This is a genomic window from Pontibacillus litoralis JSM 072002, from assembly GCF_000775615.1.
Lineage (GTDB): Bacteria > Bacillota > Bacilli > Bacillales > BH030062 > Pontibacillus > Pontibacillus litoralis.
Genome location: NZ_AVPG01000002.1, coordinates 57,672 through 115,342, shown reverse-complemented (window position 1 = coordinate 115,342; position 57,671 = coordinate 57,672). Strand labels below are relative to the sequence as shown.

General features: G+C 38.1%; 65 protein-coding genes (1 of these 65 only partly in view). All 65 read left to right on the top strand.

Features of this window, described 5'->3' with window-relative positions; all coding sequences use genetic code 11:
• The first annotated feature begins 74 nt into the window (after positions 1–74).
• Complete coding sequence (gene rpsP / locus N784_RS02900; RefSeq protein ID WP_036832036.1) at positions 75–347, top strand: 30S ribosomal protein S16; 273 nt, start codon at positions 75–77, stop codon at positions 345–347.
• 14 nt (positions 348–361) lie between these two features.
• On the top strand, positions 362–589 hold the full coding sequence (locus N784_RS02895) for a KH domain-containing protein (RefSeq protein WP_036832034.1): 228 nt from the start codon (positions 362–364) through the stop codon (positions 587–589).
• Positions 590–721: 132 nt separating this feature from the next.
• Positions 722–1,111 (top strand): YlqD family protein, encoded by a 390-nt coding sequence (locus N784_RS02890; protein ID WP_036832032.1) that lies wholly within the window; start codon positions 722–724, stop codon positions 1,109–1,111.
• A 9-nt stretch (positions 1,112–1,120) separates the two neighbouring features.
• Positions 1,121–1,645: a ribosome maturation factor RimM gene (rimM, locus tag N784_RS02885; RefSeq protein WP_084600110.1), complete on the top strand. Its 525-nt coding sequence runs from the start codon at positions 1,121–1,123 to the stop codon at positions 1,643–1,645.
• Positions 1,645–2,382: a tRNA (guanosine(37)-N1)-methyltransferase TrmD gene (gene trmD / locus N784_RS02880; RefSeq protein ID WP_036832026.1), complete on the top strand. Its 738-nt coding sequence runs from the start codon at positions 1,645–1,647 to the stop codon at positions 2,380–2,382. Before rimM ends, trmD begins: the two co-directional genes overlap by 1 nt.
• Positions 2,383–2,514: 132 nt before the next feature.
• Complete coding sequence (gene rplS, locus N784_RS02875) at positions 2,515–2,859, top strand: 50S ribosomal protein L19 (RefSeq protein WP_036832025.1); 345 nt, start codon at positions 2,515–2,517, stop codon at positions 2,857–2,859.
• A 134-nt stretch (positions 2,860–2,993) separates the two neighbouring features.
• Complete coding sequence (lepB, locus tag N784_RS02870) at positions 2,994–3,551, top strand: signal peptidase I (RefSeq protein WP_269745320.1); 558 nt, start codon at positions 2,994–2,996, stop codon at positions 3,549–3,551.
• Between the two features lie 13 nt (positions 3,552–3,564).
• On the top strand, positions 3,565–4,431 hold the full coding sequence (gene ylqF, locus N784_RS02865) for a ribosome biogenesis GTPase YlqF (protein ID WP_036832021.1): 867 nt from the start codon (positions 3,565–3,567) through the stop codon (positions 4,429–4,431).
• Positions 4,432–4,528: 97 nt separating this feature from the next.
• Positions 4,529–5,299 carry a ribonuclease HII gene (locus N784_RS02860; RefSeq protein WP_036832018.1) on the top strand — a complete coding sequence of 257 codons (771 nt, stop codon included), beginning with the start codon at positions 4,529–4,531 and terminating at the stop codon, positions 5,297–5,299.
• 20 nt (positions 5,300–5,319) lie between these two features.
• Positions 5,320–7,248: a hypothetical protein gene (locus N784_RS02855; protein ID WP_036832014.1), complete on the top strand. Its 1,929-nt coding sequence runs from the start codon at positions 5,320–5,322 to the stop codon at positions 7,246–7,248.
• Positions 7,245–7,517, top strand: a complete 273-nt coding sequence (locus N784_RS02850) for an EscU/YscU/HrcU family type III secretion system export apparatus switch protein (protein WP_036832011.1) — start codon at positions 7,245–7,247, stop codon at positions 7,515–7,517. Before N784_RS02855 ends, N784_RS02850 begins: the two co-directional genes overlap by 4 nt.
• Before the next feature lie 183 nt (positions 7,518–7,700).
• Positions 7,701–8,861: an ADP-forming succinate--CoA ligase subunit beta gene (sucC, locus tag N784_RS02845; protein ID WP_036832008.1), complete on the top strand. Its 1,161-nt coding sequence runs from the start codon at positions 7,701–7,703 to the stop codon at positions 8,859–8,861.
• 18 nt (positions 8,862–8,879) lie between these two features.
• Complete coding sequence (sucD, locus tag N784_RS02840; RefSeq protein WP_036832005.1) at positions 8,880–9,782, top strand: succinate--CoA ligase subunit alpha; 903 nt, start codon at positions 8,880–8,882, stop codon at positions 9,780–9,782.
• A gap of 85 nt (positions 9,783–9,867) precedes the next feature.
• Positions 9,868–10,770, top strand: a complete 903-nt coding sequence (gene dprA / locus N784_RS02835; protein WP_036832002.1) for a DNA-processing protein DprA — start codon at positions 9,868–9,870, stop codon at positions 10,768–10,770.
• Between the two features lie 176 nt (positions 10,771–10,946).
• The gene (gene topA / locus N784_RS02830; protein WP_036832001.1) at positions 10,947–13,028 is read left to right on the top strand and encodes a type I DNA topoisomerase; all 2,082 of its coding nucleotides are present in this window, start codon (positions 10,947–10,949) and stop codon (positions 13,026–13,028) included.
• A 381-nt stretch (positions 13,029–13,409) separates the two neighbouring features.
• Positions 13,410–14,309 carry a tyrosine recombinase XerC gene (xerC, locus tag N784_RS02825; protein WP_036831999.1) on the top strand — a complete coding sequence of 300 codons (900 nt, stop codon included), beginning with the start codon at positions 13,410–13,412 and terminating at the stop codon, positions 14,307–14,309.
• Positions 14,310–14,351: 42 nt separating this feature from the next.
• A complete protein-coding gene (hslV, locus tag N784_RS02820) occupies positions 14,352–14,900 on the top strand; it encodes an ATP-dependent protease subunit HslV (RefSeq protein ID WP_036831998.1) in 549 nt (182 codons plus the stop codon).
• 15 nt (positions 14,901–14,915) lie between these two features.
• Positions 14,916–16,307, top strand: coding sequence for an HslU--HslV peptidase ATPase subunit (gene hslU, locus N784_RS02815; protein WP_036831996.1), 1,392 nt, complete (start codon positions 14,916–14,918; stop codon positions 16,305–16,307).
• Between the two features lie 37 nt (positions 16,308–16,344).
• Positions 16,345–17,124 (top strand): GTP-sensing pleiotropic transcriptional regulator CodY, encoded by a 780-nt coding sequence (gene codY, locus N784_RS02810; protein WP_036832304.1) that lies wholly within the window; start codon positions 16,345–16,347, stop codon positions 17,122–17,124.
• A 325-nt stretch (positions 17,125–17,449) separates the two neighbouring features.
• The gene (gene flgB / locus N784_RS02805; protein ID WP_036831994.1) at positions 17,450–17,845 is read left to right on the top strand and encodes a flagellar basal body rod protein FlgB; all 396 of its coding nucleotides are present in this window, start codon (positions 17,450–17,452) and stop codon (positions 17,843–17,845) included.
• 2 nt (positions 17,846–17,847) lie between these two features.
• Positions 17,848–18,303, top strand: coding sequence for a flagellar basal body rod protein FlgC (gene flgC, locus N784_RS02800; protein ID WP_036831992.1), 456 nt, complete (start codon positions 17,848–17,850; stop codon positions 18,301–18,303).
• 18 nt (positions 18,304–18,321) lie between these two features.
• Positions 18,322–18,633 (top strand): flagellar hook-basal body complex protein FliE, encoded by a 312-nt coding sequence (gene fliE / locus N784_RS02795; protein WP_036831990.1) that lies wholly within the window; start codon positions 18,322–18,324, stop codon positions 18,631–18,633.
• 41 nt (positions 18,634–18,674) lie between these two features.
• Positions 18,675–20,267 carry a flagellar basal-body MS-ring/collar protein FliF gene (gene fliF / locus N784_RS02790; RefSeq protein WP_036831987.1) on the top strand — a complete coding sequence of 531 codons (1,593 nt, stop codon included), beginning with the start codon at positions 18,675–18,677 and terminating at the stop codon, positions 20,265–20,267.
• 11 nt (positions 20,268–20,278) lie between these two features.
• Entirely contained in the window at positions 20,279–21,289 is a 1,011-nt protein-coding gene (gene fliG / locus N784_RS02785; RefSeq protein WP_036831985.1) for a flagellar motor switch protein FliG, read from the top strand.
• On the top strand, positions 21,264–22,004 hold the full coding sequence (fliH, locus tag N784_RS02780; protein ID WP_232305963.1) for a flagellar assembly protein FliH: 741 nt from the start codon (positions 21,264–21,266) through the stop codon (positions 22,002–22,004). The genes fliG and fliH overlap by 26 nt, the downstream gene beginning before the upstream one ends.
• Positions 21,991–23,301, top strand: coding sequence for a flagellar protein export ATPase FliI (fliI, locus tag N784_RS02775; protein ID WP_408633503.1), 1,311 nt, complete (start codon positions 21,991–21,993; stop codon positions 23,299–23,301). The genes fliH and fliI overlap by 14 nt, the downstream gene beginning before the upstream one ends.
• 7 nt (positions 23,302–23,308) lie before the next feature.
• Complete coding sequence (gene fliJ / locus N784_RS02770) at positions 23,309–23,755, top strand: flagellar export protein FliJ (RefSeq protein ID WP_036831980.1); 447 nt, start codon at positions 23,309–23,311, stop codon at positions 23,753–23,755.
• 7 nt (positions 23,756–23,762) lie between these two features.
• On the top strand, positions 23,763–24,344 hold the full coding sequence (locus tag N784_RS02765; protein WP_036831976.1) for a MotE family protein: 582 nt from the start codon (positions 23,763–23,765) through the stop codon (positions 24,342–24,344).
• Between the two features lie 42 nt (positions 24,345–24,386).
• Positions 24,387–25,742 carry a flagellar hook-length control protein FliK gene (locus N784_RS02760; protein ID WP_036831973.1) on the top strand — a complete coding sequence of 452 codons (1,356 nt, stop codon included), beginning with the start codon at positions 24,387–24,389 and terminating at the stop codon, positions 25,740–25,742.
• Between the two features lie 18 nt (positions 25,743–25,760).
• Positions 25,761–26,276, top strand: coding sequence for a flagellar hook capping FlgD N-terminal domain-containing protein (locus N784_RS02755; RefSeq protein WP_232305962.1), 516 nt, complete (start codon positions 25,761–25,763; stop codon positions 26,274–26,276).
• Positions 26,277–26,288: 12 nt separating this feature from the next.
• On the top strand, positions 26,289–26,666 hold the full coding sequence (locus N784_RS02750; RefSeq protein ID WP_052127098.1) for a TIGR02530 family flagellar biosynthesis protein: 378 nt from the start codon (positions 26,289–26,291) through the stop codon (positions 26,664–26,666).
• An 86-nt stretch (positions 26,667–26,752) separates the two neighbouring features.
• Positions 26,753–27,544, top strand: a complete 792-nt coding sequence (gene flgG, locus N784_RS02745) for a flagellar basal body rod protein FlgG (protein WP_036831970.1) — start codon at positions 26,753–26,755, stop codon at positions 27,542–27,544.
• Positions 27,545–27,609: 65 nt separating this feature from the next.
• The gene (locus tag N784_RS02740) at positions 27,610–27,837 is read left to right on the top strand and encodes a flagellar FlbD family protein (protein WP_036831967.1); all 228 of its coding nucleotides are present in this window, start codon (positions 27,610–27,612) and stop codon (positions 27,835–27,837) included.
• The gene (gene fliL, locus N784_RS02735; protein ID WP_232305959.1) at positions 27,834–28,247 is read left to right on the top strand and encodes a flagellar basal body-associated protein FliL; all 414 of its coding nucleotides are present in this window, start codon (positions 27,834–27,836) and stop codon (positions 28,245–28,247) included. The genes N784_RS02740 and fliL overlap by 4 nt, the downstream gene beginning before the upstream one ends.
• A 32-nt stretch (positions 28,248–28,279) precedes the next feature.
• Positions 28,280–29,278 carry a flagellar motor switch protein FliM gene (fliM, locus tag N784_RS02730; RefSeq protein ID WP_036831964.1) on the top strand — a complete coding sequence of 333 codons (999 nt, stop codon included), beginning with the start codon at positions 28,280–28,282 and terminating at the stop codon, positions 29,276–29,278.
• The gene (fliY, locus tag N784_RS02725) at positions 29,268–30,419 is read left to right on the top strand and encodes a flagellar motor switch phosphatase FliY (protein WP_036831962.1); all 1,152 of its coding nucleotides are present in this window, start codon (positions 29,268–29,270) and stop codon (positions 30,417–30,419) included. The genes fliM and fliY overlap by 11 nt, the downstream gene beginning before the upstream one ends.
• Before the next feature lie 18 nt (positions 30,420–30,437).
• Positions 30,438–30,800, top strand: a complete 363-nt coding sequence (locus tag N784_RS02720; protein WP_036831960.1) for a response regulator — start codon at positions 30,438–30,440, stop codon at positions 30,798–30,800.
• 5 nt (positions 30,801–30,805) lie between these two features.
• Positions 30,806–31,486 (top strand): flagellar biosynthetic protein FliO, encoded by a 681-nt coding sequence (locus tag N784_RS02715; protein WP_052127097.1) that lies wholly within the window; start codon positions 30,806–30,808, stop codon positions 31,484–31,486.
• On the top strand, positions 31,479–32,144 hold the full coding sequence (fliP, locus tag N784_RS02710) for a flagellar type III secretion system pore protein FliP (RefSeq protein ID WP_036831957.1): 666 nt from the start codon (positions 31,479–31,481) through the stop codon (positions 32,142–32,144). Before N784_RS02715 ends, fliP begins: the two co-directional genes overlap by 8 nt.
• 24 nt (positions 32,145–32,168) lie before the next feature.
• Positions 32,169–32,438, top strand: a complete 270-nt coding sequence (fliQ, locus tag N784_RS02705) for a flagellar biosynthesis protein FliQ (RefSeq protein WP_036831954.1) — start codon at positions 32,169–32,171, stop codon at positions 32,436–32,438.
• A gap of 3 nt (positions 32,439–32,441) precedes the next feature.
• Positions 32,442–33,227 carry a flagellar biosynthetic protein FliR gene (gene fliR, locus N784_RS02700; protein WP_036832289.1) on the top strand — a complete coding sequence of 262 codons (786 nt, stop codon included), beginning with the start codon at positions 32,442–32,444 and terminating at the stop codon, positions 33,225–33,227.
• Positions 33,224–34,306: a flagellar biosynthesis protein FlhB gene (flhB, locus tag N784_RS02695; RefSeq protein ID WP_036831950.1), complete on the top strand. Its 1,083-nt coding sequence runs from the start codon at positions 33,224–33,226 to the stop codon at positions 34,304–34,306. The genes fliR and flhB overlap by 4 nt, the downstream gene beginning before the upstream one ends.
• 20 nt (positions 34,307–34,326) lie before the next feature.
• The gene (gene flhA, locus N784_RS02690) at positions 34,327–36,360 is read left to right on the top strand and encodes a flagellar biosynthesis protein FlhA (protein WP_036831948.1); all 2,034 of its coding nucleotides are present in this window, start codon (positions 34,327–34,329) and stop codon (positions 36,358–36,360) included.
• The gene (gene flhF, locus N784_RS02685; protein ID WP_036831946.1) at positions 36,357–37,505 is read left to right on the top strand and encodes a flagellar biosynthesis protein FlhF; all 1,149 of its coding nucleotides are present in this window, start codon (positions 36,357–36,359) and stop codon (positions 37,503–37,505) included. The genes flhA and flhF overlap by 4 nt, the downstream gene beginning before the upstream one ends.
• Positions 37,486–38,346, top strand: coding sequence for a MinD/ParA family protein (locus tag N784_RS02680; protein WP_036831944.1), 861 nt, complete (start codon positions 37,486–37,488; stop codon positions 38,344–38,346). The genes flhF and N784_RS02680 overlap by 20 nt, the downstream gene beginning before the upstream one ends.
• A gap of 6 nt (positions 38,347–38,352) precedes the next feature.
• Positions 38,353–39,432 carry a protein-glutamate methylesterase/protein-glutamine glutaminase gene (locus tag N784_RS02675; protein WP_036831941.1) on the top strand — a complete coding sequence of 360 codons (1,080 nt, stop codon included), beginning with the start codon at positions 38,353–38,355 and terminating at the stop codon, positions 39,430–39,432.
• Positions 39,433–39,446: 14 nt separating this feature from the next.
• Positions 39,447–41,513: a chemotaxis protein CheA gene (locus N784_RS02670; RefSeq protein WP_036831939.1), complete on the top strand. Its 2,067-nt coding sequence runs from the start codon at positions 39,447–39,449 to the stop codon at positions 41,511–41,513.
• Between the two features lie 13 nt (positions 41,514–41,526).
• A complete protein-coding gene (locus N784_RS02665) occupies positions 41,527–41,994 on the top strand; it encodes a chemotaxis protein CheW (RefSeq protein ID WP_036831937.1) in 468 nt (155 codons plus the stop codon).
• Between the two features lie 7 nt (positions 41,995–42,001).
• Entirely contained in the window at positions 42,002–42,637 is a 636-nt protein-coding gene (locus tag N784_RS02660) for a chemotaxis protein CheC (RefSeq protein ID WP_156965153.1), read from the top strand.
• The gene (locus N784_RS02655) at positions 42,630–43,127 is read left to right on the top strand and encodes a chemotaxis protein CheD (protein ID WP_036831935.1); all 498 of its coding nucleotides are present in this window, start codon (positions 42,630–42,632) and stop codon (positions 43,125–43,127) included. The genes N784_RS02660 and N784_RS02655 overlap by 8 nt, the downstream gene beginning before the upstream one ends.
• A 97-nt stretch (positions 43,128–43,224) precedes the next feature.
• Positions 43,225–43,443 carry a hypothetical protein gene (locus N784_RS16520; RefSeq protein WP_198134385.1) on the top strand — a complete coding sequence of 73 codons (219 nt, stop codon included), beginning with the start codon at positions 43,225–43,227 and terminating at the stop codon, positions 43,441–43,443.
• A gap of 29 nt (positions 43,444–43,472) precedes the next feature.
• On the top strand, positions 43,473–44,249 hold the full coding sequence (locus N784_RS02645; RefSeq protein WP_156965158.1) for a FliA/WhiG family RNA polymerase sigma factor: 777 nt from the start codon (positions 43,473–43,475) through the stop codon (positions 44,247–44,249).
• A 21-nt stretch (positions 44,250–44,270) separates the two neighbouring features.
• Positions 44,271–45,665: a DUF342 domain-containing protein gene (locus N784_RS02640; protein WP_052127096.1), complete on the top strand. Its 1,395-nt coding sequence runs from the start codon at positions 44,271–44,273 to the stop codon at positions 45,663–45,665.
• Positions 45,666–45,693: 28 nt separating this feature from the next.
• Positions 45,694–45,999 carry a hypothetical protein gene (locus tag N784_RS02635; protein WP_036831927.1) on the top strand — a complete coding sequence of 102 codons (306 nt, stop codon included), beginning with the start codon at positions 45,694–45,696 and terminating at the stop codon, positions 45,997–45,999.
• 11 nt (positions 46,000–46,010) lie between these two features.
• Positions 46,011–46,517 (top strand): hypothetical protein, encoded by a 507-nt coding sequence (locus tag N784_RS02630; protein WP_036831925.1) that lies wholly within the window; start codon positions 46,011–46,013, stop codon positions 46,515–46,517.
• Positions 46,518–46,669: 152 nt separating this feature from the next.
• The gene (gene rpsB / locus N784_RS02625; RefSeq protein WP_036831922.1) at positions 46,670–47,419 is read left to right on the top strand and encodes a 30S ribosomal protein S2; all 750 of its coding nucleotides are present in this window, start codon (positions 46,670–46,672) and stop codon (positions 47,417–47,419) included.
• 86 nt (positions 47,420–47,505) lie between these two features.
• Positions 47,506–48,390: a translation elongation factor Ts gene (gene tsf, locus N784_RS02620; RefSeq protein WP_036831920.1), complete on the top strand. Its 885-nt coding sequence runs from the start codon at positions 47,506–47,508 to the stop codon at positions 48,388–48,390.
• A 76-nt stretch (positions 48,391–48,466) separates the two neighbouring features.
• Positions 48,467–49,189 carry a UMP kinase gene (pyrH, locus tag N784_RS02615; protein ID WP_036831919.1) on the top strand — a complete coding sequence of 241 codons (723 nt, stop codon included), beginning with the start codon at positions 48,467–48,469 and terminating at the stop codon, positions 49,187–49,189.
• Between the two features lie 2 nt (positions 49,190–49,191).
• The gene (frr, locus tag N784_RS02610; RefSeq protein ID WP_036831918.1) at positions 49,192–49,749 is read left to right on the top strand and encodes a ribosome recycling factor; all 558 of its coding nucleotides are present in this window, start codon (positions 49,192–49,194) and stop codon (positions 49,747–49,749) included.
• Between the two features lie 153 nt (positions 49,750–49,902).
• Positions 49,903–50,667, top strand: a complete 765-nt coding sequence (locus tag N784_RS02605; RefSeq protein ID WP_036831916.1) for an isoprenyl transferase — start codon at positions 49,903–49,905, stop codon at positions 50,665–50,667.
• Positions 50,668–50,682: 15 nt separating this feature from the next.
• Positions 50,683–51,474: a phosphatidate cytidylyltransferase gene (locus N784_RS02600; protein WP_036831914.1), complete on the top strand. Its 792-nt coding sequence runs from the start codon at positions 50,683–50,685 to the stop codon at positions 51,472–51,474.
• 27 nt (positions 51,475–51,501) lie between these two features.
• Positions 51,502–52,647 (top strand): 1-deoxy-D-xylulose-5-phosphate reductoisomerase, encoded by a 1,146-nt coding sequence (dxr, locus tag N784_RS02595; RefSeq protein WP_036831912.1) that lies wholly within the window; start codon positions 51,502–51,504, stop codon positions 52,645–52,647.
• A 19-nt stretch (positions 52,648–52,666) separates the two neighbouring features.
• On the top strand, positions 52,667–53,926 hold the full coding sequence (gene rseP, locus N784_RS02590; RefSeq protein ID WP_036831910.1) for an RIP metalloprotease RseP: 1,260 nt from the start codon (positions 52,667–52,669) through the stop codon (positions 53,924–53,926).
• A 17-nt stretch (positions 53,927–53,943) separates the two neighbouring features.
• A complete protein-coding gene (locus N784_RS02585; protein ID WP_036831907.1) occupies positions 53,944–55,650 on the top strand; it encodes a proline--tRNA ligase in 1,707 nt (568 codons plus the stop codon).
• Positions 55,651–55,790: 140 nt separating this feature from the next.
• A protein-coding gene (locus N784_RS02580) for a PolC-type DNA polymerase III (protein ID WP_036832283.1) crosses the window boundary here: on the top strand, positions 55,791–57,671 show its 5' end (the start). The gene runs 2,418 nt beyond the window's last position; only the first 1,881 of its 4,299 coding nucleotides appear in the window; the start codon lies at positions 55,791–55,793; the stop codon falls past the right edge of the window.

Genomic DNA, 57,671 nt, shown 5'->3' with positions numbered 1-57,671 from the left:
CACTTTTGATTGTCTGATACAATCTTTACTTGTGTAATGATATTAATTAAGAAATGATAGATGGAGGTAATATTATGGCAGTTAAAATTCGCCTTAAGCGTATGGGTTCTAAACGTAACCCGTTTTACAGAGTAGTAGTAGCAGATTCCCGTTCACCACGTGATGGACGTTTCATCGAAGAGATTGGAACATACAATCCAACAGCTAACCCAGCGGAGATCAAAGTTAACGAAGAAAAAGCTCTTGACTGGATGACAAAAGGTGCAAAGCCTTCTGACACAGTTCGTAACTTGTTCTCAAACGAAGGAATCATGGAGAAGTTCCACTTACAAAAAAACCAAAAGTAAAGTAGTGTGATATCGTGAGAGCCTTAATTGAATCTATGGTTCGTCCTCTTGTGGATTATCCAGAAGAAGTGAACATACGAGAGCATGAAGAGGAGCACAAAATTGTGTATCACCTATCTGTTCATAAAGAAGATGTTGGTAAAGTGATTGGCCGTCATGGTCGCATTGCAAAAGCGATTCGCACAGTAGTGTATGCTGCAGCATCTAATTCGGACAAAAAGGTTTATGTAGATATCATGTAAAGGGAGAGGGGCAACCTTTCCCTTTTTTTGCACTTTCAAATTGTATGAAGATTGTTCATAATGTATGTATAGTAGGTAATCTATTATGTACCCCCATTGCAAACGTAATGGAGAAATGCGGAGGACGTTGACATGCAAATATGGAAGAAGGTTCCCGTTAAACAAGTACTTACTCATAATAGTAAGCAAAAACTTCAACAAGAATTCAAAAGACAAGCTGCTCAACTCGAACAGGAATGTCATCAATTGACTTTTGAAAAAAAGAAAATAGAACGAAAACAAAATGTTTCTCGTGAAGAAGTTTCCAAGCGTTTTCAACGTGAAATTGATCGACGCAAAGAGAAGATTCGTTGGGCTGAATACAAACTTGAACAATTGGCTGTACTACCTTTGGGAAGTGAAATTACTGAAGGTGAGATCGAAACGCTTGTTGAGGTTCAGGTTGGAGACGATTGGGATGCTGTCATGAGTAATGGGGCCATCGTAGTGGAAGATGGTATTGTGATTAGAATGGATGAATAGGTGATGGTAATGAAGAAAAATATGTTTACAATTGGTAAAGTAGTGAATACTCATGGTATAAGAGGAGAAGTTCGTGTTATTCAAGTAACAGATTTTGATGAACGCTTTAACGAAGGTAATGTCGTGTATTGGACAGATAAACAACGTAATCATGTAACGGAGTTAGTAATTGATGGCCATCGTATGCATAAAAACTTTCACCTTCTTCATTTTCAGGGGTATGACAATGTAAATGATGTAGAGGCATTTAAAGGTGGCGTCTTGACTATCACGGCTGAACAACAAACCCCTTTGGATGAAGGGGAGTATTATTACCATGAAATTATCGGTTGTACGGTTTATACAACTGCAGGAGAGGAAATAGGCATTGTGAAAGAAATACTATCTCCTGGAGCTAATGATGTATGGGTAGTGAAACGGAAGCAAGCGAAGCTGAAAGATGCATTAATTCCGTATATTGCAGACGTTGTGCACCGCGTTGACATCGACAACAAACACATTGTAATCGAACCAATGGAAGGGCTGCTAGACTAATGCATATTGATATTTTAACATTATTTCCAGCTATGTTTGATGGGGTCTTAAATACCTCCATTATGAAAAGAGCTCAAGATATGGAGGCGTTCTCTTATCAAACGGTTAATTTTCGCGATTATACAGAAAGTAAACATTTGAAAGTAGATGATACACCTTATGGTGGAGGAGCTGGCATGGTATTGTCACCTCAGCCCATTTTCGATGCGGTAGAACACGTCCAAGCACAACAGCAAACGAATAAACAACCTCGCATCATATTAATGTGTCCACAAGGAGAACCACACTCTCAACAAAAGGCTGAAGAACTTGCTGAGGAAGAACACTTAATTTTTCTGTGTGGGCATTATGAGGGGTACGATGAACGAATTCGGACGCATCTTGTTACAGATGAATTATCAATCGGTGACTACGTTTTAACTGGTGGTGAACTAGGAGCCATGGTTGTCATGGATAGCGTTGTTCGGCTACTTCCGGGTGTTTTAGGTAATGAAGCTTCTGCACCAAAGGATTCTTTTTCCACTGGATTGTTAGAGCACCCTCAATATACTAAACCACGTAACTATAAAGGTATGGAGGTACCCGATGTATTATTATCAGGCAACCATGCCAATATTGAAAAGTGGCGACAACAGCAATCATTGAAACGAACGTATGAAAGACGCCCAGATTTGTTAGCGAACTATCCATTGACTGACGAGCAGAAAGCATGGATAAAATCCTTAAAAAATAACTAACTTTTATTGCAGAGTACATGAGTTTGTGATATATTTAATTTTGTGCTTAAGTAAGAATACTTAAGTTGAAAACAATGTTCCGCTGCTAATAAAATATTAGGTATGAGCATTAGTGAAGAGGAGAGAATAAGGATGCAAAACTTAATTCAAGAAATTACAAAAGAACAGCTTCGTTCAGATCTTCCTAAATTTAAAGCGGGTGACACAGTTAAAGTACACGTGAAAGTTGTGGAAGGTACTCGCGAGCGTATTCAGGTATTCGAAGGTGTTGTAATTAAGCGTCGTGGTGGCGGTATTTCCGAAACATTTACAGTGCGTAAGATTTCTTACGGTGTAGGTGTTGAGCGTACATTCCCGGTACATTCTCCACGCGTTGATAAAATCGAAGTAATTCGTCGTGGTAAAGTACGTCGTGCGAAACTTTATTACCTACGTAACCTACGTGGTAAAGCTGCACGTATTAAAGAAATTCGCTAATGATGGTAATGAAAAAGGAGCTTGCATTGTCAGGCTCTTTTTTGTTATCAAAAAAATCTGTTAATAAAGCAATGACATGTAGTACTATGTAATTAAGTATGAATACTGTTAAGGATGTATGTGGAGGGGTAAGGGTGTCTGGAAAAAGAAAAGAATGGTTTGATTGGTTCAAAGCTTTAAGTATTGCTGTTATAATTACGTTCTTCATTCGATTGTTTTTGTTTTCTCCAGTCATGGTAGAAGGTCCGTCAATGTTGCCTACATTGCAAAGTGGCGATTATTTAATCGTAAATAAAATGAGTTACACAATTGGCGATCCAGAACGATTTGATACAATCGTATTTCAAGCTACGGAATCGAAGAAATATATTAAACGAGTCATTGGATTACCGGGTGAACACATTGAATATAAAAATGATGTACTTTATGTGAATGGAGAACCTATACTAGAGCCTTTCCTAGAAGATAAATTAAGTCATTTAAATGAAAATCAATCGTATACATTTGACTTTGCTTTAGAAGATATACCGGGTGGATATAAAACAATACCGGATGGATATTATCTTGTGTTAGGAGATAATCGTAACAATTCCACAGACAGTAGAAGACTAGGGCTCATTTCAGAAGAGCGTTTCATTGGTAAGGCCCAATTTGCGATATGGCCATTTAACAGAATCGGATTGGTAAGTTAGAAGAGGTGATAGGATGACGATACAATGGTTTCCAGGGCATATGGCCAAAGCGAAACGAGAAGTAGAAGAAAAATTAAAGCTGGTAGATTTTGTTATTGAGTTAGTGGATGCAAGAGCCCCTTATTCATCACAAAATCCGATGCTGCACAAAGTGTTAAATCAGAAGACGAAAATGGTACTATTAATGAAAAGAGACCTTGCAGATGATCAAATAACGGAAAAATGGGTTCAGTGGTATGAGGAGCAAGGAATTTTAGCTGTACCAGTCCATATAGAGCAAACGAAAGATTTACAAACAGTTATTCAGAAAGCGAAAGAATTAGGAAATGAAAAATTACAAAAGCTAATACGCAAAGGGGTACGCCCTAGGCCAGCAAGAGCGATGATTCTCGGTATTCCTAATGTCGGGAAGTCGTCTTTAATTAATCGCCTAGCAAAGAAGAAAATTGCTAAAATCGGTGATAAACCAGGGGTAACTCAAAAACAGCAATGGATTAAAGTGAAAAATGATTTTGAATTGCTAGACACACCAGGTATTCTATGGCCGAAATTTGAAGACGAAATCGTTGGTTATCGTTTAGCTGTCATCGGTACAATTAAAGATAACATTTTACCGATAGCAGATGTAGCTGCATTCTTTATCGTCTTTTTGCAAAAGAACTATCCGAATGTATTAGAAGAACGTTATGAGCTTTCTGCTTCTATAGAAGATATGGGCGAGATATTTGAACATATTGGTAAGAAACGGGGCTGTTTAGAAAGTGGCGGACGGATCAATTTTGATAAAGTAGCAGAAGTGATTATTCGAGACATGCGTTCAGGTAAATTAGGAGATATAACATTAGAAACGCCAGCAATGATCAATGAAGCTAATGAATAGAAGAAGCTGACTCTTCGTAATAAGATGAGTCAGCTTTTGTGTGTGCTTGAATTTGAGGCTATTTATACCGATATAATACATACGATGGAGGACTATGATGAAACATAGCTATACGATTAACGAAATTAAACGCCTGTTACAAGATGGAGCATTTTCGCAGGAAGAAGTTGCTCAATGGAAAAATGATTCCCGTAAAGGGGTGCAAAAGCTTGTTCAACAATATGAGAAAGAGCAGCAATACAACATCCAATGTCAAAAACAATTTCAAGAAATGCTTTATTTCGAACGTTTGTATCAACGACAAGGAAAGAAGTACATTGCAGGTATTGATGAAGCAGGAAGAGGACCTCTTGCTGGACCTGTTGTAGCAGCCGCGGTGATGTTACCGGATAATTTTTATTTAGCAGGGTTAACAGACTCGAAACAGTTAACAGAGAAAAAACGTCTTTCTTTTTTTGAATATATAAAGGAAAATGCTTTGTGTTATGGCATTAGTGTAGTGTCCAATGAAACAATTGATAAGGTGAACATATATGAAGCCACAAAGCTAGCGATGCAAGAAGCGGTCACGCAATTAACTATTGAACCAGATCATTTACTTGTTGATGCGGTACAATTACCGAATATGAAGATGAGTATAGAGGCGATTATTAAAGGAGATCAACGAAGTGTATCTATAGCAGCAGCTAGTGTACTCGCGAAAGTAACGAGAGATCATTACATGAAGCAACTAGCAGTAAGTTATCCAGCATATGAATTCGAACGCAATATGGGCTACGGGACGAAAAGCCATTTAGAAGCGTTGAGACGTGTAGGAGTGACTCCTTACCATCGCCGGTCCTTTTCACCAGTTCGTCATGCACTGTAATAGTAAAGGGGGGAACAGCTATGTCATCTCAGCTCGTTTCAAAAGTAATGGAGACGATTAAGACATCAGGAAAATCAAATAATGATAGCCGTCCTTTATTAAAAGCTGGTCAAATGATTACAGGACGGGTTACGAAGTTGTATCCAAATCAACGAGCGCAGATTCAGTTAGGAACGCAACGATTAACAGCACAATTAGAAGCGCCGCTGGATTTACATGAACGTTATTTATTTCGAGTAAAATCTACAGACTCTATCATTCAACTGCATGTTGTTGATAAATTGCATGGAACACGTGGAGAAAAGGATGCCTCAACGTTGTTGCAACACCTAGGTTACGCTGTCTCCAAAGAGCGGCTTTCTTTACTGCAACAATTAATGAAACACGATATACCATTTCAACAACAAGAGCTAAAGCAAGCGTTGCATTTGTTAGAGCAAATGGCAAGTAAACAAGGTCGAGAGAAAGTTATCGTCCATATGTTAAGTCAGGGAATGCCTCTATCAAAGACTGTATTTCATGCGTTACATACAAGAATCATGGAGCCGCTGACGTTATTATCGACGCTACAAGCTATACAAGCGGAGCTAATTTCATCTACTTCGAATCGCTTGCAACACCAATTACTCCATCCTATCCAATCGTTGCTTCATACATCGTCGCAAACAGTTATGCAAGCAATGGGCGAAACGTTACAATGGGAATTAGTTAATCAACAACAAGATGCATTCCAATTATTGAAAAAAATAGGGATAATAGATCGTAATGTCAGTCTTTCATCGTTCATGAAAGATGTTGTAACGAACCGAGCGAGCGCGTTTTCGATTACGGAAGGAACGTCATTATCTTCAACTCTTTCTATGGGGATGAAGTCAGCAGTAAACGTTCACACCATTTTACATTCAACGCTCTCGCAACAACTCCCTGTTCATGGCTCTGCTAAGCGTCAATTTCAGCTTTGGGCCAATACGTTATCTCAATATGCACAACTTATTGCAGAAAGCGGAGACTCGACAAATGAACTTACTAAACATGCCTCGGCTTTAAAGCAGCACACACAAGGATTATTTACAGCTACAAACACTCCTGTATTGTTAGCAACGTTAAAACAAACTGTGGACGCATACACGTACCAAATGATCGAGCAATTGGTACGTGTTAAAGGGGAAGTGCTAGAAATAAAGCAACCATCTAAGCAGTGGGTTGATTTTTCTTTGAATATGCAAAAGGTCGCCTCACAGCAAGTAACAAAAGCAGATTTAAATCTAATTACGCAATGGCTGTCCCATGGAATAGAAATCGATGGAAGTCCATCATCACTCCCTTTGAAAGATGCTTTCTACGTACAATTGAAGTCTGCTCTATACGCACTTGGAATGGATCATGAGTTTACATTAAAAAACCAGATAGATAAAGGACAAGGGAATTTAGCGACAATCAAAGCGGCTATCATCCAAGCGTTACAAGAACCAGTTCCTTCTGTACTTTCTGAGAAACTCCAAACCGCTCTTCATCACTTAAATGGTATGCCATTACAAATGGTGGAAAACAATCAAATGTTGCAAATGACACTGCAACTACCAGGAGAATGGTTTGGAATAGCACAAGATTTACTCATGAATATGGAAGGGAAAAAATCAGAAGAGAACGATGAGATTGACTCTGACTATTGTCATATTCTTTTTTATTTACAGCTTAACGCTTTAAAAGAGACCGTCATCGATATGCGCGTTCAAAAGCGAATTGTACAAGTCATTATTTATACTGAGAAAAGCGATCTATCGCCATATATAAACAGCTTAAAGCCTACATTAGCTAAAGGACTTGAGAAGGTTGGTTATCAGCTCTCATCAGTGCAGTATAAACCAATAGAGGAAGAAGTTAGGCCGAAACGGGCACCAACTTTGAAGCAAGATAAGTACCAAGGAGGGATTGACTTTAAAGTATGACTGAGAAGCATAAACGGAAAGAAGTAGTAGCCCTTCAATACGATGGGGATGAGCAGTGTGCACCGAAAGTAATCGCGAAAGGAAAAGGGAGAACAGCTGACACCATTTTAGAATTGGCGCAGGAAAGCGGCATTCCAGTCCAAGAAGATCCAACGCTTGTAAAGTTATTAGGGGAGTTAGACATTAACGAAACGATTCCAGAAGACTTGTATCATGCAGTTGCAGAAGTTTTTGCTTTTATTTATCAATTAGATAAACGTTCCCAATAACCGTGTATTGTCTACCTTTGTCATTACGTGATGAAGGAAAGTCCACGATTTGTATGTGACACCATGATGGAAGAAAATAGAGAATATTAGAAACTTTACGTATATCCATGATATTTGGTAGACAATTCACATGTTTTTTTTATACAATGGACTTGCAGTGACAATTTGATGGGAGGATGAAACATGAATATTCATGAGTATCAAAGTAAAGAAATGTTACGTAGCTACGGTGTTGCGGTACCAAATGGTAAAGTGGCTTTCACTGTAGATGAAGCTGTTGAAGCAGCGAAGGAATTAGATTCCGGGGTAACAGTAGTAAAGGCTCAAATACATGCTGGAGGACGAGGTAAAGCTGGTGGAGTTAAAATTGCGAAATCAGAAGAAGAAGTTCGTACATATGCTGATGAAATTCTAGGTAAGCAACTTGTAACTCATCAAACAGGTCCAGAAGGTACAAAAGTTAAGCGCTTACTCATTGAAGAAGGTTGTGACATTCAAAAAGAGTACTATATTGGAATTGTACTTGACCGTGCGACCTCTCGCATTACGATGATGGCCTCTGAAGAAGGCGGAACAGAAATTGAAGAAGTTGCTGCAGAAACACCTGAGAAAATTTTTAAAGAAGTAATTGATCCGGTTGTTGGTTTAATGCCATACCAGGCTCGTCGATTAGCTTTCCAAATTAATATACCGAACGAAATGCTAAATAAAGCAGTTAAATTCATGATGGCACTCTATCAGGCATTTGTTGAAAAGGATTGCTCCATTGCAGAAATTAATCCACTAGTTACGACTGGAGATGGAGAAGTCTTGGCGTTAGATGCGAAGTTAAACTTTGATGACAACGCTTTATTCCGCCAGAAGGACATTCAACAATTACGAGACCTTGATGAAGAGGATCCAAAAGAAATTGAAGCATCTAAATACGATTTAAGTTATATTGCCCTTGATGGTAATATCGGCTGTATGGTTAATGGTGCTGGACTAGCGATGGCTACAATGGACATCATTAAGCATTACGGTGGCGACCCTGCTAACTTCCTTGATGTAGGTGGCGGCGCTACAGCTGAGAAAGTAACAGAAGCATTTAAAATCATTTTGTCTGATTCTAATGTAAAAGGAATTCTTGTCAATATCTTTGGCGGTATTATGAAGTGTGACGTTATCGCTGAAGGTGTTGTAGCGGCTACGAAGGAAGTGGGCCTTGAAATTCCACTAGTTGTACGACTCGAAGGAACGAACGTTGAGCAAGGTAAACAAATTTTAAATGAATCCGGTTTGGATATTCAAGCTTCAGAATCATTAGCTGAAGCAGCTCAAAAAATTGTAGAACTAGTTAAATAAGAAAGGGGACAGTGCAAAATGGGTGTTTTTATTAATAAGGATACAAAAGTAATCGTGCAGGGAATTACAGGCTCAACAGCTTTATTCCATACGAAACAAATGCTTGAATATGGTACGAAAATTGTCGGTGGCGTAACACCAAAAAAAGGCGGTACAGAGGTAGAAGGTGTACCAGTATTTAACACAGTTCAAGAAGCAGTGGATCAAACAAGTGCAACAGCTTCTGTCGTTTATGTTCCTGCACCATTTGCAGCTGATGCGATTATGGAAGCGGTTGATGCAGAACTTGATTTAGTAATCTGTATTACAGAACACATTCCAGTAATCGACATGGTGAAGGTAAAACGTTATATGGAAGGAAAGAAAACACGATTAGTAGGACCGAACTGCCCGGGTGTTATTACTGCGGATGAATGTAAAATTGGTATTATGCCTGGTTACATTCATAAAAAAGGACATATCGGAGTAGTTTCACGAAGTGGTACACTAACATATGAAGCCGTTCACCAATTAACTCAAGCAGGTATTGGACAAACGACTGCTGTTGGTATTGGTGGGGACCCTGTGAATGGTACAGACTTTATTGATGCGCTTCAAGCTTTTCAAGATGATCCAGAAACATATGCAGTTGTCATGATTGGAGAAATTGGTGGTACAGCAGAAGAAGAAGCAGCTCAATTTGTTAAAGACCATATGGATAAACCAGTTGTAGGCTTTATTGGTGGACGTACTGCACCTCCAGGGAAGCGTATGGGACATGCTGGTGCTATCATTTCTGGTGGTAAAGGTACAGCAGAGGAGAAAATTGCTGTCATGAATGAATGCGGAATTGAAGTTGCAGAAACACCTTCTGTTATTGGGGAAACGCTTATTAAAGTCATTCAAGAAAAAGGTCTATATGACAAGTGTAAAACACACTAATTATATTATTACGATGGATTGCTCCTGGAAATAACCAGGGGCTATTCATCGTGCAATGTAAGCATAATAGGGAGGGAACGATTCAATGGAACTTCAATCATTTCGCTTATGTCACCTACACGTATCTGTTCAAGGAAATCGTCGTATATTACGTACGCTCCTTCATAACGATCCGCAATTAGAAGAACCGTATCGGTGGACACTTTCTCAATGGATGAAGGCATGTTCGATATCCTATGAAAAAGCGCGAAAAATTCTCGACATGTTACACCAAAAACAAGCTAAGAAACAAACGTTATATTATATGCAAACGCAACAGCTTATTAGTATGTTTGATCCTCACTTTCCTTCTTCGTTACGTCACATACCAGACCCCCCATTCGTTTTATACATTCGAGGTCACATCAACCTACTACATAACATCTCTTTAAGTGTTGTTGGTACCCGTAAACCATCCAAACGAGCTTATCCTAATATGAAACATATATTACAGCCAGTTATAGAAAACAAATGTGTAATCGTAAGCGGACTAGCGTTAGGGATAGATACGTATGCCCATAAGCTAGCCATAGAAACAGGCGGGAAAACGATTGGAGTACTTGCTTTTGGGTTTAACCACTGCTATCCTTTAGAAAATCACTATTTAATGCAAGAAATGAGCGAAGACCACTTACTGCTTAGTGAATATCCACCGAATACACGTCCTCAAAAGTGGCATTTTCCTGAACGAAATCGAATTATTAGTGGAATAAGCTTTGCTACGTTCGTTGTAGAAGCAAAGGAGCGAAGTGGGTCTCTCATTACAGCAGACCAGGCTTTAGATCAAGGAAAAGAAGTGTATGCAATGCCTGGAGATGTATCTTCTATTCTGTCAGTAGGTTGTCACAAACTCATACAACAAGGAGCTAAATTAGTACAAAATACCCGCGATATCATGGAAGATTTTGTAGCAGAACAAGAGAAACAGCGTCGAATTATGTCGGAATAATACATATAAACAAAGTGAAAGCGTGCTTTTTTGCTAGTCTTGTTTGACAAACGTTCGGTAAATATTTAATAATAGGGAAGATTTTAAATTGAAATAAACATTCAGAGGCGTAAGCGTTATGAAATAGCATAAAGAAATAAAGAAAAGGGACCCCCCTTTTGGGAGGAATAAAATAAATGGCAGATTATCTCGTTATAGTAGAATCACCTGCGAAAGCAAAAACGATTGAAAAATATTTAGGGAAAAGATATTCCGTAAAAGCATCTATGGGACATGTAATTGATTTACCAAAAAGTCAGATGGGTGTGAATGTAGAAAATAATTATGAACCGAAATATATTACGATTCGTGGCAAGGGACCTATATTAAAAGATTTAAAGAGTGCCGCAAAGAAAGCCAAAAAAGTATATCTCGCAGCCGACCCTGACCGTGAAGGGGAAGCTATTGCTTGGCACCTAGCAAACAGTCTAGATATGGATGAGAACGCTGCTTGCCGGGTTGTATTTAACGAAATTACGAAAGATGCAATAAAAGAATCCTTTAAAAGCCCGCGTACAATCGATATGGACTTAGTCAATGCTCAACAAGCTAGAAGGGTATTGGATCGTCTAGTAGGGTATAACATTAGTCCGTTACTTTGGAAAAAAGTGAAGAAAGGGTTAAGTGCAGGGCGTGTTCAATCCGTAGCGGTTAAGCTTATTATAGACAGAGAAGAAGAGATTAATCGTTTCCAGCCAGAAGAATATTGGAAAATAGAGGGCACCTTTCAGAAAGATAAAGAAACCTTTAGTGGCTCATTTTATGGCTTGGATGGAAAGAAGAAGAGTTTGTCCTCTAAAGAAGATGTGGATGAAGTGTTAGCTCAAATGAAAGGAAAAGACTTCGAAGTTGACAAAGTAAACAAGCGAGAGCGCCGCCGAAACCCAGCTCCACCGTTTACAACTTCTTCTTTACAACAAGAGGCAGCTCGTAAATTGAATTTCAAAGCGAAGAAAACAATGATGTTAGCTCAACAGCTATACGAGGGGATTCAATTAAGCAAGAAAGAAGGAACAGTCGGGATTATTACGTATATGCGTACAGATTCTACAAGGGTTTCACGAGTAGCACAAGAAGAAGCGTCACAATATATTACCGATAAATTTGGTCAATCGTATTTAGGAACTGGAGGAGTGTCTAAAGCGCAAAAAGGACAAAAAGCACAAGATGCCCATGAAGCTATACGTCCAACCTCAACGCTTCGTGATCCGAGAGCGCTGAAAGAATATCTTTCAAGAGATCAATTTCGCTTATATAAATTGATTTGGGAGCGCTTTGTAGCTAGTCAAATGGCTCCAGCAGTAATGGACACCATGACTGTTCATTTACGCAATGATAAGGTGGAATTTCGCGCCACAGGGTCAAAAGTGAAATTTAAAGGGTTTATGAAGGTGTATATAGAAGGTAACGATGACCAAAAGAAAGAGGAAGACAAATTCTTGCCACCGCTTGAAGAAGGTATGATCGTTCATGCATCAAAAGTTGAGCCTAGTCAGCATTTTACACAGCCACCACCACGTTATACAGAAGCGAGGCTCGTAAAAACGCTAGAAGAGATGGGGATTGGCAGACCTTCTACGTTTGCTCCTACGTTAGATACGATACAACGACGTGGTTATGTTAGTTTAGATAACAAGCGTTTTGTACCGACGGAACTAGGTGAAATCGTTATTCAATTGTTAAAAGAATACTTCCCGGAAATTATAAATGTGGAATTCACCGTGCAAATGGAAGATAATTTGGACGAAGTGGAAGAGGGTAAACAACGCTGGGTGGAAGTAATTGATCAGTTCTACAAAGATTTCGAAACCCGTTTAGTAAAAGCGGAAAAAGAAATCGAAGAAGTTGAAATAAAAGCCGAACCTGCTGGGGTTACGTGTGAAGAATGTGGTCATGAAATGGTGTACAAAATGGGGCGCTATGGTAAGTTTTTAGCTTGTTCCAACTTTCCTAATTGTCGTAACACGAAACCGTTACTCAAAGAAGTTGGAGTCAACTGCCCGAAATGTAAAGAAGGAAATGTAGTAGAACGAAAAAGTAAAAAACGTCGAACATTTTATGGCTGCGATCGTTATCCAGAGTGTGATTTTCTTTCTTGGGATAAACCGATTAGTCGTCCATGTCCAAAGTGCAACCAATTATTAGTTGAGAAAAAGACTAAAAAAGAGACGCAAGTCCAATGTTTACAATGTGATTATAAAGAAGCAATGCAACAATAAAAGTATGGGGAGACCCATACTTTTATTGTGTGTATACACCTACACTAGTATCCTAAGGCAGATTAAGTGAAATTATACCTCAATTAGCTTAAACTAAAAGAGAAGTAGGGAATTTTATAAGAGTTATATATTATATGGTTGTTTTTTGATAACCGCTTTTACTGTTAACAAAAACTTTAATTGACACGCATATACACAGGGGATATAATCAACGTTGGTAAGTGGATTTACTTGACAATGTGGCCTACCTATCCGTGTTATTATGTCCAGAAACTATTACATATTTAAAACAATTCAGAATTTTATTACATTTTAGTTAAGTCCGTTGCATAAGGGATTGAACTATGTTACTATTTAAACGCCTTTTAGTGAGGTGAGTGTATGGATGTACAACAAGATCGTATCGCTTTTTTAGAATACTTACAAATCGAAAAGAATGCTTCTCCTTTTACGATTGAATGCTATGTAAAAGACTTAGCAGAGTTTCTCGCTTTTTTAGAAAAAGAAAAGCTGTATTCTCCATATGACGTTGACTATTCTGTGATTCGTATCTTTCTGACTGAATTATATGAAAAACAGTTGTCTCGAAGAACCGTTTCAAGAAAGTTATCTAGTTTACGGACGTTTTACCGGTTTCTTGAACGGGAAGGGAAAGTAGATTCGAATCCGTTTATGCAAGTGTCCCTGCCGAATTCGAATAAGCCTATTCCTAAGTTTTTATACTCAGAAGAGTTAGAGAAGTTATTTCATGTTAATGACTTATCCACGCCATTAGGGGCAAGGAACCAGGCTTTGCTAGAGCTGTTATATGCAACAGGAATGCGTGTTAGCGAATGTGTAAATTTGCACATGAAAGATATTGATCTATCGCTAGGTACAGTTTTAGTGAAAGGGAAAGGTAGGAAAGAGCGCTACATCCCTTTTGGGAGATTTGCCCAAATTGCTTTAGAAGAGTATCTTGAAAATGGCAGGGTAACGTTGTTAATGAAATCGAATCTTGAGACTGACCGCATTTTCTTAAATGCAAAAGGAACACCGCTAACAGATCGAGGGGTTCGTATTATTTTGAATAAAATTGTCCAAAAGGCAGCCTTAACAATAGATCTTCATCCCCATAAATTAAGGCATACTTTTGCAACACACATGTTAAATGAAGGAGCGGATTTACGTTCAGTCCAAGAATTACTTGGGCACGAACATTTATCTTCTACGCAAATTTATACACATGTAACGAAGGATCGTTTGCGTACTATATATAATAAAAGTCATCCGAGAGCATAGTATGTATAGGAGCGGATGGTGTATCAATAAAGGTGGGATAGAATGGAACATCAATTTCATGCGACCACGATATTTGCTGTGCAGCATAATGGACAAAGTGCAATGAGTGGGGATGGTCAAGTAACGTTTGGAAATGCGGTAGTGATGAAACATAAAGCAAAGAAAGTTCGTACATTATACAGAGGCCAAGTGTTAGCTGGATTTGCCGGTTCTGTCGCTGATGCATTTACCTTATTCGAAAAATTTGAAAGTAAGTTAGAAGCTTACGAGGGTAATTTGTCAAGGGCGGCGGTTGAGTTAGCAAAAGAATGGCGAAGTGATAAAGTATTGCGTAAATTAGAAGCAATGCTTATTGTGATGAACAAAAATAACATGTACCTTGTTTCTGGTACTGGAGAAGTGATTGAGCCTGATGATGGCATATTAGCGATTGGTTCAGGTGGCCATTATGCACTAAGTGCTGGTCGAGCATTGAAGCGATATGCTGTGGAAAAATCTGCAGCTGACATAGCGAAAGCAGCTTTGGAAATAGCAGGAGAGATTTGTGTTTATACGAATGATGAAATTGTGCTAGAAGTGCTTGGTGAGTAAAGGAGGAGATTAGTGATGACAGATAATCTTACACCGAGAAGAATCGTCGAGCAACTGGATCAATACATTATTGGACAACAACAAGCGAAGAAAGCGGTAGCAATTGCTCTCCGTAATCGTTACCGACGTATGCAATTAAATGAACACTTGAAAGATGAAATTGTTCCGAAAAATATATTGATGATTGGCCCAACAGGTGTTGGTAAAACAGAAATAGCTCGCCGTTTAGCAAAGCTTACGGGAGCACCATTCATCAAAGTGGAAGCAACGAAATTTACTGAAGTTGGATATGTAGGTCGTGATGTTGAATCCATGGTACGTGATTTAATGGAAACCTCTATTCGAATGGTTAAAGAAGAAAGAATGGAACTCGTTAAAGACCGTGCTGAAAAGTTAGCGGACGAGAGAATTGTTGAGTTGCTCGTACCCGAAAAGAAAAAGCAAAACCAAATGAAAAACCCGTTAGAGATGCTCTTTAATCAATCACAAAGTCAACCTGATCAGGAAGAAACACAAGAAGAGCAAAACAGGAAACAAAAAAGAAAGCAAATGGCTCATCAACTTGCTCTTGGTGAATTAGAAGATCATATGGTGACAATAGAAGTAGAAGAGCAACAGCCTTCGATGTTTGATATGCTACAAGGTTCGGGAATGGAACAAATGGGGATGAATATGCAAGATGCACTTGGTCAATTCATGCCTAAGAAAACGAAGCGAAGACGCTTAACAGTAAAAGAAGCACGGAAAGTATTAACACAAGCAGAAGCTCAGAAATTAATCGATATGGACGAAGTAACACAAGAAGCAGTTACTAAAGTTGAACAAACGGGGATAATATTTATAGATGAGATGGATAAAGTGGCTGGTCAGAGCGATCAATCTGCAAATGTGTCCCGTGAAGGGGTTCAACGCGATATCTTACCTATCGTAGAAGGTTCAACGGTGACGACGAAATATGGACCTGTCAAAACAGACCATATTCTATTTGTAGCAGCAGGTGCATTCCATATGTCAAAACCTTCTGACTTAATACCAGAACTTCAAGGGCGCTTTCCGATTCGAGTAGAGTTGGAAAAGCTTGCGGTAGAAGATTTTGTGAACATTTTGACGGAACCTTCCAATGCCTTGCTAAAGCAGTACAAAGCTTTATTAGCAACAGAAGGTATAAATGTTGAATTTTCTGACGAAGCTGTAACAAGACTAGCAGAAGTTGCTTATGAAGTGAATCAAGACACAGATAATATCGGAGCTCGTCGTTTACACACTATATTAGAGAAGTTATTAGAAGACCTATCATTTGAAGCGCCGGATGTTCACATGGAAACTATTCAAATAACGAAATCATACGTAGAAGACAAATTAGCAACAATTGCAAAAAACAAAGATTTAAGTCAATTCATCTTATAGAATAGAAAAGTCTGTTTAGGAGGATACTACTATGGAAATGAGATTATTGGATCGTGCAAGAAAAATCAATTCAATGTTACAAAAAACGACAGGGAAATCGGTGAACTTTAATGATATGTCTGAAACGTTAAGAGATACTATTGGTGCAAATACGTTTATCGTTAGCCGTAGAGGGAAATTGTTAGGGTATGCTATTAAGCAAGAAATAGAGAACCAACGGATGAAGAATATGCTTGAAGAACGTCAATTTCCACAAGAATATACGCAAAATTTATTTAACTTATCTGAAACAACATCAAACATCACCATTGAAAGTGACTTCACTGCATTTCCAGTAGAGAACCGTGATCTGTTTAAAAATGGATTAACAACTATTGTCCCGATTATCGGTGGAAAAGAACGCCTTGGTACACTTATTTTAAGTCGTTTAACGGACGAGTTTAATGAGGATGATATTTTACTCGGAGAATATGGTGCTACGGTAGTAGGTATGGAAATCTTACACGAGAAAACAGAAGAAATTGAGTTAGAGGCTCGTAGTAAAGCTGTAGTGCAAATGGCAATTAGTTCTCTATCATACAGTGAATTAGAAGCTATTGAACATATCTTTGAAGAGTTAGAAGGCAATGAAGGGCTACTTGTAGCAAGTAAAATTGCTGATCGAGTAGGAATTACGCGTTCTGTTATTGTCAATGCTCTTCGTAAGTTAGAAAGTGCTGGTGTTATTGAGTCACGTTCACTGGGTATGAAAGGAACATACATTAAAGTTCTGAATGACAAGTTTTTAGTAGAGTTACAAAATATGAAATTAGATTAATACATGTGAAGCTCCTTCTCTTAAAAGAGAAGGAGCTTTTTTTGTAAAAAAATAAAATCCATGTAAATTATAAATTTAACAATATGTACATATTTTCATTAAAGGTTTTGTGAGATACTATACGTGGGAAAAAACATTTACACATTATACATAATAGCTCGAAATTATAGGCCGATTTAACTGATTTTTTGATTTATAAATGAATTATTTAGCAATAATGAATGAAATAGGTATTATATCTCATGGACAGAAACATTCAGATTTCTTAAAATGAATATTGTTAGGTCTGAATGCTTAAGAGTAAAGAATGAAGAGAGGTTTTTAAATGCAGTTATTTGGTAGTGTGTTCCAATCGCTAGAAAATGGGGTGAACTACTCCACTAAGAAAAACCAAATAATTTCCAATAATGTTGCGAATGTGGATACCCCGAATTATAAATCGAAGAATGTTCATTTTAAAGATGTTATGGCTAATGAGATGGATGTATCATTTCGTGCAAAGCGAAGCCATTCAAAGCACATTCCTTTTCAATCTTCAGGTTCTAAGCCGTTTGTCGTGTCAACGAATACATCTACTTCATACACTCATAATGGCAATAACGTAGATATGGATAAGGAAATGTCTGAATTAGCAAATAACCAAATTTATTATCGTGCTGTTGTAGATCGGCTAAATAGCAAATTTAAAGGTCTAGAAAGTGTGTTAAGAGGAGGGCGTTAGGTATGGGGATGTTTAGTGCTATTAATGCGAGTGCAAGTGCGTTGACAGCGCAAAGGCTTCGGATGGATGTAGTGTCATCAAACCTAGCAAACGCAGAGTCAACCAGAGCAACGCAAAATGAAAATGGAGGTTGGGAACCGTATCGACGTAAGACAGTTACGTTTCAGCCAAACGGCCAGTCCTTTCAATCTAATTTACAACATGCGATGGGGAGTTCTGCTACACCAGCTGAAGGAGTGCGTGTTTCACAAATCAATGAAGATCAAGAGCCGTTTCAAATGATGTTTAATCCAAATCACCCAGATGCTAATGAAGAAGGGTACGTAGCAATGCCAAATGTGAATCCATTGAAGGAAATGGTAGATTTAATGAGTGCAACAAGGTCTTATGAAGCTAACGTTACCGCGTTAAATGCGAGTAAAGGCATGATGATGAAAGCATTAGAAATCGGTAAGTAAAAGGAGTAAAGATAATCAATGAATACGATACATAATACATTACCGCCATTACAACCTTTACATGCAGCAACTACAGCAAAAGTAAAAAATACTTCGCCAGCTGATGCTCAGTCCTCTTTTGCAAATAGCCTTAAATCAGCTATTGAGCAAGTGAATAAAGCGAATGTGGCATCGGATCAGAAGACAGAGCAACTGGTGAAGGGTGAAGTGAATAATTTACATGATGTGATGATTACCGCCCAGAAGGCTAGTATAATGATGCAAACTGCAATCGAAGTACAGAGTAAAGCAATTGATGCATACAAAGAAATTTCTAGAATGCAAATATAACTACTGCGTTTATATAATTACGTTATTATGCGGGGGCTATTATGAGAGAAAAGCTACAACAATATAAAAATGACGTGTTGAATGTTTGGAAGAGTCGAACGCTCGCACAAAAAAGTGTCATAATCGGAGCGATGGTAGCTTTCTTTATGGTGCTTATTAGTGTGATAGTGATATCTTCTAAGCCTAATATGACCCCTCTTTACAGCAATTTATCCCATGCAGAGGTCGGTCAAATTAAAGAAGAACTAGATACGAGAGGAATACAATACGATATTGCAAATAGTGGGCAAACGATTTTAGTGCCAGAAGAACAAGTCGATGCTTTATTGGTTGACTTAGCAGCTCAAGGCTTACCGAATACAGGTAATATCGATTATTCCTATTTTAGTGAGAATGCATCATGGGGCATGTCTAGTAATGAATTTGAAGTGATTAAACTAGATGCCATGCAATCAGAATTATCCCACTTAATTTCAAGTATTGATGGAATAAGTGATGCAAATGTCATGATTAATAAACCGGAAGAAACAGTTTTTGTCGGAGAAGATGCTGAAAAGGCTTCAGCATCCGTTGTTATACATAAAGAACCTGGCTATGAACTAAATCAAGAACAAGTGCAAGCATTGTATAATTTGGTTTCTAAATCTGTTCCAGATCTTCCTACAGATAATATTGTCATAACAGATCAAAATTTTAATCACTATGATGTGAAAAATGACTCTAGTTATGCAAGTGGGGATTCTTATGATTATCAACAAAATGTGAAAGCAGATATAGAAAAGGACATTCAACAACGAGTACAACAAATGCTAGGCATGATGATTGGTCAAGATAAGGTAATGGTATCTGTTACCGCGGATGTTGATTTTACTAAAGAAAACCGAACCGAACAGCTAGTAGAACCGGTATCAGAAGATGAAGCAGGTTTACCAGTTAGTGTAGAACGAATAACGGAGACATACACAGGGGAAAACGCTACTGCAGGTGGTACACCAGGTACAGGTGAAGGAGATATTCCAAACTATAACGCTGGTGATCAAAATGGTGATGGCGAATATGAAATGATGAAAGAAACAATCAACAATGAATACAATCAAATTCAGAAAAACATTGTTGAAAGTCCCTATAAAGTTCGTGACTTAGGTATTCAAGTTGCGGTTAATAATGCGAAGCAAACTTCTGAAGGTGAACAAACAGAGACACTTACGCCTCAAGAACAAGCGACTGTAGAAGAGGGGATCACTTCTATCTTAACTTCCATTGTGGAGACGTCCGTTTCTAAAGAATATGGAGAAGTAAATCCTGAAGAGAACATTTCTATTGTATTCCAAGCGTTTAATGGAAAGCCGGAAGCTCCCAATACATCAGGTTCTATCATTCCAACTTGGGTATATGCAGTTGGTGGGATTTTGCTTGTCGTAATCGCTACGCTTATATGGATGCTAGTTAGAAAGAAAGACAACACAGAACAAGTCGAAGAATATATAGAAGAGCAGCCTCAATTTATGATACCTGATATCGATCAAGGAGAAGAAACGGAATCTTCCATACGTCGTAAACAACTAGAACGCATGGCGAAAGATAAACCAGAGGATTTTGCGAAACTTCTTAGATCTTGGATTGCTGAAGACTAGGGGGGATTTGTATGGCAAAAAAACGAGGAATGACAGGGCGGCAAAAAGCTGCTGTCCTACTCATTTCACTTGGCCCTGATGTATCGGCGCAAGTGTATAAACATTTAACGGAAGAAGAAATTGAAAAGCTTACACTAGAGATTTCTTCTGTAAAAAAGGTAGAGCCCGATCAGAAGGAAGAAATATTAGATCAATTTCACCAAATTGCGTTAGCGCAAGAATATATTTCTCAAGGTGGGATTGGTTATGCCAAGAAAGTGTTAGAAAAAGCGCTAGGCGAAAACGAAGCGAATAATATTATTAATAAACTAACGTCAACCTTGCAAGTAAGACCCTTTGATTTTGCTAGAAAGGCAGATGCAGGGCAAATTCTGAACTTTATTCAAAATGAACATCCGCAAACGATTGCGCTTATCTTATCATACTTAGACGCGGAGCAATCGGCACAAATTCTTTCGGAATTACCTCAAGAAATGCAGGCCGATGTAGCGAAACGAATTGCTGTAATGGATTCAACTTCTCCAGAAATTATTAGCGAAGTAGAACAGATTCTAGAACGTAAACTATCTGCTACTGTCACGCAAGATTACACGCAAACTGGAGGAATAGAATCTGTTGTTGAAGTATTAAATGGAGTAGATCGCAGTACCGAACGGACCATTTTAGATTCCTTAGAAATACAAGACCCTGAACTTGCTGAAGAAATTAAGAAACGTATGTTTGTATTTGAAGACATCGTTACATTAGATAATCGAGCTATTCAACGTGTTATCCGTGAAGTAGAAAATGAAGATCTCATGTTAGCGTTGAAAGTAGCTAGTGAAGAAGTGAAAGAAATTGTCTTTAACAACATGTCAAACCGTATGGCAGATACGTTTAAAGATGAAATGGAATTTATGGGGCCTGTTCGTTTGAAAGAAGTAGAAGAAAGTCAAACACGTATTGTTGGTGTAATTAGAAGATTAGAGGATGTAGGAGAAATTGTTATTGCACGAGGTGGAGGTGACGATATCATTGTCTAATCGGGCAAGAGTTATCGGATTAAGACCTATACACAAACAACTCGATGAGCAAGAAAGTGAAAAAGTACATAACACGTATCAAGAAGCGGAAATGGCTTTACAACATGCAAAGCAGAAAGCAGCACAACTAATAAAACAAGCAAATGAACAAATCGAGCAAAATAAAGCCGAATGGGAAAAGCAAAAACAAGCGTATCAACAGGAGGCTTATCAAGATGGATATCAGCAAGGGTTTGAATTTGGTAAACAAGAAGCAGAATCCACATTTGCTAGTTTACTAGAACAAGGTCATCAAATTGTTCATCTAGCTGAACATGATTATGCGAAACGTATTGAAGAAAGCGAAGATACGATTCTTGCTTTAGGGATTGAAGCCTCATCAAAAATTTTACATAGTATTTTAGATGCGCATCCTGATCAGTTTCTACCTATTGTGAAAGCACTTGTAGAGGAAGTGAAAGAACAAGAACGTATCGCTATTTATGTTCATCCCGATCAATATGGACACTTAGTGAAACAAAAAGAAGAGTTAAACATGATGATTGATCACAAACAAGCTCTTTCCATTTATCCGAAGAACAACCTTGATCAGCATCAATGTTACGTTGAATCACCGTTTGGTCGCGTGGATGCCAGTGTGGATAGCCAGTTAACGGAGTTAAGGTCTAAGTTGTTCCAATTGTTAGAGGAGGCAAAGGGCAGTGAAGGTTCATAAGCTTATGGAACATATACCGGCTATTGATACGTTCAAACGATATGGGAAGATTCATAGAGTAGTTGGCTTGATGGTTGAATCCAAAGGTCCAGAAGCAAGTATTGGCGAAGTGTGCATCATTCATGCGAATAAACAGAAAGTACTAGCAGAAGTAGTGGGGTTTAACAATGAAAATATATTGTTAATGCCTTATTCCGAATTAACACACATGTCGCCTGGATGTCTTGTAGAAGCGACAGGGAGCCCGCTAAAAATCCGCATTGGCAGAGGGATGATTGGACAAGTCATCGACTCACTTGGGAATCTATTGTTTGAAGGTTCTCAAGTGCCGAAAGGATTACAGTGGCGCCCTACTGATCAGTCACCACCTAATCCGTTATCTAGACCACGAATACAAGAACCGATACAAGTAGGAGTACGTTCCATTGATTCACTACTTACTGTTGGAAAAGGACAACGTGTTGGGATATTTGCCGGAAGTGGAGTTGGAAAAAGTACTTTAATGGGAATGATTGCCCGTAATAGTGATGCAGATATTAATGTTATCGCGCTTATAGGGGAGAGAGGAAGAGAAGTAAAAGAATTTGTCGAAAAAGATTTAGGACAAGAAGGCTTAAAGAAATCAATTGTAGTTGTAGCGACTTCTGATCAACCAGCGTTAATGCGCATTAAAGGAGCATATACGGCAACAGCGATTAGTGAATATTTTCGTGACCTTGGTTTAAACGTAAATTTAATGATGGATTCTGTCACTAGGGTAGCGATGGCACAGCGTGAAATTGGCTTAGCTACCGGTGAACCTCCTACTACAAAAGGATATACTCCGAGTGTGTTTGCTATGTTGCCGAAACTTCTAGAACGTACTGGTACAAGTAGACACGGTACGATTACTGCTTTTTATACCGTTTTAGTCGACGGGGACGATTTGAATGAACCAATTTCTGATACTGTTCGAGGAATATTAGACGGTCATTTCGTATTAGATCGCAAATTAGCAGAGCAAGGTCAGTTTCCAGCTATCAACGTGTTAAAGTCGATTAGCCGAGTGATGAAACAAATTACTTCCCAACCTCACCAGGAAGCGGCGGGAGAATTACGATCGTTACTTGCTACGTTTGAAGAAAATCAAGAATTAATTCAAATCGGTGCTTATAAAAAAGGTTCCTCTTTAGAAATTGATGAAGCGATACAATATTATCCAAAAATTATAGAATTTCTTAAGCAAGGAATAGACGAGCAAGTTGGTTTTGAACAGGCAGTTGAACAACTCGTAGCATTACTTAAGAGAGGGAAGTGATGTATAAATGGCAAGTATATCAACCTTTCACAAAATACTACATGTAAAAGAAACAGATAAACATATGGCTCAAAAGCAATATCAACAATCAGTGCAAGAGTTTGAGAAAATAGCAATGGACATGTATGAACTGTTAAAAAAGAAAGAGAAAGCAGAGACGTCTTATCACAATCAATTGCAGCACCCAACGCATGTGACAGATTTACATGCTTCATCCCAATACATCGAACAATTAGAAAGAAAAATAGCATCCTTGCAACCTTCCTTTCAACATGCTCGAGCCAATATGGACCATAAGCAAGAGCATTTAACAGAAGCTCATGTTGAAATGAAGAAATTCGAGAAACTAATTGATCGTAAACAGCACCATATGCAACTTTACCAACAAGAGCTTGAGCGTAAGCAAATGGACGAAATATCGGTTCAACAGTTTTTAAGTCAAGGAAATAGGTGAGATTTTCATGAAAAAAGAAATAAATAAAGAACCGAAAAAGACGAATAAATTTCAATGGTTTGTTTTCGGTATTGTTATTCCTTTCATATTTGCTGTGACAGTGTTCTTAATTGTAATGACGATTGCTGGTGTAAATGTATTTGATAAAGCTCAGCAACTAAGTAGTGAAATTCCTGTTGTATCTTCTTTCCTTTCGAAGGATGAGGAAGGAGAAGGAAAAACAAAAAATGCAGAAGATAAGGCAACTATTCAAGATCAAGATGCCGAAATTAGAGATTTACAAGGAATGATTTCGATGAAAGATCAAGAGATTAAGGATCTGCAAATCGAAGTACAACAACTAGAACAGCAACTTAAAAATCAAAAAGACTTAAGTGAAAGTAAAGAAGAAAAAGTAAAAGAAGTTTCTTCCTCCTTTAAAGAGATGGATGCAGATGAAGCGGCTATCATTTTAGAAGAATTAGAGCAAAACACGGCCCTGACTATACTAGAGCAAATGTCTGGAAAAGAACGCGGTGATATATTAGCGGAAATGAATCCACAAACAGCAGCATCCATGACAAACTCTCTTATAGGGGGAGGTTCATAGTAATACAGAGTTCGATAACTATAGAAAGGGGGTGAAACGACAATGAATAGTCTAGCAATTTTCCCGCAATTACCAGTCCTCTCGTCGGATGTGCGTCAGTTGAAAGCGGATGAGAGCTTCTCTTCTTTTAAGAAGGTGATGGCTAATGGAAACTTCTCTAATTCTCCTAATCCCCATGATCCTTCTTTGAATGAACGAACGGAAACATTAACACGGTTACTAGAACAGTTAAAAGAGGGACAACAGTTAAGTGAAGATGTGCTCACTAGTTTATCAGAATTATGGGAAACGTTACCTGCAGAATTAGAAGAACAATTAGCATCTTTTTTTGCTGAAGATCATGATAAAGCTTCATTAGAAGTAGCTACGCAAGATTTAATAGGAGCATTGCAGACGTTTATCCAACTAGACGCTAAAGGTGGATTACAGCAAAGGCAATTCTTAATGAACGCGGTGCAATCGACCCCTACCATTTCAATGGAATATAGAGATGGACATGCGCAAACAGCAAAGGATAAACAAATGCAAATGATAATGCAAGAGCTCACCAAAGTGTTCAACAAATTAGAGCAAGCCCCAAAGCAAGCAAAGTTTCAACTAGACTCGAAGTTATTCATGCTTGCTAAACAATGGACAGCTTTAGAAAATACAACAAATTCTCAAGACAGGCAGCAAGTATTTCAACAACTGAAGCAAAATGGTGTTCAACCTAAAACCTTACTAGCCTGGCAACAAGCTATAGAGAACTTTAGCAACCGACATGCTCTTGTGAATCAAAATCAGTATAGTCATCATGCATCCGTTACGCAAAAAGAATTCAGCCATTGGGTCCGACAAGCCTTAAATAACGGTACATCCGAACAAAATGGTGGTCATTTGGAGAATAAGATGAGTCAAGTAGCAGCCAGTCCGATGCTAATGTCACAGCAAGAACAATGGGTGATGAAGCTATCTCAATCTAATTCTAAGGAAACTATGCAGAACAAATTAGTAGAAGAGTTTCAGAAAATATTAAAGCAAAGTCAATTTTCTGTTCAACGAAACGGCTCTCAATTACTAATTAAATTAAAACCTGGTAACTTAGGGGAAATGATGGTGCGGATGACACAACAAAATGGGGAAATGGTTGTTAAATTGATGGTCACGACACAAGCAGCTAAAGATATGTTAGAAGGCAACTTACAGCAGTTACGTCATATGTTCGCTCCAAGTCAAATCCAGATCGAAAAACACGAACAATTGCTGTCAACGCAACAAAGCTCTGCATATCAAGAAGAGAATGGAGAACACGAAGAAGAACATCCTTCTCAACAGAAGAATTATCATTCAGAAGATGATAAGGAAGAAAATGCTGAATCTCCACATTTTGAAGAAGTGTTAATGAATATGAAAGTGTAGGTGTGTGTCGTGTCAAACATGATCCCAACGCAATATTTGCAAGAACGTCAAAAGCAAACACCAGCACCACAACAGGCTGGAGCCACCTTTAATAATAATGCTGTCCTAGGTAAGGATGATTTTCTAAAGCTATTAATGACTCAGTTGCAGCATCAAGACCCAACGAGCCCCATGGATGATAAAGCGTTAGTACAGCAAATGACAAGCTTTGCTATGCTGGAGCAAGTAACGCAATTATCTTCTACAATGAATGATTTGACGGTATTAGTCGCGTATGAACCTGTTGCGCAATATAGCCATATGATAGGAAAATACGTCACTTATGATGTGAGAAACGATGAGGGAGAAGTGACGGACACTAAATCAAGTGAAGTGGTATCTGTTTCCATGAAAGACACGTTAGTTTTCTTAGAACTCGCTAATGGAGAGAAAATAAACGTTCATGAAATTTCTAGTGTTCATAATGAGGAAGTAGAGATAGAGGATGACGATGAAGGAGAAACGGATCAGTCCGAAGTGCCTCAAGAAGAATAGGGAAGTGGTGAAGTGGTACCAAAAATTCATCATTTGCAACATAATCCTTTGCAGCTTCCGATAAATCATAGTAAAGATATACAAGCCCACAATCAAAGTAACTTTAAACACGTGTTTCAACAAGAGTGTGAAGCTTTAATTGTTAGTAAACATGCTAGTTCTCGAATGAAAGAACGGGGGATTCATATATCAGATTGTGTGTGGAAAGAAATCGAACACAAAGTGAAGGAAGCGAAACAAAAAGGTGTGACAGAATCAGTAGTTATTACGAATGATGCTGCATTAATTGTTAGTACAAAGAATCATACTGTCATTACTGCAATGGATAAGCAAGAAGTCGATGCTCACATTTTTACGAATATAAATGGAGCAATCGTAATGGATTCATAGGCTGGACCAATAAGGGAGTCTATTATCTTGTTGCTGAAGGATAGACGCAACAAGCCTACTTATAAGATTAGAGAGGATGTATTTTTATGTTACGTTCAATGTATGCGGGAATTTCAGGAATGAAAAGTAGTCAAACAAAGTTAGATATTATCGGTAACAACGTAGCAAACGTGAACACTGTAGGGTATAAGAAAGGCAGAGTGACGTTTTCGGATATCATGAGTCAACAAGTGAACCCTGCTCAAGGGCCGGCTAATGGGCAAGGAGGAATTAACCCTTCTCAAGTTGGTTTAGGATCTCAAATTGCTTCGATTGATAACATACATACAACCGGCTTCCGTCAAACAACGAACCGTTCCTTAGACTTGTTTATTGAAGGGGATGGAATGTTCGCAGTTTCTAATGGCGAAGAAACATTCTATACGAGAGCAGGCAACTTTTACTTAGATGCTCAAGGAGATATCGTAAACCCCTCAGGTTATTATTTACAGGATGTAAATAATAATAAAATTAACATCCCTGCTGATGCGCAAAGTTATAGCATTGATGAGTTTGGGGAAGTAACGTATTTAGATGCTGATGGAGAGCAACAGTCGGCAGGAACGATTGCGCTAGCCCAATTTTCAAATCCAGGTGGTCTTGAAAAGGCAGGGTCTAACCTATATAGAACTACGGATAATGCAGGATTTGGTGGATTAGTTGGCGCTGGTACAGGTGGACAAGGTTCCATCGTTTCTGGTGCACTTGAAATGTCTAACGTTGACTTAGCAGAGGAATTTACAGAGATGATCACTGGGCAGCGTTCTTTTCAAGCCAATACGCGAATTATTACAACATCAGACGAAATCCTCCAAGAGCTTGTGAACTTAAAACGATAAAAAGGGAGGGTTAGGATAGGGGGACGAACGTTCATACATCGTTTCGTCTCTTTCTCCCTATACATATGATTCAATTGACGAAATTAAATGGAGACCGCTTCACTTTGAATGGTTTTTATATAGAACAAGTACAATCGTTGCCTGATACAACGATTACACTTCTAAGTGGTAAGAAATTACTTGTTCAAGAAAATGAAGAGGATGTAGTCAATGCCGTTCAACATTTCTATCGAAGAGTTGGGTTGGTAGCAATGACGCAATTAAGTACTAGGGGAGAGGGGGAAGCCTTTTGAATTCTAAAATATTTAAAACGATGGTTATAACACTAGTCATTATAAGTATCGTCGGTATTGTTGCTCTTATATTGGTATTGAATACTGGAGGAGATGACAAGAAACCAACCATTGATGAACAAGTAGAGAATTCCATCGATACAGATGAAATCACTACCGATTTAAATGATGGTGGCTTTGTCCGTATACAATTTAAAATTGTCACCGATAGCAAAGAAGCGAAAGAAGAGTTAGAAAAACGGAGCTTTCAATTAAATAATATTGTCATTAAAGAACTATCTAAAAAGGACCAAGAACAATTTAAAACGGGTATTGGTAATTTAGAAAGCACACTTCAAACGCGGCTTAATGAAGTCATGACAGAAGGTAAAGTGACAGATGTATATACAACACAAAAAGTTTTACAGTGATGGAAACCGTGCCGAAACGGAGGTGACGTTATTTGGCTGAAGAAGTTCTTTCCCAAAATGAAATAGACGCATTATTATCTGCCATATCAACAGGGGAAATGGACGCAGATGATTTAAAAAAGGAAGAAACAGAGAAAAAGGTAAAGGTTTACGATTTTAAGCGTGCTCTTCGTTTTTCAAAGGATCAAATTAGAAGTCTTTCACGAATTCATGAAAATTTCGCTCGATTGTTAACGACCTATTTTTCTGCTCAATTAAGAACATATGTACAAATTTCCATCGCATCTGTGGACCAAATACCTTATGAAGAATTTATCCGTTCTATACCGAAAAAAACAATTTTGAATATTTTCTCTGTTGCCCCACTAGATGGTCGTATTGTGTTAGAAACGAATCCCAATATTGCCTATGCTATGCTCGATCGAATGTTAGGTGGTCGGGGGGAAAGTATTAATAAAATTGAAGGGTTAACGGAAATAGAAACGAAAATCATGTCACAAATGTTTGAAAAAGCGATTGACAGTTTACAAGAAGCTTGGAGTTCTATTGTAGAAATTGACCCTCAACTGGAGGAATTTGAAGAAAATCCACAATTTCTACAAATGGTTTCCCCGAATGAAACGGTTGTTGTCATCTCTTTAAATACGGAAATAGGTGAATCGAGTGGAATGATTAATATATGTATTCCTCACGTTGTACTTGAACCTATTATTCCGAAATTATCTGTCCATTATTGGATGCAGACAGAAACGAAGGAACGCGAGCCAGGTGAATATGAAGCATTGACGCGAAACATTCAAAAAGCAGAGGTGGAAATGACAGCTGTCTTAGGAGAGACAACCATTACCATTGAGCAATTTTTACATTTAGCTCAAAAAGATGTGATTCATTTAAATCAAAGCATCGCAGAACCATTAGCTTTAAATGTCGACGACGAGAAAAAGTTTTTAGTACAACCAGGTAAGAAGAAAAATAAAGTAGCAGTACAGATTTTGGAAGAATATAAAGGGGGGGATTTTGATGATGAGTGATGGTATGCTCTCTCAAGATGAAATTGATGCATTACTTAACGGTACAGGAGAAGATGAAGAAGAACAGGTTGTAATAGAACAACCCCCTGTGGAAGATTACTTATCCGCATTAGAACAAGACACATTAGGTGAAATCGGTAATATTTCATTTGGTAGTTCTGCAACTGCTTTATCTAGTTTATTAAATCAAAAGGTAGAAATTACAACACCGACAACTAAAATAGTCAAACGGTCGTTACTACCAAATGAATTCCCACAACCGAATGTAGCAGTACAAGTCACTTATACAGAAGGTTTCTCTGGTATGAACTTACTTGTCATTCAACAAGCGGATGCTGCAATTATTGCTGACCTTATGCTAGGTGGTGATGGCACTTCACCTTCTGATGAACTGAGTGAGATTCATTTAAGTGCTGTGCAAGAAGCTATGAATCAAATGATGGGTTCTTCTGCGACAAGTATGTCTACTGTGTTTAATAAACGAGTGGATATTTCTCCTCCTAGCATTGATTTGTTAAATATTAAGCAAGGAGAAGGTACGGAAACTATTCCTAATGACGACGTACTCGTTAAGGTGTCCTTCCAATTAAAAGTAGGTGATTTGATAGATTCTAAAATTATGCAATTACTACCAGTTGAGTTTGCTAAGCAGTTGGTAGAAGATCTATTAAATCCGCCTTTAGATCAAACGAGTGAAGAACCGATAGAACCTCATACAATACAAGGAGAACCGTGGCAATCTCAACAGCATACGCAAGAAGAGCATCAAACTGCCGCACATCAAACGCAATATTTAGGTGGAATGCATAAAGAGCAAGCGTCTACTATTCAACCAGCGGAATTTAGTTCATTCCATCCAGTAGAATTAGGAAATCAGGAACAACGTAACTTAAATATGTTGTTAGATATTCCTTTAAAAGTGACGGTTGAATTAGGTAGAACAAAACGAACAATTAAAGATATATTAGATTTGTCTTCTGGATCTGTCGTTGAATTAGATAAACTCGCAGGGGAACCAGTGGATATTCTGGTAAATGAAAAGCCAATCGCCAAAGGGGAAGTAGTCGTGATTGACGAGAACTTTGGTGTACGTGTAACAGATATATTAAGTCAAAAAGACCGACTGAAAACAATTCAATAAATAATGGGGGAATGAATAATGGCTAAAAAAGTTTTAATCGTGGATGATGCAGCATTCATGCGAATGATGATTAAAGATATATTGACGAAAAATGGATACGACGTCGTTGGTGAAGCACAAGATGGCAACGAAGCGGTTGCGAAATATAAAGAATTAACACCTGATTTAGTTACGATGGATATTACGATGCCAGAAAAGGACGGAATTACTGCGTTGAAAGAAATTAAAGAAGAGAATGGGAACGCTGTGATCATTATGTGTTCTGCTATGGGGCAACAAGCGATGGTTATTGATGCGATTCAAGCGGGTGCAAAAGATTTTATTGTGAAACCATTCCAAGCAGAACGAGTAATAGAAGCTATATCTAAAGCATTGAGTTAACGCTTATGAGAAATATTTGCAAAAATGTTGGTGCACTTTTATTGTTGACTGCGATGATGGTATGTTTCTTTTTGCCTAATGTAGCATTAGCAGTGGAAGACTCTGTAGAATGTATGGTTGGACAGTGTGATGATGAAGATACAATGCAAAATGGAGAAGGTGAACGACAAACGCCTTCTCCAACACAATCAACGAAGGATGGCCCTTCGATACTATGGCAGTTCATCAAGCTGATAAGTGCATTGGCGCTCATAATCGGTTTATTGTATGCGCTACTTAAATTTATGAATAAACGAAATAAAATGTTTCACAATGTCAAAACGCTACAAAACCTCGGCGGTGTTTCGTTAGGACAAAATAAGTCATTGCAAGTTGTGCGCATTGGTGATCAGTTATTCGCAATTGGCGTAGGAGACAATGTAGAGCTTTTAACGGAAATTACAGATGAAAAAACAAAACGAGCATTAACAGAGCAAGAAGCAAATGGTCATATGGCTACTTCTTCATCAATGGGAACGCTGTTTTCTAAAAGAAATAAACAAGGTGTAGATAGAGCACAAGGTGATAATAAGCCTTCCTCTATTCAGTTTCAGCAGCTTTTCCAATCGGAGTTGAAGTCATTGCAACAAAAACGGCAACGATTAATACAACAAAGCCAAAAACAGAAAGAGGATATTGATGAATGAGTTTGTAGATTTATTTTCTAATACGGACACAGCTGCCGTTTCAACTTCTGTCAAATTGTTATTATTGTTAACCGTTCTTGCTCTAGCTCCAAGTATACTAATTTTAATGACAAGTTTTACTAGAATTGTCATTGTGTTGTCGTTTGTTCGAACTTCTTTAGCAACACAACAAACACCGCCGAATCAATTACTCATTGGGTTAGCACTGTTTTTAACGTTTTTTATTATGGCGCCTACGTTCCATGATGTAAATGAAACAGCATTGCAACCGCTGTTTAATGATGAAATATCTTTAGAAGAAGCTTATGAGAACGCTGCAGAACCGATAAAAGAGTTCATGGCCAAGCACACTAGGGAAAAAGACTTGGCGCTCTTTATGAATTATTCTGAAATGGACCCACCTGAATCATTGGAGGATATTCCGTTAACGACACTCGTACCTGCTTTTGCGATTAGTGAATTAAAAACAGCATTTCAAATGGGCTTTATGATTTTTATACCATTTCTTGTTATTGATATGGCTGTTGCTAGTGTCCTTATGTCAATGGGGATGATGATGCTTCCACCTGTAATGATTTCTTTACCTTTTAAAATACTGCTATTCGTATTAGTAGATGGTTGGTATTTAATTACGTATTCCTTATTGGAAGGATTTTAAACTTATGAATAGGGGGATATGTCTGTGAACAGTCAAGATGTTATCTCATTAGCAGAAGATGGTATATTTACAGTTTTAATGATAACGGGTCCCTTATTAGTATTAGCATTAGCCATTGGACTAGCTGTATCTATTTTCCAAGCTACTACACAAATCCAAGAACAGACCCTTGCTTTTATACCGAAAATCGTTGCAGTATTACTTGGTTTATTGTTCTTTGGTCCGTGGATGCTTACAAAAATGGTGGAGTTTACATCGAATATATTTCATAATTTAAATTTTTTTGTGGGATAAATGATGGAACAACTTTTAGAACTATCTAAATTACCAGCTTTTATACTTATTTTTGTAAGAGTTACAGCGTTTTTTGTAACCATTCCGCTTTTTTCGTATCGTAATGTACCAACGCAACACAAAATTGGGTTTAGTTTTTTCTTGGCTTGGATTATGTTTTACACAGTTGATATTCCTGTTGTTATAGTGAACGAGATGTTTATTGGTTTAGTACTAAAAGAAGCTATAGTAGGATTAGCTATTGGATTTATGGCTTATTTGATTATTACAGCGGTCCAAATTGCTGGTGGTTTTATAGATTTTCAAATGGGCTTTGCTATTGCAAATGTTATTGATCCACAAACAGGTGTTCAAAGTCCGTTAATTGGACAATATTTATATACAATCACGTTATTATTGTTGTTAGCTGTAGATGGGCATCATTTACTTATCGATGGTATATTCTACAGTTATGAAATGATACCACTGGACCAGTTGTATATCGACTTCGGTAATGAACCATTCATACTATTTGTAATTGAAACGTTTAATCAAATGTTTATGGTAGCATTTCTCATGTCTGTTCCAATTGTTGGTTGTTTATTCCTCGTTGATGTTGCGCTAGGGATTGTCGCAAGAACGGTACCTCAGCTTAATGTGTTTGTCGTAGGCTTACCGTTAAAAATATTAGTAAGTTTCGTCGTCATTCTTATTTCATTTAGTATGTTTACTATTTTAATAGAAAACCTTTTTGATTTAATGCTCGTATCGATGCGAGATTTAATGCAGTTAATGGGGGAGACAGGATGAAGCCTCTTTCTTTAGATTTACAGTTCTTTTCACAGGAGAAAACAGAAAAAGCTACACCTAAAAAAAGAGAAGATAGCCGCAAAAAAGGGCAAGTAGCTAAAAGTCAAGATGTGAACACGGCAATTATGCTATTTTTAATGTTCACTATATTGTGGGTTGTTGGCGGTTATTTGAAAGAGAGCTTTCTCTCAATTTATGAACAAAGTTTCAGTGAATACATACATTGGGATTTAACAGAGCAATCCTTACATCAAGTTATGGTTGAAATGACGAAAAGAGTGGCTGCTACGCTTGCGCCGGTTATGGCAATTGCAATAATTGCAGCGCTTGTAGCAAATTATATGCAAGTAGGCTTTCTTTTCACAACGAAACCGATACAGATGGATTTAAAAAAGCTAGATCCGATTCAAGGATTTAAAAAGATTTTTGCGGTTCGTGCGCTAGTAGAGTTATTGAAATCTATGTTGAAGATCGGATTTGTTGGGTCGGTAACCTTTTCTATATTGTGGATTAGGAAAGATGATTTGCTAGTTATGTCCCAAAAAAGCGTGGAAGCTGCCGTTTCCTTTTTTGGCAGTACTACTGTAATTATGGGGCTAGCTGCATCGTTGTTGCTACTCGTATTGTCAATATTAGATTATACATATCAAAAGTATGATCACGAAAAAAATATTCGCATGTCTAAACAAGATATTAAAGATGAGTATAAAAATATTGAAGGTGATCCACAAATTAAATCCAAAATTAAAGAAAGACAACGCCAAATGTCTCAACAACGTATGATGAATGAAGTGCCCAATGCGGATGTTGTGATTACAAACCCTACACACTTCGCGGTTGCCATTAAATATGATGATAATAAAGCTGATGCACCATACGTTGTTGCTAAAGGGGTCGATTATGTGGCGTTAAAAATAAAAGAAATAGCGAAACATCACGATATTGTAACAGTAGAAAATCGCCCTTTAGCAAGAGCTTTGTATGATGCTGTGGAAATAGACAACGTGATTGGAGAAGAATTTTATCAAGCTGTAGCCGAAATATTAGCTTATGTGTATCGGATACAAGAAAAAGCTTGAAGTAATAGGGAGAGAAAGCAATGTCACTAAGAGATCTCTCGGTTGTAATGGGCGTAATCATGATTATTATTATGTTAGTTATCCCGTTACCACCGTTTTTGCTAAGTATATTAATTTTAATAAACATTTCATTAGCGCTAATCGTCATATTGGTAACGATGAATATTAATGAAGCATTGGATTTTTCCATATTTCCTTCCTTGTTACTGTTATTAACTTTATTCCGGTTAGGTTTAAATGTTTCTACAACTCGTTCGATCTTAGCTAACGGTGAAGCAGGAGGAGTAATCGACACATTTGGTACATTTGTTACAGGAAACAGTGCTTTAGTTGGTTTTGTTATCTTTGCCATCTTAGTCATTATCCAATTCCTTGTTATTACGAAAGGGGCAGAGCGTGTGTCCGAGGTAGCTGCCCGATTTACGCTTGATGCAATGCCTGGTAAACAGATGAGTATTGATGCGGATTTAAATGCGGGGTTAATATCTGAACAACAAGCGAAACATCGACGAGAAAAAATTGCTAAGGAAGCTGATTTCTATGGAGCAATGGACGGTGCGAGTAAGTTTGTAAAAGGAGATGCCATTGCAGGTATTATCATCGTGTTAATTAACATTCTTTTCGGGCTTATTATAGGCATGACACAAATGGAAATGAGTTTTGGCGAAGCGATTGATACATATATGAGATTGACAGTTGGAGATGGATTAGTGAGCCAAATTCCTGCATTACTTATTTCAACTGCAACAGGTATTACCGTTACTCGAGCTGCTTCGGATGGTAATTTAGGGACAGATGTTACAGAACAATTATTACGTTATCCGAAATTACTATACATCGCCGCTGCTACAATATTTTGTCTAGGGTTTACACCAATTCCGTTTCTGTTAACTGCATTTATCGCGGCCATTTTAGCATATGGTGGCTGGGCGTTATCTCGAACAGATGAGGAAGAAGACATATCCGTAGAGGATGAGGAAGAGAAAAAAGTATCTGCCAATATGCAATCACAAGATAACGTTGTGGAATTAATTAATATGGATCCAATTGAATTTGAGTTTGGTTATGCATTAATCCCTCTTGCTGATACGAGCCAAGGTGGGGACTTGTTGGATCGTATTGTCATGATTCGTCGTCAGCTTGCAATCGAGTTAGGAATTGTAATCCCTACGGTAAGGATTCGGGATAACATTCAACTCAATCCGAATGAGTATCGGTTAAACATAAAAGGGAATGAAGTAGCGAAAGGGGAACTTTTGCTCGATCATTATTTGGCAATGAGTCCTGGCATGGATGACGATACTGTTGAAGGTATTGATACTCAGGAGCCTGCATTCGGTTTACCTGCTAAATGGATTAATGAAGAAACGAAAGAAGATGCAGAGTTATTCGGTTATACGGTTGTCGATCCACCGTCTGTCGTATCAACGCATATTACAGAAGTAATTAAAAGACACGCCCATGAATTATTAGGTAGACAAGAGACAAAGCAATTAATAGAACACTTGAAGGCGTCACATCCTATTTTAGTTGAAGAAGTGACACCAGAACCGTTAGCCGTTGGAGATGTACAAAAAGTATTAGCTAAACTGTTAAGGGAAAATGTTTCAATCAAGAATTTACCTATTATTTTTGAAACGCTAGCTGATTTTGGAAAAATGACAAATGATACAGAATTGTTAGCTGAATACGCGCGTCAAGCGCTATCAGTACAAATCACAAAACAGTTTGCTCAAGGGAGCGATTCAATCAAAGTTGTTACTGTATCGGGCAAGGTAGAGAAGGTGGTCGCTGAGCATATTCAACAAACGGAACACGGTAGTTATTTAGCACTTGATCCTGAAATGCAGCAGGCGATTGTTCAATCTGTTGCAAAGGAAGCAGAGCAATTATCGTTGCAATCTGAAATGCCAATTGTTCTTTGCTCGCCAGCTGTTCGCATGTATATGAAGCAGTTACTTGAACGATTTTTGCCTCAAGTGTCAGTCCTTTCTTATAACGAATTAGAACCAAATGTAGAAGTACAAAGTGTAGGGGTGGTGAATGTAACATGAAGGTAAAGAAATACGTTGCCCCCACAATGCCAGAAGCGATGAATCAAGTGCGGAAAGAATTAGGTAAAGATGCTGTCATTCTACATTCTCGAACGATACAAAAAGGTGGCTTCTTAGGGTTGTTTAGAAAAACGAATATTGAGGTGGTTGCTGCTGTTGATCCAGAATTGAACGCAAATCATTTACCTGTTTCAACACCTATTGAGAAGAAACCTTTGTCATCTTCCATTGTTGATCAAACAGAGGCTATAAATGCTCGTGCATCCAATGAGTGGCAAAGGGAACTACAGGAACTAAAAACGTTGATGGAGCATCAAACCGCCTCTCCAACGTATTATCCTGAGCCTATTCAGGCTACTTTTGAACATTTAATGGAGCAAGAAATGTCCCATACTTTAGCAAAGACAATCGTTCACCCATTGTTAGAAAGATATTATACGGCGAAAGGACCCGTCTCTACGTCTCAGTGCATGGAATGGATAGGGGAAGTATTGGAAGACCGGCTACTACATCACCAATTTGGTGGCATTGATTATAGCAAACAATTTGTACATGTAGTCGGCCCAACAGGCGTTGGTAAGACAACAACAATTGCCAAAATTGCTGCTCAAGCTGTGTTAAAGCATCGAAAAAGTGTGGCATTTATCACAACGGATACATACAGAATTGCCGCAATAGAACAATTAAAAACGTATGCAAAAATATTAAATGTCCCAATTGAAGTTGCTTATTCCGTTCATGATTATTATGAGGCAAGACAGAAGTTACAACAGTATGATTTAGTACTAGTTGACACTGCTGGTCGTAACTTCCGAGATCCTCAGTACGTGAAAGAGTTACAAAAAGTAGTTGATTTCAAAGAAGATATACAAACGTTTTTGGTGCTCTCCTGCACGAGTAAAGTAAAAGATATGAATGATATATATGAGCAGTTTTCGGCAATACCAATAAAGCAATTAATTTTTACAAAGGTAGATGAAACGTCTCAATTTGGAGGGGTGATAGACTTAATTATTAAACATAAATTAGGTATTGCTTACTTGACAAATGGTCAAAATGTACCAGATGATATAATAGAAGCTAGCCGAGATATCTTAATTAATCAAATAGTTGGTGAACGTTTGAATGAAAGATCAAGCTCATAAGCTAAGACAACAATTCAGCCGTATTCAACATCATACAGAAGCGAAGACGATAGCAGTTGCTAGTGGCAAAGGCGGAGTTGGAAAATCGAATTTCGTATTGAATTTTGCCCTCACCTTAACCGAAAAAAGTAAAAAGGTACTTATTTTCGATTTGGATATTGGAATGGGCAATATTGATATTCTATTAGGCTTACATCCAAAGAAGTCGATCGTTGATTTGTTTGAAGAAAATACTGCGATTCATGAAATTATCGAACATAGTCCGTACGGTTTAGCATATATTGCTGCAGGTTCCGGATTAGCGTCTGTATTTCAGTTAGATGATGCCAAAATGGAGTACTTTTTTCACCAGCTACAATTAATTCTAAATGACTATGACTACATTTTCTTTGATATGGGGGCAGGTGTAACGAATCATAGTTTGGCGTTTGTATTAGCTGCCGATGAAGCCATTATCGTAACGACACCTGAACCAACAGCGATTACAGATGGATATGCAATGATTAAACATATCATGCGTCATCCAGGATCTCCACCTATTTATATTGTAATGAATCGAGTGTCTAGTCATAAAGTCGGGGAACAAACCATGAATCGATTGCAACAAGTTGTATCCCGTTTTTTATACAAACAGATTTATCCGCTAGGCTTGCTTCCAGATGATTCGATTGTTTCGAAAGCAGTTATACAACAAATCCCGTTTACGAAGTATAGGGAACATGCCAAAGTAAGTAAGAGATTGCGGGGTATAGTTTCCAATTATTTGGGGTATATAGCACCAAAGCAAAAGGAACAGAGAAACTTTGTTACTAAATTAAAGCAATTGATACGAGAAAGGTAGAATGCTATGAAACAAATACATGTTTTAGTAATAGATGATTCTGCTTTTATGAGAAAAATGATACGTGACATTATTGAAGAAGACCCAAGAATGACTGTAGTAGGAGTCGCAAGAAATGGGCAAGACGGTTTAAATAAGGTAAACGAGTTGCAACCAGATGTAGTTACACTAGATGTTGAAATGCCGGTAATGGATGGTCTAACTTGTTTAGAACATATCATGAAGGACCACCCGATTCCTGTCGTGATGCTATCAAGTGTCACAACACAAGGTGCAGAAAGTACGCTAAGGGCAATGGAAATTGGTGCCGTAGATTTTATTCGTAAGCCATCTGGTTCTATTTCATTAGATATTGAAACCATTAAACATAAAATTGTACATAAGGTGTATGGCGCATCCCATGCAAATGTAGGCAATATGCAACCAAAAAGTGCCCCATCCATAGAGACTCAGTCTACTACAGAAAATGAGATCCAAATAAGGAAGAAGCCGTCTTTGGATAAAAGAAATAAATTGGTAGCTATTGGTACGTCTACGGGTGGACCTAGAGCGTTGCAGCAAGTATTAACAGATTTCCCAGTCGATTTTCCAGCACCTATTGTAATTGTCCAACATATGCCACCAGGTTTTACGAAGTCATTAGCAAATAGGTTGAACACATTATCCAAAATAAAAGTAAAAGAAGCTGAAAATGAAGAAACGTTAACAAATGGTGTGGCCTATATTGCCCCTGGTGATTATCATATGAATATTTTACAACAATCGGATGGAACTTTATCTATTCGTTTGCATCAACAACCTCCAATAAAAGGGCATCGTCCATCGGTTGATAGTATGTTGCAGTCACTAATAAACCTAGAGGGTGTTCAATTATATACCGTCATTATGACAGGAATGGGCGCAGACGGTGCGCTTGGCTTAGAGCAGTTAAAAGCAAAAGCGCCAAATACAATTGCCATAGCAGAATCAGCACAATCATCCATTGTATACGGTATGCCGAAAGCAGCTGTATTAACGAAACAAGTAAATGAGGTAGTTCATCTAAAGGATATTAGTCGAACATTAATGAAGGCTATTGGGAAATAAATGAGGTGACAATGATGGAATTGAATCAATATTTAGAAGTGTTTATCGAAGAAAGTAAGGAACATTTGCAAACCGTTAACGATTCCTTACTAGAATTGGAAAACAGTCCAGAAGATATGACGATTGTTGGTGAAATATTTCGATCTGCACACACCCTTAAAGGGATGGCAGCAACGATGGGCTATCAAGATTTAGCAAATTTGACACATAAAATGGAAAATGTCCTTGATGCAGTTCGTAATAATAAAGTGGTAGTGGATTCGGATATGTTAGATATCGTATTTGAATCTGTTGACGATTTGGAAGCAATGGTTACAGATATTGCAGCCGGTGGAAGTGGCGAACGAAATGTTGAAGTTATTGTAGAGAAGTTAAAGCGGATTGAAAATGGTGAAAAACCGGCTGAAGTGCAACAATCAGGAACAGCAATCAAAAAACAAGATCAAGTGAAGAATCAAACTGTTTCGGCAGAAAATATGGAATTAACATTAAATGAATTTGAGCAAACCGTATTACAAGAATCTACTGAACAAGGATTTATGAACTATCAAATTGATGTGAAATTAGATAATAATTGCCTATTAAAAGGCGCTCGAGTATTCATGGTGTTTGAAGTAATTGAAGACATAGGTGAAGTGATTAAATCTATTCCACCAGTTGAGCAACTTGAAGAAGAGAACTTTGACACAAGCTTTTCCGTCGTGGTTATTTCAAAGATGGATATAGAGGAAATAGAAAGACGCATTATGAACGTATCAGAAGTTGAAAGCGCGCACGTTTCACTAGTTACCAATGATACAAATCAAAAGCCACATTCAGAAGCTTCACCTTTATCTGAACAAGAACTCGATAAGAAAGAATCAAAAGCACCTGAAGTAGCATCTAAATCGGAAAAAAATGAATCAAACACGCAAACACAAAAAGCAGCCACGCAAAGTAAAACGATACGAGTTAACATCGAGCGATTAGATGTATTAATGAATTTATTTGAAGAACTTGTCATTGATCGAGGTAGATTGGAGCAAATATCCAACGACCTTGAGCATAGTGAATTACAAGAAACCGTTGAAAGGATGTCACGAATTTCAGGGGACTTACAAACTATTATATTAAATATGCGCATGGTTCCAGTTGAACAAGTATTTAATAGATTCCCTCGAATGGTACGTCAATTAACAAGAGATTTGCAGAAAAAAGTCAACCTTCAAATTATCGGTGCGGAAACAGAGTTAGACAGAACAGTGATTGATGAAATCGGTGATCCACTCGTACATTTAATTCGAAACTCCCTTGACCACGGTATCGAGATGCCAGAAGAACGAGTAGAAAAAGGGAAGCCAGAAGAAGGTACACTACAATTAAAAGCTTACCATAGCGGTAATCACGTATTTATTGAGGTAACCGATGATGGCGGTGGAATTAATCGAAAGAAAGTGTTGAAGAAGGCAATTGAAAACGGAGTTGTAACACAAGAGCAATCTGAGACGATGGAAGATTATCAAGTGGCGGAGTTAATTATGGCAAGTGGATTTTCTACTGCTGATAAAATTTCCGATGTATCTGGCCGTGGTGTCGGCCTTGATGTAGTGAAGAACACAATTGAATCTTTAGGAGGCTCCATTTCCATAGATTCTAAGCAAAATGAAGGTACGAAATTCTCTATCCAATTACCATTAACATTATCGATCATTTCCGTCATGCTCGTCGAAGTGCAAAATGAAAAATATGCTGTTCCTCTATCTTCTATTATCGAAACAGCTATCGTGAGCAAGAAAGACATTATGCATGCCCACAACAAACTAGTCATGGACTTTCGAGGTAGCGTTATCCCGTTAGTGGATTTAAAAAGTATTCTAGAAGTTCCAGAGACGTTGGAGGAAGAAGAGCATTATTCCGTTGTCATTGTCCGTCGAGGCGAAAAGATGGCTGGCCTTGTTGTTAATTCATTCATTGGTCAACAAGAGGTAGTATTAAAATCACTTGGAAATTATTTAACCAACGTGTTTGCCATATCAGGTGCAACGATTTTAGGTGATGGTCAAGTAGCATTAATTTTAGATACGAATGCACTTATAAAATGATAGGAGGGGTATTATGCCGGAGAACCTTCAAGACGACAAATTTATCGTTTTCCAGCTTAATCATGAAGAATATGGGATACCTGTACAACAAGTAGGTTCTATTGAAAGAATGCAGCATATAACAAGAGTTCCTCGGACCTATAACTTTATGAAAGGGGTAATCAATTTACGGGGAGTTGTGACACCTATTATTGATTTAAGAACTCGCTTTGGTTTGGAAGAACTGCCGTATACAGATAGTACTCGTATGATTATAGTCCGTATTGAAGATATAGAAATAGGTATTATTGTCGATGCAGCGAATGATGTAATTGACATTTCTGAAGACATGATTGAACCAGCACCAGAAGTCGTCGGTACGGTTGATGTGGAATATATAAGAGGTGTAGCGAAGCAAGGCAATCGTTTACTCGTATTGTTGAATTTATCTAAAGTATTAACCGTTAAAGAATTAAACAACTTAAAAGCAGTAGAAGGGTGAAACGAAGATGTATATGGATCGTTTTACCTCTCTTCACATGGATGTATTAAAAGAAATAGGAAATATAGGCGCAGGAAATGCTGCAACATCTTTATCACAAATTCTAAATAGAAAAATCGAAATGAAAGTGCCAGCAGTAAAAATTGTTTCCTTTGATGAAATGATGGATATTGTTGGTGGGCCAGAGCGGGTATTAGTAGCTGTTTTTCTAAGAATAGAAGGGGATATTACAGGGAGCATGTTCTTTGTTCTATCTCCAGAAGAAGCAGATCGTTTCGTCCATCGAATGACGGGGGATGAAACCTTCACCTTTTCGACTTCGCAAAAGAATGAATTAGCTATATCAGCTTTTCAAGAGTTGGGGAATATTGTATCCGGGTCTTACTTAACATCGTTATCTGATTTTACTCGATTAAATATTCAACCGTCCGTCCCTTCTGTAGCGGTTGATATGGTTGGCGCAATATTGAGTATCGGTTTAATTGAACTTTCCCAAGTTAGTGATTATGCAATTGTTGTCAACACTTCGTTAATGGATGTTGAAGAAAGTGAGCAAGAAGTGAAGGGACACTTTTTCTTACTTCCAGACCCTAACTCATTTGAAACGATTTTCACAGCGTTAGGGGTCATTCAAGATGATTGATGTCTCCACGGTTGTGAAGGTTGGAATTGCCGATTTAAATGTTGTTCAATCTCCCCAAAGAATACGTACATCTGGATTAGGCTCTTGTGTAGGTGTTGTTTTATTTGATGAAGCGAAACATGTAGCAGGAATGGTCCACGTCATGCTTCCTAATTCGAGTTTAGCTAGAGAAAAGACATTGAATACTGCTAAATATGCTGATACTGGGATTGGAGAACTATTATTGAAAGTTCAAGCTTTAGGAGCACGTAAATATGCTATAAAAGCTAAAATCGCCGGAGGAGCACAAATGTTCGCATTTACATCTGCGAATGAAATGATGCGTATCGGGCCGAGAAATGTAGAGTCCGTAAAGGAGCAACTGCAACGTTATCGTATACCGCTTGTAGCGGAAGATTGTGGGGGAAATAGCGGGCGGACTATTGAGTTTGACCCTACAACAGCACTATTAGAAATTAGAACGGTAAACAAGGGTGTGTCACAAATTTAAAATGGTTGGATCAATTATGTGGAATTTATACTTTGCATTATGTGTAGCGGGAATTTCCTTTTTTCTTTCAATTACTAGTAACACGTGGGAAACTTCCTTGATTCGTGGTTTTTATATATTTTCCTTTTGTTATATTTGCATGTTTTTATTTCGGTTTGCCATTCATTATGGGATGCAAACCATTCAGCAAACAGGTTCTATGCCGCTAGATAATCATGTAGCGGCAGAAGACAGTCCCAACGAGTATAGTGAAGAAGCAATTGAAAAAGTATCTGAGCACGTGCAAGATTTATTGTCAGAAGATCAAAAGAACTAAATGAATGGGGTAAGGAGGAAGGTATAATGATGATTCATGCAACTTCCCAAGAACACAATCTTTGGGTAATGTGGGAGCAAGAAAAAGACATCGAAGCTGCAAATGAGTTAGTGCGTACCTATTTGTACTTAGTAAACTATCATGTACAACGTATTTCTGCACACCTTCCCCAAAGCGTTAGTAAAGAGGATATAAAGAGCTTAGGGCTAGTAGGCTTGTATGATGCAATTGAAAAGTTTGATACGAAGCGAGACTTGAAGTTTGACACATATGCATCATTCAGAATAAGAGGGGCAATTATGGATGGTCTCCGTAAAGAAGACTGGCTTCCCCGTTCTGTCCGCGATAAATCGAAGAAAATTGAACAAGTATCTGAACAATTAGAACAACAATTGCAACGACCGCCAACATCAAAAGAAATAGCGCAGCAACTTGGTTTAGCCCCAGAAGAAGTAGAGGGGATTGTCAAGGACACATTGCTTGCTAATGTGTTATCGATGGAAGAGAAACCTAAAGATAACCAGGATCATAATGAAGGGATTGGGCATTCAGTCCCAGACACGTCGATGATAACGCCAATGACAAATGTCATTAAAGAAGAGAATTATGAAGAATTAGCAGCAGCGATTCAACAATTAAATGATAAAGAGAAAACGGTAATTAGTTTGTTTTACGATGAAGAGTTAACGCTAACAGAAATAGGAACGGTATTAGAATTAACGACGTCGAGAATCTCTCAAATTCATACAAAAGCATTGTTTAAGCTAAGAAATATTTTAAGTCAAATGGATTTGGTCCATGAATAATGGGTTGAGGAGGATGACATTTTGGGGATTGAACAATTGGATGATTTTTTTTCCATTAAAATTTCTAAAGATCAGCTAAGCTGTTATGTGCATTTCAAGAAAGAATATCATTTAGAATTATCGTTAACACCTCAAGATTGGTTAGATGAGCTACATAAACGTTCTATTACATATGGTATTCACCAGGAGCATATTGAACAGCTATGTAAAGGACTTAAAGAAGAAGATTTTCCGTTATTAATTGCGGAAGGGACACCAGCAAAACATGGAGAGAACGGGCGGATTAAGTACGAAATTACTGCAAATAGTCAATCAGCCCCCGAATTGGATGAACGAGATGCAGTCGACTTAAGAAATGTTATGCAAATCCCTACCGTTAGGGAAGGAGATAAATTATTAACTATTATTTCTCCTACCAAAGGGGAAGCTGGTAAGACAGTATTCGACAAGCCAATTCCAGCTAAACCAGGAAAACCTGTTCGAACAAGAGCGGGGAAGAATGTAAAATGGAGAGAAAGCAAACAAGCTATGTACGCAACGGTAGACGGACAAGTTAGCTTTTTTGAACGTGTTGTCCATGTGCACCCTTATTTTGAAGTGAATCATGATATCGATATGAAAACGGGTAATCTGGACTTTGTCGGTACCATTATTGTTCGGGGTAACGTACCGAGCGGTTATACGTTAAAGGCGCAAGGTGATATTAAAGTATATGGATTTGTAGAAGGAGCCACCTTAATTGCGGATGGATCTATCTATATATCAGAAGGAATTGCTGCAACATCTAAAGGGAGCATTCAAGCAGGCGTTGATGTTCATGCCGGCTATGTAAATCAAGGAAACATTGAAGCAGGTAGACATATTCAAATTGAGCATTCCATTTTGCATAGTGATTGTGTTGCCCGCAACTCGATTACTTGTCATAATGGAAATATCATAGGTGGATCGTTGTCAGCAGGGCACTTAATTCAGTGCAAAGATATTGGGAATAAAATGAGTACAAAAACAGAAATGTTCTTCGGTGCTAATAAGAAATTGGTCGAAAAGGAAAACAGCTTATTGCAACAAAAAGAAGAAACAGAAGATTCACTTGAGAAACTAGACATCGTCGGTAAAAAATTGCATAGAAAAAAAGAAAAAGAAGGAGCTTTATCTGCGCAAGAGCGAGTTACTTTATTGAGGCAGAGAAACTCCATAGCGAAATGCAAAGAAACATATCAAGATATTCAAGATCAATTGGAAGAACTACAAGAACAATTAACGGATAATAAAGACGCTAAGTTGATGGTAGAAGGTATTTTGCATCCTAATACGACTATTGCGTTTCGTAAATATAAGCGCCATATAAAAAAACAGCATCACCGTGTCTATATACAATTGGATCAAAGCGAAATTGTTATTCACCCTTTAACTTAACGATTACTTTAAAGAAAGAAATGGTGTTATGACGCTACGAACAATTGAAATGCAAGTTGCTCTACCAAGAACGCAAGACGCAGGTAAACTACAAGACCAGTTGCAACATAGAGGACAGATGATGCAACAACAAATAGTCGCCAATCAACTAGCAGCAGAACAAAGAAAACGAAAGCAAGTTATTGAAAGCGATCAAACAGAAGATGTTCAGTTACGAGAAGAATCAAATGAGTCAGAATATTGTTTCGAAAAAAACGGACCTGAGAAAGAGGAGGAGCCATTGCCGAGGTTAGATCACCCTTATTTAGGGAAAAATATTGATTTTAACGGATAAGAAGGGTTTCTATGACACTATTTTTAATAACAGTTAGCTTTTTGTTACATGGAGTGACATTATTTATTATTGTGATGTTGGCTAAACGAGTATCGAAGGCCAATGAATTAGAATTACAACAACAACAAGTAGCGAAAGAAATAGAAGATACATTCACAGCTTACTTATTAGAAATCAAGGAAGAAAATGAGCGTCTATTGAATAGAATAGAGGAAAATGGATACAATGACTATCGTGTTAACGCTTCCACTGGTCCTAAAGAGCATGGGGTTCATCAAACAGTTCCTGAAAACGAATATGCTAGTAATTCAGCTAAAGAAGACAGCTCGACACATCTAAAGCAACAACACTATACTCCTCCACAAGCAAAGGAAGAAGAGATATACACCCCTTCCTTGCAATCGTCTATTTACCAATTGCATTTACAAGGCCTTACAAATGAAGAGATTGCCAAGCAATTAGATTGCGGGAAAACGGAAGTAGAATTGACGTTAAAAATTAATGGAAAAAACGTATAAATGCACTTGAATGGATGTTATTCATATGGTATAGTTACTTTTGGTGTTAATACACACGTTTGTCGATTTATATAGGTGGTGCTCTTTTGTAGAGTCCTAATATAAAGATGAGACAAGCGGAGGAGAAATAAAACCAATTAGGAGGAACAAACATGTCTGTAATTTCAATGAAACAGCTTTTAGAAGCTGGTGTTCATTTTGGACACCAAACACGTCGTTGGAACCCGAAAATGAAAAAATATATCTTCACGGAGCGTAACGGCATTTACATCATCGACCTTCAAAAAACAGTTAAAAAGGTAGATGAAGCATTCCACTTCATTAAGGATGTAGCTGAAAACGGCGGTACTATTCTTTTTGTAGGTACGAAAAAGCAAGCACAAGAATCTGTTAAAGAAGAAGCAACTCGTGCTGGTATGTATTACATCAACCAACGTTGGTTAGGTGGTACACTTACGAACTTTGAAACAATCCGTAAACGTATCAATCGCCTTAAAGATATTGAGCGTATGGAAGAAGACGGAACGTTCGAAGTACTTCCGAAAAAAGAAACAGTCGATCTTCTTAAAGAAAAAGATCGTTTAGTTAAATTCCTTGGTGGTATTAAGGAAATGGAAACTCTTCCTGATGCAATGTTCATCATTGACCCACGTAAAGAGCGTATTGCGGTTGCGGAAGCGCATAAATTGAACATCCCAATTGTTGGTATTGTTGACACGAACTGTGATCCAGATGAAATCGACTACGTAATCCCAGCAAACGATGATGCAATTCGTGCTGTTAAACTTCTAACTGCTAAAATGGCTGATGCGATTCTTGAAGCGAAACAAGGCGAAGAGATTGCAGAAGTAGAGCAAACAGAAGAAGCAGAAGTGGCAGAAGCAGAAGCAACGCAAGAGTAAGGATGGTTTGAAGGGTGATAAAGGGAAGTACCTTTTATCACCTTTTTTAAACAGGTATACTTGATATAATAAAGGAGGATTTTTCCATGGCAGTAACAGCTAAAATGGTTAAAGAACTGCGCGAAAAGACTGGTGCAGGAATGATGGATTGTAAAAAAGCACTTACTGAAGTAGATGGCGATATGGAAAAAGCAATTGAATGGCTTCGTGAGAAAGGTATTTCTAAAGCTCAGAAGAAACAAGATCGTATCGCTGCAGAAGGATCTACTTTTATCGAAGTAGATGGTAATACAGCAGTTATTTTTGAAGTGAACGCTGAAACGGACTTCGTTGCTAAAAACGATCAGTTCAAGAACTTGCTTCAAGAGCTAGCAACTCATTTAGTGAAACAAAAGCCAGCAACTGTTGAAGAAGCACTTGAGCAAAAGCTTCATGGCGAAGGCGAAACAGTAAACGACTTTATCACTACTAACATTGCGAAAATTGGTGAAAAAATTACGTTACGTCGCTTCACTATTGTAGATAAAGGCGATAATGATGCGTTTGGTGCTTACCTACATATGGGTGGTCGTATCGCTGTACTTTCTGTGCTTGAAGGTACTACTGAAGAAGCTGTTGCTAAAGATGTAGCCATGCACGTAGCGGCTGTTAACCCACGTTATGCAACTCGTGAGGAAGTTTCAGCTGAAGAAGTGAACCAAGAGCGTGAAGTGCTTAAAAAAGAAGCGCTTAACGAAGGTAAACCAGAAAATATCGTTGAAAAGATGGTAGAAGGTCGTCTTGGTAAATTCTTCGAAGGCATTGTACTATTAGAGCAGTCTTTCGTTAAAGACCCAGATAAGAAAGTGAAACAATTCGTACAAGAGCATAATGCGACAGTTAAAACATTTGTTCGTTATGAAGTAGGCGAAGGCTTGGAGAAACGTGAAGAGAACTTTGCTGAAGAAGTAATGAATCAAGTGAATAAATAAAGTGATTTTTGAAAATAGGGGACACATAGTGTTCCCTATTTTCAAAAGTGTACATAAATAAGTGGTGGAGGTATATATGACAACAGCTCAATACCAAAGAATTGTGTTAAAATTAAGTGGAGAAGCTTTAAGTGGATCACAAGGTTATGGATTAGAACCAAAGATTATTCAATCTATTGCCCAGCAAATACGTGACGTTGCAGAACTTGGAGTAGAAGTAGCAGTAGTTGTTGGCGGAGGTAATATTTGGCGTGGCAAAGTGGGTAGTGAAGTAGGTATGGACCGTGCAACGGCAGATTACATGGGAATGCTTGCTACAGTAATGAACTCTTTAGCTCTACAAGATAGCTTAGAGAATATCGGTATTCCAACTCGAGTGCAAACGTCAATTGAAATGCGTCAAGTAGCAGAACCATACATCCGTCGTAAAGCAATTAGACATCTAGAGAAAAAACGTGTTGTTATTTTTGCGGCTGGTACAGGTAACCCATATTTCTCAACAGATACAACCGCTGCATTGCGTGCTGCAGAAATTGAAGCCGATGTTATTCTAATGGCAAAAAATAATGTAGATGGAGTCTATAATGCAGACCCTAAACAAGATGAAAACGCAAAGAAATATGATGAACTATCCTATTTAGACGTACTTAATGAAGGATTAGGTGTTATGGATTCAACGGCTTCATCATTATGTATGGACAATGATATACCTCTTTTAGTATTCTCTATTATGGAGGACGGAAATATTAAACGCGCCGTACTAGGTGAAACTATTGGAACGATTGTAAGGGGGAAATAGTAATGGCAGAAACAACAATGAAACAAATGAGAGAAGAAATGACAGAAGCGGTAAGCGCATTTGCTAAGCAATTATCTACTGTGCGCGCAGGACGTGCGAACCCAACTATTCTAGACCCAGTGAAGGCTGAATATTATGGTGCGGTTGTTCCTTTGAATCAGCTTGCAACAATCTCTGCTCCTGAAGCACGTTTGCTTGTCATTACACCGTTTGATAAGTCATCGATTAATGATATTGAGAAGGCGATTCAAAAGGCAGATCTTGGTCTATCTCCATCTAGTGATGGGAACGTAATTCGTATTAACATTCCTGCATTAACCGAACAACGTCGTAAAGACTTAACTAAAGTTGTGAAGAAATATGCGGAAGAAGCGAAAGTTCAAATTCGTAACATTCGCCGTGATGCGAACGACAGCTTGAAGAAACTTGAGAAAGGCGGAGATATTACAGAAGATGATCTACGCTTTTATCAAGACGAAGTTCAAAAAGAAACAGATCAGCACATTGCCAAAATTGATGAAACTGCTAAAAACAAAGAACAAGAAATTATGGAAGTATAAAGGTTTTCCTAGTACAATGGAAATGGATGCCCTCTTAGTTAGAAGGGGGTTTTTCATTTTCAGCTAATCATGAAACGTTGTAGATTGGCTTTCGCTTATTTTTGCGAAAGCCACATTTTTCTATCTATAAAAGAGCACTTTGGAGGATCTGTTATGTTTTTAAAACTTCCTTTTACTAAAAAAGGTACATCTCATATAGAACAACACGAGTTAGACAATACGAACTTACCAAAGCATATCGCAATCATTATGGATGGGAATGGGAGGTGGGCGAAAAAACGGGGTCTTCCACGTGTTGCAGGTCATAAAGAAGGAATGAACGTCGTAAAGAAAATTGTAAGAAAGTCTTCGGATTTAGGAATCGAAGCGATTACATTGTACGCTTTTTCTACGGAAAATTGGAAGCGTCCAAAAGCAGAAGTTGAATTTTTGATGAAATTACCTAATGAATTTTTGACTACATACTTACCGGAATTGATAGAGAAAAACGTTCAAGTTCAAACCGTTGGGGATGTTGAGCATTTACCAACACATACACAAAAAGCTGTTCAGCGTGCGAAAGAAAAAACGAAGCATAATACAGGGCTTATCTTGAACTTTGCGCTAAACTATGGAAGTAGAGATGAGATTATGCATGCAGTCACTTCCATCGTTCAAGATGTTCAAAATGGTGAGAGGAAGATGGAAGAGTTAAATGAAGATGTGTTTGAATCGTACTTATACACATGTGGGCTTCCAGATCCTGACTTATTAATACGTACGAGCGGGGAACAGCGCTTAAGCAACTATTTATTGTGGCAATTAGCATATACAGAGTTCTGGTTTACGGATGTGTTATGGCCTGATTTTGATGAGAATCTTTATGAACGAGCAATATGCGATTATCAAAGCAGAAAAAGAAGGTATGGAGGCGTATAAGGTGTTGAAATTGTCTTGAAACAACGTATAATCACTGCAATTGTATTCGGTCTTTTCTTTATTCCGATTATCTTTTTTGGAGAGATGCCCTTTTTTGTACTAATCTATATATTTGCAACGATTGGTTTAGTCGAATTGCTAAAAATGAGGAGGATATCCCCTTTTTCTTTTCCAGGAATCATCTCAATCGTGCACCTTTGGGTATTGTTGGTTCCATTACCTTCTATCGTTTGGTTTGATTTAATCGATATGGGCAAATCTGAAGCAACGTTGCTAGCGACATTTGTACTACTCGGGTATACGGTGCTGTTAAAAAACAAATTTACCTTTGATGATGCAGGTTTTTTAATTTTATCTGCTGTATATGTAGGTATGGGGTTTTATTACTTGATGCTTACAAGAGAAGTGGGCGTTCATTATGTTTTCTTTGCCTTATTTTTAATATGGGCGACGGATATGGGAGCTTATTTCTTCGGGAAAGCTTTCGGTAAACGTAAATTGTGGCCAGAAATAAGTCCGAATAAAACGATTGAAGGCTCCATCGGGGGCATTCTACTTGCGATAATAGTAGCTATCATTTTTCAATTCATTTATCCCGTACACGCTTCTATCTTGGTTGTTCTACTTGTAGCAATAATAGTGTCGGTATTCGGCCAAATAGGCGACTTAGTTGAGTCTGCATACAAGAGGCATTACTCTGTTAAAGACTCTGGCCGGTTACTTCCTGGACATGGAGGCGTGTTAGACAGGTTTGACAGTTTAATTTTTGTCATTCCTATTTTGCATTTTATTCAATTTATTTCATAGTAATTATAAAGTATAGGAGCGTGTATGATGAAGCAAATAACCTTATTAGGCGCAACGGGTTCTATCGGGCTGCAGACAGCAGATGTCATTCGAAATCATCCAGAACAGTTCTCGTTATTTGCTCTAGCATTTGGTCAAAATGTTGAAAAAGCACTTCCACTTATTCATGAATTTGAACCTGAAATAGTTGTTGTTCATGACGAAGTAGTGAAAAGTAAACTACAGGTTCAAGGTTACCGTGGTCAAATATATACTGGATTAGACGGTATGTACGAAGTTGCTACGCATGATAAAGTAGATGTTGTCGTCAATGCAGTTATGGGGAGTGTAGGATTATCCTCTACGTTAGGAGCAATTGAAGCTGGTAAACAAATTGCATTAGCAAATAAAGAAACGTTAGTCACAGCAGGTCACCTTGTAATGGATGCTGCCAAACGTCATAACATTTCTATATTACCAGTTGATAGTGAACACTCTGCTATCTTCCAATGCTTAAATGGTGAATCTATGAAAGATGTGAACAAAATGATTTTGACGGCATCAGGTGGTAGTTTCCGTGACAAAACAAGAGAACAATTGCAAGGTGTAACAGTCAAAGATGCACTTAACCATCCAAATTGGAGTATGGGTGCAAAAATCACGATTGATTCGGCTACGATGATGAATAAAGGATTAGAAGTCATTGAAGCACATTGGTTGTTTAACATACCATATGATCAAATTGAAGTCATTCAACATCGGGAAAGTGTCATTCATTCGATGATCGAATTCGTTGACAAAAGTGTAATAGCTCAACTAGGTACACCTGATATGCGAGTGCCAATACAATATGCATTGTCTTATCCAAATCGACTTGAACTTCATCAAACAAAAACGTTAGACTTAATAGAAATAGGTGCGTTACATTTTCAAAAAATGGACATGGATCGATTCCCATGTTTGAAATTGGCATACGAGGCAGGGCGTATAGGTGGAACAATGCCAACAGTATTAAATGCAGCGAATGAACAAGCTGTCGATTTATTTTTGAAAGGTAAAGTATCCTTCTTATCTATTGAGGAGTTAATTGAGAGAGCTCTTCAATCACACGAAGTATTAGAGCTTCCTAATTTGGAAACGATACTGCGTGTCGATCAGGAAACGAGGGAATTAGTGAAGTCGTACGTATTCTAAAAGGTAGGAGCTGGCATTAATGGCAACGATTTTAGCGTTTATATTTATGTTTGGCCTGCTCGTATTTGTTCACGAATGGGGGCATCTCATTTTTGCTAAGCGAGCTGGCATGTTAGTTCGGGAATTTGCAATTGGAATGGGACCGAAAATACACTTTTTTGAGAGAAACGAAACATTGTATACGATTCGTTTGTTGCCGATTGGAGGTTATGTAAGGGTAGCTGGAGAAGATCCAGAGATTATTGACATTAAGCCTGGGCACCATATCGGTTTAGAATTTAATGAAGCGGGTCAAGTAATTCGTTTAATTGTTAATAACAAGTCAAAGCATCCGAATGCGAAAGTTATTGAAGTGGAACATGTCGATTTAGATCATGCTCTGAAAGTAGAAGGATATGAGATTGATGAAGATGACAAGTTAACGTTTGATGTACATCCTAAAGCGAAATTTGTAATGGATGAGAAGGAAACGCAAATTGCTCCATATGATCGTCAATTTGCGTCTAAAACGATTCCACAGCGAGCGATGCAATTATTTGCCGGCCCCATGATGAATTTTGTGTTAGCAATGGTATTGTTCTTGATTCTAGGGTTTATTCAAGGTGTACCAGTAGAAGAGTCGCAGCTCGGTATGTTAGAGGAAAATGGTCCGGCAGCCAAAGCGGGACTACTAGAAGGGGATACGGTTATCAGTGTAGCTGGACAGCCGGTAGATACTTGGATGGAATTCGTTGGAGAAATCCAAAAGTATCCAGATGAATCGATAGAGCTTGTGTATAAACGTGATGGGCAAACTGCTTCAACCAATGTGCAAACGAGAAGAGTAGAGCCAGAACAAGGAGAAGATTACGGTCAAATTGGTGTATTTGCACCGAAAGAAAAATCTCTCGTAAAGCCTTTCACATACAGTGTGGAACAGACGTATGAGTTTTCAAAGCTCATTTTGATATCGGTTGGAAAGCTTGTAACAGGTGAATTTACCATTAATGAACTTTCAGGTCCAGTAGGTATATACAATGCGACGAGTACGGTAGTAGAAACGAGTTGGCAAACATACTTGCCGTGGATTGCGTTGTTAAGTATCAATTTAGGTATATTGAACTTACTTCCAATTCCGGCGTTAGATGGTGGACGTTTACTTTTCATTGGTATTGAGGCTGTGCGTGGTAAACCAATGGATCCGCAAAAAGAAGGACTCGTTCACTTTATTGGATTTGCATTATTAATGCTTCTGATGATTGTGGTAACATGGAATGATATACAACGACTATTTTTATAACGATGAGGTGAGTTAGAGTGAGACAAGGGGATATGTTATTACCAACTTTACGAGAAACACCAGCTGATGCAGAAATTAAAAGCCATCAACTTCTTGTGCGTGCTGGTTATATTAGAAAGAATGCTTCTGGGATATATTCATTTTTGCCAATCGGTAATAAGGTACTTCGCAAAGTAGAAGCTATTGTTCGGGAAGAAATGGAGAATGCTGGTGCAATGGAAATGAACATGCCGGCACTGCAACCATCTGAGCTATGGAAAGAAACAGGGCGTTGGTATACTTTTGGACCTGAATTAATGCGTATTCATGATCGTCATGAACGTGAATTTGCTTTAGGAGCTACACATGAAGAAGTCATTACGAGTATTATTCGTGATGAGGTGAAAAGTTATAAACAACTGCCGCTAAGCTTGTATCAAATTCAAACGAAATTTAGAGATGAAAAGCGTCCTCGTTTCGGTTTGCTACGTGGTCGTGAGTTTCTAATGAAAGATGCATATACGTTTCATGATTCTTATGAAAGTTTAGATGAACATTATGAAAAAATGTATACGGCGTATTCCAATATCTTTACTCGATTAGGATTGAACTTCCGTGCTGTTATTGCCGATTCTGGGGCAATGGGAGGAAAAGATACGCATGAATTTATGGTGCTATCTGACATTGGTGAAGATACGATAGCCTATTCAGATACATCTTCCTATGCAGCGAATATTGAAATGGCACCGGTAACGGCGACGTATGAACGATCAAATGAAACGCCGTTAGATAAAGAAAAAGTAGCGACACCTAATTGTAAAACAATGGAAGACGTGTCGGTGTTTTTAGGCCATGAATTAGATCAAGGCATTAAATCTATTATGTTTAAAGTAGATGAAAAGCTTGTGTTGGTTGTTGCTCGTGGTGATCACGAGATTAATGATATTAAATTGAAAAATCTTTACGATGGTGCAATGGTAGAGTTAGCAAGAGAAGAAGAAGTACGTAAAGCAATGGGAGCAGGGTTTGGATCACTTGGACCAATTAATGTCCCTTCCTCGGTTGAAATAGTTGCTGATCATGCCGTTCAAGCATTAAGCAATGTAACATGTGGTGCAAATGAAGATGGTTACCATTATAAAAATGTAACACCTGGCAAAGATTTTGAAGTCGCTACGTATGCTGACCTACGATTTATTCAAGAAGGCGACCCTTCTCCGGATGGAAAAGGTACGATTCAATTTGCAAAAGGAATTGAAGTAGGCCACGTATTTAAGCTCGGTGAGTTTTATGCGGATAAAATGAACGCTTCTTATTTAGATGAAAACGGCAAATCTAAAACGATGCTTATGGGCTGTTACGGAATTGGGGTTTCTAGAACTTTAGCGTCTATAGTAGAGCAATATCATGATGAAAATGGTATTACATGGCCAAAACAAGTAGCACCATTCCACGTTCATTTATTAGCATTGAACATGAAGAAAGAAGAACAGAAAGAGTTAGCAGAACGCTTATACGATAAGTTTAAGCAAGCTGGTATTGAAGTTCTTTTTGATGACCGTAAAGAGCGTGCTGGTGTAAAATTTGCAGATAGTGATTTAATTGGTATTCCGCTGCGCGTGACGGTTGGAAAGCAAGCTGGCGAAGGTTACGTTGAATTCAAACTACGAGCAACAGGTGAACAAACGGATGTTCATGAAGATGATGTAGTAGCACACGTGACATCATGGTTAAATCAAAATTAGATATTAAAGGATACTTAGTGATAGTAGTATGAATGGTGAAATCCTGACACATATAGGTTGTGGCAGGATTTTTCATTCTAAGGATAATACAAGCGTGAGTCGGTATCCTTCCTTTGCTGCATGAGAGGAGGAAATGCATGATGGATATATCACAAATGGAAAAGATGCAACTGCTGCTAAAACAAATACAAATGCCAGATGATTTAATGGAAGCCCATTTTCAACAAAGTTTGTTAACTAAGTTAACTGTTCACAAAACAAAAAAAGAATGGCATTTTTACTTTTATGTTCCAGTTGTGTTGCCACCAGAAGTGTATGCGTTATTTACAACGAAGCTGCAAGAAAGTTTTTCGCAAATCGCTTCTGTTCAATGGACAATTGAAACAGATGATAAGTCGTTAGAAGCTGAAAGTGTGTGTGATTATTGGCTGCAATTTGTTCGTTCTTTACCAAACCTTTCTCCCGCCTATAAAGATATGCTGCACACACAACGTCCACAAGTGGATGGGAACAAAATTATTTTACATGCGCGGAATGAAGCGGAAGCGCACGCTCTAAAGAAACGATTGCAGGAGCCTTTTCAATCTTATTGCCGTCGAATTGGTGCTTCTTTGTATGTACTGAACGTGGAAGTGAAGTTTAATACAGATGATCTAGTAAAGTTTCAAGAACAAAAAGCGCAAGAAGATAAAACGCTCGTGCAAAAAGCAGTAATTGATCGAGAAAAAGCGAAAGAAAATAATGAGGAAGAAACATTACATGAAGGTCCAATTCAACTAGGGTACCCGATAAAAGACGATCCTGAACCGATTGAGAATATACAAGAAGAAGAGGGGCGTATGGCGATCCAAGGTCACGTATTTGCTGTTGAAGTACGAGAATTACGATCAGGTCGTCATTTGCTCATTGCCAAAATTACTGACTATACGGATTCTATATCCGTAAAGATGTTCTCAAAAGGAGACGGTGATGATGCGAGTAAATTTCAGCGTCTAAAGGAAGGCATGTGGGTAAAAGCAAGAGGCCGTATTCAAACGGATAACTATTCTAATGAGTTAACTATGATGGCAAACGATATTAATGAAGTAAAAGCCATTGTTCGGAAGGATGAAGCTCCAGAGGGTGAGAAAAGAGTAGAGCTACACGCACACACGACAATGAGTCAAATGGATGGATTAGTTTCTGCCAAAAGGTTAATTGGTCAAGCTGCTAAATGGGGACATAAAGCCATTGCAGTCACAGATCATGCAGTAGTTCAAGCGTATCCTGAAGCTTATGGTGCAGCGAGTAAAAACGGAATTAAAATGCTATATGGTGTGGAAGCCAATATTGTAGATGATGGTGTACCTATTGCATATGAAGAACAAGACCGTGATTTAGCTACTGCGGAATATGTTGTGTTTGATGTGGAAACTACTGGTTTATCCGCTATATACGATACCGTAATCGAACTCGCTGCTGTCAAAATGAGAGAAGGGGAAATTGTAGATCGCTTTGAATCCTTCGCTAATCCACATGAACCATTGTCCCAAACAACGACAGACTTAACAGGCATCACAGACGATATGGTGAAAGATGCACCAGATCCAGGGGAAGTAATTAAAGACTTCTACGACTGGATGGGAGATAGTATACTTGTCGCTCATAACGCTAGCTTTGACATGGGCTTCTTTAACGCTGGGCTGAAAAGGATTGGAATAGCAGCTAGTAAGAATCCGGTTATTGACACGTTAGAACTAGCAAGATTAGTCGTACCACAGTTGAAGAATCATCGTTTAAATACGTTGTGTAAACATTTTGAGGTCGAGCTAACACAACATCACCGTGCCATTTATGATGCAGAAGCAACTGGTTATTTATTGTGGAAGCTTTTGAAAGAAGCACATAATAAAGAAATCTATAATCACATGGACTTAAATAAATATATGGGAGAAGGAAACGCATATCAACGTTCTCGTCCATTCCATGCTATTTTGTTAGCTCAAACAGAAGAAGGATTAAAAAACTTATATAAATTAGTT

Excerpts from the sequence above, each read along its gene's own strand:
- rpsP (WP_036832036.1), top strand. The coding sequence starts at position 75 with ATGGCAGTTAAAATTCGCCTTAAGCGTATGGGTTCTAAACGTAACCCG.
- N784_RS02890 (WP_036832032.1), top strand. The coding sequence starts at position 722 with ATGCAAATATGGAAGAAGGTTCCCGTTAAACAAGTACTTACTCATAAT.
- rimM (WP_084600110.1), top strand. The coding sequence starts at position 1,121 with ATGAAGAAAAATATGTTTACAATTGGTAAAGTAGTGAATACTCATGGT.
- trmD (WP_036832026.1), top strand. The coding sequence starts at position 1,645 with ATGCATATTGATATTTTAACATTATTTCCAGCTATGTTTGATGGGGTC.
- rplS (WP_036832025.1), top strand. The coding sequence starts at position 2,515 with ATGCAAAACTTAATTCAAGAAATTACAAAAGAACAGCTTCGTTCAGAT.
- ylqF (WP_036832021.1), top strand. The coding sequence starts at position 3,565 with ATGACGATACAATGGTTTCCAGGGCATATGGCCAAAGCGAAACGAGAA.
- N784_RS02860 (WP_036832018.1), top strand. The coding sequence starts at position 4,529 with ATGAAACATAGCTATACGATTAACGAAATTAAACGCCTGTTACAAGAT.
- N784_RS02855 (WP_036832014.1), top strand. The coding sequence starts at position 5,320 with ATGTCATCTCAGCTCGTTTCAAAAGTAATGGAGACGATTAAGACATCA.
- N784_RS02850 (WP_036832011.1), top strand. The coding sequence starts at position 7,245 with ATGACTGAGAAGCATAAACGGAAAGAAGTAGTAGCCCTTCAATACGAT.
- sucC (WP_036832008.1), top strand. The coding sequence starts at position 7,701 with ATGAATATTCATGAGTATCAAAGTAAAGAAATGTTACGTAGCTACGGT.
- sucD (WP_036832005.1), top strand. The coding sequence starts at position 8,880 with ATGGGTGTTTTTATTAATAAGGATACAAAAGTAATCGTGCAGGGAATT.
- dprA (WP_036832002.1), top strand. The coding sequence starts at position 9,868 with ATGGAACTTCAATCATTTCGCTTATGTCACCTACACGTATCTGTTCAA.
- topA (WP_036832001.1), top strand. The coding sequence starts at position 10,947 with ATGGCAGATTATCTCGTTATAGTAGAATCACCTGCGAAAGCAAAAACG.
- xerC (WP_036831999.1), top strand. The coding sequence starts at position 13,410 with ATGGATGTACAACAAGATCGTATCGCTTTTTTAGAATACTTACAAATC.
- hslV (WP_036831998.1), top strand. The coding sequence starts at position 14,352 with ATGGAACATCAATTTCATGCGACCACGATATTTGCTGTGCAGCATAAT.
- hslU (WP_036831996.1), top strand. The coding sequence starts at position 14,916 with ATGACAGATAATCTTACACCGAGAAGAATCGTCGAGCAACTGGATCAA.
- codY (WP_036832304.1), top strand. The coding sequence starts at position 16,345 with ATGAGATTATTGGATCGTGCAAGAAAAATCAATTCAATGTTACAAAAA.
- flgB (WP_036831994.1), top strand. The coding sequence starts at position 17,450 with ATGCAGTTATTTGGTAGTGTGTTCCAATCGCTAGAAAATGGGGTGAAC.
- flgC (WP_036831992.1), top strand. The coding sequence starts at position 17,848 with ATGGGGATGTTTAGTGCTATTAATGCGAGTGCAAGTGCGTTGACAGCG.
- fliE (WP_036831990.1), top strand. The coding sequence starts at position 18,322 with ATGAATACGATACATAATACATTACCGCCATTACAACCTTTACATGCA.
- fliF (WP_036831987.1), top strand. The coding sequence starts at position 18,675 with ATGAGAGAAAAGCTACAACAATATAAAAATGACGTGTTGAATGTTTGG.
- fliG (WP_036831985.1), top strand. The coding sequence starts at position 20,279 with ATGGCAAAAAAACGAGGAATGACAGGGCGGCAAAAAGCTGCTGTCCTA.
- fliJ (WP_036831980.1), top strand. The coding sequence starts at position 23,309 with ATGGCAAGTATATCAACCTTTCACAAAATACTACATGTAAAAGAAACA.
- N784_RS02765 (WP_036831976.1), top strand. The coding sequence starts at position 23,763 with ATGAAAAAAGAAATAAATAAAGAACCGAAAAAGACGAATAAATTTCAA.
- N784_RS02760 (WP_036831973.1), top strand. The coding sequence starts at position 24,387 with ATGAATAGTCTAGCAATTTTCCCGCAATTACCAGTCCTCTCGTCGGAT.
- N784_RS02755 (WP_232305962.1), top strand. The coding sequence starts at position 25,761 with ATGATCCCAACGCAATATTTGCAAGAACGTCAAAAGCAAACACCAGCA.
- flgG (WP_036831970.1), top strand. The coding sequence starts at position 26,753 with ATGTTACGTTCAATGTATGCGGGAATTTCAGGAATGAAAAGTAGTCAA.
- N784_RS02740 (WP_036831967.1), top strand. The coding sequence starts at position 27,610 with ATGATTCAATTGACGAAATTAAATGGAGACCGCTTCACTTTGAATGGT.
- fliY (WP_036831962.1), top strand. The coding sequence starts at position 29,268 with ATGATGAGTGATGGTATGCTCTCTCAAGATGAAATTGATGCATTACTT.
- N784_RS02720 (WP_036831960.1), top strand. The coding sequence starts at position 30,438 with ATGGCTAAAAAAGTTTTAATCGTGGATGATGCAGCATTCATGCGAATG.
- N784_RS02715 (WP_052127097.1), top strand. The coding sequence starts at position 30,806 with ATGAGAAATATTTGCAAAAATGTTGGTGCACTTTTATTGTTGACTGCG.
- fliP (WP_036831957.1), top strand. The coding sequence starts at position 31,479 with ATGAATGAGTTTGTAGATTTATTTTCTAATACGGACACAGCTGCCGTT.
- fliR (WP_036832289.1), top strand. The coding sequence starts at position 32,442 with ATGGAACAACTTTTAGAACTATCTAAATTACCAGCTTTTATACTTATT.
- flhB (WP_036831950.1), top strand. The coding sequence starts at position 33,224 with ATGAAGCCTCTTTCTTTAGATTTACAGTTCTTTTCACAGGAGAAAACA.
- flhA (WP_036831948.1), top strand. The coding sequence starts at position 34,327 with ATGTCACTAAGAGATCTCTCGGTTGTAATGGGCGTAATCATGATTATT.
- flhF (WP_036831946.1), top strand. The coding sequence starts at position 36,357 with ATGAAGGTAAAGAAATACGTTGCCCCCACAATGCCAGAAGCGATGAAT.
- N784_RS02680 (WP_036831944.1), top strand. The coding sequence starts at position 37,486 with ATGAAAGATCAAGCTCATAAGCTAAGACAACAATTCAGCCGTATTCAA.
- N784_RS02675 (WP_036831941.1), top strand. The coding sequence starts at position 38,353 with ATGAAACAAATACATGTTTTAGTAATAGATGATTCTGCTTTTATGAGA.
- N784_RS02670 (WP_036831939.1), top strand. The coding sequence starts at position 39,447 with ATGGAATTGAATCAATATTTAGAAGTGTTTATCGAAGAAAGTAAGGAA.
- N784_RS02665 (WP_036831937.1), top strand. The coding sequence starts at position 41,527 with ATGCCGGAGAACCTTCAAGACGACAAATTTATCGTTTTCCAGCTTAAT.
- N784_RS02660 (WP_156965153.1), top strand. The coding sequence starts at position 42,002 with ATGTATATGGATCGTTTTACCTCTCTTCACATGGATGTATTAAAAGAA.
- N784_RS02655 (WP_036831935.1), top strand. The coding sequence starts at position 42,630 with ATGATTGATGTCTCCACGGTTGTGAAGGTTGGAATTGCCGATTTAAAT.
- N784_RS02645 (WP_156965158.1), top strand. The coding sequence starts at position 43,473 with ATGATTCATGCAACTTCCCAAGAACACAATCTTTGGGTAATGTGGGAG.
- N784_RS02635 (WP_036831927.1), top strand. The coding sequence starts at position 45,694 with ATGACGCTACGAACAATTGAAATGCAAGTTGCTCTACCAAGAACGCAA.
- N784_RS02630 (WP_036831925.1), top strand. The coding sequence starts at position 46,011 with ATGACACTATTTTTAATAACAGTTAGCTTTTTGTTACATGGAGTGACA.
- rpsB (WP_036831922.1), top strand. The coding sequence starts at position 46,670 with ATGTCTGTAATTTCAATGAAACAGCTTTTAGAAGCTGGTGTTCATTTT.
- tsf (WP_036831920.1), top strand. The coding sequence starts at position 47,506 with ATGGCAGTAACAGCTAAAATGGTTAAAGAACTGCGCGAAAAGACTGGT.
- pyrH (WP_036831919.1), top strand. The coding sequence starts at position 48,467 with ATGACAACAGCTCAATACCAAAGAATTGTGTTAAAATTAAGTGGAGAA.
- frr (WP_036831918.1), top strand. The coding sequence starts at position 49,192 with ATGGCAGAAACAACAATGAAACAAATGAGAGAAGAAATGACAGAAGCG.
- N784_RS02605 (WP_036831916.1), top strand. The coding sequence starts at position 49,903 with ATGTTTTTAAAACTTCCTTTTACTAAAAAAGGTACATCTCATATAGAA.
- dxr (WP_036831912.1), top strand. The coding sequence starts at position 51,502 with ATGAAGCAAATAACCTTATTAGGCGCAACGGGTTCTATCGGGCTGCAG.
- rseP (WP_036831910.1), top strand. The coding sequence starts at position 52,667 with ATGGCAACGATTTTAGCGTTTATATTTATGTTTGGCCTGCTCGTATTT.